Origin of the sequence: Bradyrhizobium sp., assembly GCF_035652035.1 — a bacterium.
Classification (GTDB): domain Bacteria; phylum Pseudomonadota; class Alphaproteobacteria; order Rhizobiales; family Xanthobacteraceae; genus Bradyrhizobium.
The window spans coordinates 1-55,259 of the sequence record NZ_DASREO010000075.1 but is presented as its reverse complement, the minus strand read 5'-3'; the positions used below and the strand labels follow the sequence as shown (position 1 = coordinate 55,259).

58 protein-coding genes and 1 tRNA gene (1 of these 59 running past the window's edge) are annotated in these 55,259 nt (G+C 62.1%); 28 read left to right on the top strand and 31 right to left on the bottom strand.

Features of this window, described 5'->3' with window-relative positions; genetic code table 11:
• From mdlC to VFB05_RS20120, 5 genes are all read right to left on the bottom strand, one after another.
• Positions 1-916, bottom strand: partial view of a benzoylformate decarboxylase gene (mdlC, locus tag VFB05_RS20140; RefSeq protein WP_325015376.1) — the 5' portion only. 707 nt of this gene lie to the left of the window's left edge; only the first 916 of its 1,623 coding nucleotides appear in the window; it begins with the start codon at positions 914-916; its stop codon lies off the left edge, out of view.
• Positions 917-1,024: 108 nt separating this feature from the next.
• A complete protein-coding gene (locus tag VFB05_RS20135) occupies positions 1,025-1,867 on the bottom strand; it encodes an FAS1-like dehydratase domain-containing protein (RefSeq protein WP_325015374.1) in 843 nt (280 codons plus the stop codon).
• Positions 1,864-2,991, bottom strand: coding sequence for a CaiB/BaiF CoA-transferase family protein (locus VFB05_RS20130; RefSeq protein WP_325015372.1), 1,128 nt, complete (start codon positions 2,989-2,991; stop codon positions 1,864-1,866). The genes VFB05_RS20135 and VFB05_RS20130 overlap by 4 nt, the downstream gene beginning before the upstream one ends.
• Positions 2,992-3,190: 199 nt before the next feature.
• Positions 3,191-4,360: an acyl-CoA dehydrogenase family protein gene (locus VFB05_RS20125; RefSeq protein WP_325015370.1), complete on the bottom strand. Its 1,170-nt coding sequence runs from the start codon at positions 4,358-4,360 to the stop codon at positions 3,191-3,193.
• A gap of 98 nt (positions 4,361-4,458) precedes the next feature.
• Positions 4,459-5,727, bottom strand: a complete 1,269-nt coding sequence (locus tag VFB05_RS20120) for a cytochrome P450 (RefSeq protein ID WP_325015368.1) — start codon at positions 5,725-5,727, stop codon at positions 4,459-4,461.
• A 403-nt stretch (positions 5,728-6,130) separates the two neighbouring features.
• Here VFB05_RS20120 and VFB05_RS20115 point away from each other — a divergent pair, with 403 nt between their 5' ends.
• The gene (locus VFB05_RS20115; protein ID WP_325015366.1) at positions 6,131-7,303 is read left to right on the top strand and encodes an isovaleryl-CoA dehydrogenase; all 1,173 of its coding nucleotides are present in this window, start codon (positions 6,131-6,133) and stop codon (positions 7,301-7,303) included.
• A 57-nt stretch (positions 7,304-7,360) separates the two neighbouring features.
• Complete coding sequence (locus tag VFB05_RS20110) at positions 7,361-7,717, top strand: hypothetical protein (protein ID WP_325015364.1); 357 nt, start codon at positions 7,361-7,363, stop codon at positions 7,715-7,717.
• 530 nt (positions 7,718-8,247) lie between these two features.
• Here VFB05_RS20110 and VFB05_RS20105 read toward each other — a convergent pair.
• Positions 8,248-8,916 (bottom strand): L,D-transpeptidase, encoded by a 669-nt coding sequence (locus tag VFB05_RS20105; RefSeq protein ID WP_325015362.1) that lies wholly within the window; start codon positions 8,914-8,916, stop codon positions 8,248-8,250.
• A gap of 221 nt (positions 8,917-9,137) precedes the next feature.
• On the opposite strand from VFB05_RS20105, the gene VFB05_RS20100 reads away from it, so the two are divergent.
• From VFB05_RS20100 to VFB05_RS20090, 3 genes are all read left to right on the top strand, one after another.
• Positions 9,138-10,685 carry an acetolactate synthase large subunit gene (locus VFB05_RS20100; protein ID WP_325015360.1) on the top strand — a complete coding sequence of 516 codons (1,548 nt, stop codon included), beginning with the start codon at positions 9,138-9,140 and terminating at the stop codon, positions 10,683-10,685.
• A gap of 138 nt (positions 10,686-10,823) precedes the next feature.
• A complete protein-coding gene (locus tag VFB05_RS20095; RefSeq protein ID WP_325015358.1) occupies positions 10,824-11,339 on the top strand; it encodes a hypothetical protein in 516 nt (171 codons plus the stop codon).
• Between the two features lie 82 nt (positions 11,340-11,421).
• Complete coding sequence (locus VFB05_RS20090; protein WP_325015356.1) at positions 11,422-12,741, top strand: M20/M25/M40 family metallo-hydrolase; 1,320 nt, start codon at positions 11,422-11,424, stop codon at positions 12,739-12,741.
• A gap of 15 nt (positions 12,742-12,756) precedes the next feature.
• Here VFB05_RS20090 and VFB05_RS20085 read toward each other — a convergent pair whose 3' ends face one another.
• Together VFB05_RS20085 and VFB05_RS20080 are read right to left on the bottom strand one after the other, a co-directional pair.
• Positions 12,757-13,863 carry a hypothetical protein gene (locus VFB05_RS20085; RefSeq protein ID WP_325015354.1) on the bottom strand — a complete coding sequence of 369 codons (1,107 nt, stop codon included), beginning with the start codon at positions 13,861-13,863 and terminating at the stop codon, positions 12,757-12,759.
• A 106-nt stretch (positions 13,864-13,969) separates the two neighbouring features.
• Positions 13,970-14,776 carry an alpha/beta fold hydrolase gene (locus VFB05_RS20080; RefSeq protein ID WP_325015352.1) on the bottom strand — a complete coding sequence of 269 codons (807 nt, stop codon included), beginning with the start codon at positions 14,774-14,776 and terminating at the stop codon, positions 13,970-13,972.
• A gap of 280 nt (positions 14,777-15,056) precedes the next feature.
• Between VFB05_RS20080 and VFB05_RS20075 the strand changes: the two genes are divergently transcribed.
• Positions 15,057-16,040, top strand: coding sequence for an AraC family transcriptional regulator (locus VFB05_RS20075; protein WP_325015350.1), 984 nt, complete (start codon positions 15,057-15,059; stop codon positions 16,038-16,040).
• A gap of 5 nt (positions 16,041-16,045) precedes the next feature.
• On the opposite strand, the gene VFB05_RS20070 is transcribed toward VFB05_RS20075, so the two are convergent.
• The 3 genes from VFB05_RS20070 to VFB05_RS20060 form a co-directional block, all read right to left on the bottom strand.
• Positions 16,046-17,152 (bottom strand): DUF2336 domain-containing protein, encoded by a 1,107-nt coding sequence (locus VFB05_RS20070; RefSeq protein WP_325015348.1) that lies wholly within the window; start codon positions 17,150-17,152, stop codon positions 16,046-16,048.
• Between the two features lie 55 nt (positions 17,153-17,207).
• Positions 17,208-20,294: a bifunctional diguanylate cyclase/phosphodiesterase gene (locus VFB05_RS20065; protein ID WP_325015345.1), complete on the bottom strand. Its 3,087-nt coding sequence runs from the start codon at positions 20,292-20,294 to the stop codon at positions 17,208-17,210.
• A gap of 195 nt (positions 20,295-20,489) precedes the next feature.
• Complete coding sequence (locus VFB05_RS20060; protein WP_325015343.1) at positions 20,490-20,843, bottom strand: hypothetical protein; 354 nt, start codon at positions 20,841-20,843, stop codon at positions 20,490-20,492.
• Between the two features lie 233 nt (positions 20,844-21,076).
• On the opposite strand from VFB05_RS20060, the gene VFB05_RS20055 reads away from it, so the two are divergent.
• The 7 genes from VFB05_RS20055 (at position 21,077) to VFB05_RS20025 (ending at position 25,227) form a co-directional block, all read left to right on the top strand.
• Positions 21,077-21,580 carry a pyridoxamine 5'-phosphate oxidase family protein gene (locus VFB05_RS20055; RefSeq protein ID WP_325015341.1) on the top strand — a complete coding sequence of 168 codons (504 nt, stop codon included), beginning with the start codon at positions 21,077-21,079 and terminating at the stop codon, positions 21,578-21,580.
• Positions 21,581-21,621: 41 nt separating this feature from the next.
• Positions 21,622-22,440: a crotonase/enoyl-CoA hydratase family protein gene (locus tag VFB05_RS20050; protein WP_325015339.1), complete on the top strand. Its 819-nt coding sequence runs from the start codon at positions 21,622-21,624 to the stop codon at positions 22,438-22,440.
• A gap of 71 nt (positions 22,441-22,511) precedes the next feature.
• Positions 22,512-23,090 carry a TetR/AcrR family transcriptional regulator gene (locus VFB05_RS20045; RefSeq protein ID WP_325015337.1) on the top strand — a complete coding sequence of 193 codons (579 nt, stop codon included), beginning with the start codon at positions 22,512-22,514 and terminating at the stop codon, positions 23,088-23,090.
• A 35-nt stretch (positions 23,091-23,125) separates the two neighbouring features.
• The gene (locus VFB05_RS20040) at positions 23,126-23,653 is read left to right on the top strand and encodes an SRPBCC family protein (protein ID WP_325015335.1); all 528 of its coding nucleotides are present in this window, start codon (positions 23,126-23,128) and stop codon (positions 23,651-23,653) included.
• Positions 23,654-23,796: 143 nt separating this feature from the next.
• Positions 23,797-24,141, top strand: a complete 345-nt coding sequence (locus VFB05_RS20035) for a helix-turn-helix transcriptional regulator (RefSeq protein ID WP_325015333.1) — start codon at positions 23,797-23,799, stop codon at positions 24,139-24,141.
• 22 nt (positions 24,142-24,163) lie between these two features.
• On the top strand, positions 24,164-24,574 hold the full coding sequence (gene arsC / locus VFB05_RS20030; protein WP_325015630.1) for an arsenate reductase (glutaredoxin): 411 nt from the start codon (positions 24,164-24,166) through the stop codon (positions 24,572-24,574).
• On the top strand, positions 24,574-25,227 hold the full coding sequence (locus tag VFB05_RS20025; protein ID WP_325015331.1) for an MIP/aquaporin family protein: 654 nt from the start codon (positions 24,574-24,576) through the stop codon (positions 25,225-25,227). The genes arsC and VFB05_RS20025 overlap by 1 nt, the downstream gene beginning before the upstream one ends.
• Before the next feature lie 24 nt (positions 25,228-25,251).
• On the opposite strand, the gene VFB05_RS20020 is transcribed toward VFB05_RS20025, so the two are convergent.
• Positions 25,252-25,776 (bottom strand): CAP domain-containing protein, encoded by a 525-nt coding sequence (locus VFB05_RS20020; protein ID WP_325015329.1) that lies wholly within the window; start codon positions 25,774-25,776, stop codon positions 25,252-25,254.
• Between the two features lie 140 nt (positions 25,777-25,916).
• Entirely contained in the window at positions 25,917-26,246 is a 330-nt protein-coding gene (locus VFB05_RS20015) for a hypothetical protein (RefSeq protein WP_325015326.1), read from the bottom strand.
• 284 nt (positions 26,247-26,530) lie between these two features.
• On the opposite strand from VFB05_RS20015, the gene VFB05_RS20010 reads away from it, so the two are divergent.
• On the top strand, positions 26,531-26,803 hold the full coding sequence (locus VFB05_RS20010; protein WP_325015324.1) for a SemiSWEET family sugar transporter: 273 nt from the start codon (positions 26,531-26,533) through the stop codon (positions 26,801-26,803).
• Positions 26,804-26,844: 41 nt separating this feature from the next.
• On the opposite strand, the gene VFB05_RS20005 is transcribed toward VFB05_RS20010, so the two are convergent.
• The gene (locus tag VFB05_RS20005; protein WP_325015322.1) at positions 26,845-27,081 is read right to left on the bottom strand and encodes a hypothetical protein; all 237 of its coding nucleotides are present in this window, start codon (positions 27,079-27,081) and stop codon (positions 26,845-26,847) included.
• A 493-nt stretch (positions 27,082-27,574) separates the two neighbouring features.
• On the opposite strand from VFB05_RS20005, the gene VFB05_RS20000 reads away from it, so the two are divergent.
• Positions 27,575-27,718: a hypothetical protein gene (locus tag VFB05_RS20000; RefSeq protein WP_325015320.1), complete on the top strand. Its 144-nt coding sequence runs from the start codon at positions 27,575-27,577 to the stop codon at positions 27,716-27,718.
• Between the two features lie 800 nt (positions 27,719-28,518).
• On the opposite strand, the gene VFB05_RS19995 is transcribed toward VFB05_RS20000, so the two are convergent.
• From VFB05_RS19995 to VFB05_RS19985, 3 genes are all read right to left on the bottom strand, one after another.
• Positions 28,519-28,821: a HigA family addiction module antitoxin gene (locus VFB05_RS19995; protein WP_325015318.1), complete on the bottom strand. Its 303-nt coding sequence runs from the start codon at positions 28,819-28,821 to the stop codon at positions 28,519-28,521.
• Positions 28,822-28,834: 13 nt separating this feature from the next.
• Positions 28,835-29,116: a type II toxin-antitoxin system RelE/ParE family toxin gene (locus tag VFB05_RS19990; RefSeq protein ID WP_325015316.1), complete on the bottom strand. Its 282-nt coding sequence runs from the start codon at positions 29,114-29,116 to the stop codon at positions 28,835-28,837.
• A gap of 140 nt (positions 29,117-29,256) precedes the next feature.
• Positions 29,257-29,697, bottom strand: coding sequence for a hypothetical protein (locus tag VFB05_RS19985; protein WP_325015314.1), 441 nt, complete (start codon positions 29,695-29,697; stop codon positions 29,257-29,259).
• Positions 29,698-29,833: 136 nt separating this feature from the next.
• On the opposite strand from VFB05_RS19985, the gene VFB05_RS19980 reads away from it, so the two are divergent.
• Positions 29,834-30,169: a low affinity iron permease family protein gene (locus VFB05_RS19980; protein WP_325015312.1), complete on the top strand. Its 336-nt coding sequence runs from the start codon at positions 29,834-29,836 to the stop codon at positions 30,167-30,169.
• A gap of 79 nt (positions 30,170-30,248) precedes the next feature.
• Here the strand turns inward: VFB05_RS19980 and VFB05_RS19975 are convergent, their stop codons facing one another.
• Positions 30,249-30,632: an EF-hand domain-containing protein gene (locus VFB05_RS19975; RefSeq protein ID WP_325015309.1), complete on the bottom strand. Its 384-nt coding sequence runs from the start codon at positions 30,630-30,632 to the stop codon at positions 30,249-30,251.
• Positions 30,633-30,913: 281 nt separating this feature from the next.
• Between VFB05_RS19975 and VFB05_RS19970 the strand changes: the two genes are divergently transcribed.
• Complete coding sequence (locus tag VFB05_RS19970) at positions 30,914-31,207, top strand: hypothetical protein (protein ID WP_325015307.1); 294 nt, start codon at positions 30,914-30,916, stop codon at positions 31,205-31,207.
• A 458-nt stretch (positions 31,208-31,665) separates the two neighbouring features.
• On the opposite strand, the gene VFB05_RS19965 is transcribed toward VFB05_RS19970, so the two are convergent.
• From VFB05_RS19965 to VFB05_RS19940, 6 genes are all read right to left on the bottom strand, one after another.
• Entirely contained in the window at positions 31,666-32,463 is a 798-nt protein-coding gene (locus tag VFB05_RS19965) for a MarR family winged helix-turn-helix transcriptional regulator (RefSeq protein WP_325015305.1), read from the bottom strand.
• An 866-nt stretch (positions 32,464-33,329) separates the two neighbouring features.
• Complete coding sequence (locus VFB05_RS19960; protein ID WP_325015303.1) at positions 33,330-33,578, bottom strand: hypothetical protein; 249 nt, start codon at positions 33,576-33,578, stop codon at positions 33,330-33,332.
• A 7-nt stretch (positions 33,579-33,585) separates the two neighbouring features.
• Positions 33,586-33,924, bottom strand: coding sequence for a hypothetical protein (locus VFB05_RS19955; RefSeq protein WP_325015301.1), 339 nt, complete (start codon positions 33,922-33,924; stop codon positions 33,586-33,588).
• A 232-nt stretch (positions 33,925-34,156) separates the two neighbouring features.
• A tRNA-Val gene (locus VFB05_RS19950) sits at positions 34,157-34,231 on the bottom strand.
• Positions 34,232-35,788: 1,557 nt separating this feature from the next.
• The gene (locus tag VFB05_RS19945; protein ID WP_325015299.1) at positions 35,789-37,060 is read right to left on the bottom strand and encodes a hypothetical protein; all 1,272 of its coding nucleotides are present in this window, start codon (positions 37,058-37,060) and stop codon (positions 35,789-35,791) included.
• A gap of 330 nt (positions 37,061-37,390) precedes the next feature.
• Entirely contained in the window at positions 37,391-38,020 is a 630-nt protein-coding gene (locus tag VFB05_RS19940) for a DUF1134 domain-containing protein (RefSeq protein ID WP_325015297.1), read from the bottom strand.
• Between the two features lie 118 nt (positions 38,021-38,138).
• Here VFB05_RS19940 and VFB05_RS19935 point away from each other — a divergent pair, with 118 nt between their 5' ends.
• The gene (locus VFB05_RS19935) at positions 38,139-38,669 is read left to right on the top strand and encodes a YHS domain-containing (seleno)protein (protein WP_325015295.1); all 531 of its coding nucleotides are present in this window, start codon (positions 38,139-38,141) and stop codon (positions 38,667-38,669) included.
• 130 nt (positions 38,670-38,799) lie between these two features.
• Here VFB05_RS19935 and VFB05_RS19930 read toward each other — a convergent pair whose 3' ends face one another.
• The gene (locus VFB05_RS19930) at positions 38,800-39,582 is read right to left on the bottom strand and encodes a 3'(2'),5'-bisphosphate nucleotidase CysQ (RefSeq protein ID WP_325015293.1); all 783 of its coding nucleotides are present in this window, start codon (positions 39,580-39,582) and stop codon (positions 38,800-38,802) included.
• 239 nt (positions 39,583-39,821) lie between these two features.
• Here VFB05_RS19930 and chpT point away from each other — a divergent pair, with 239 nt between their 5' ends.
• From chpT to VFB05_RS19900, 6 genes are all read left to right on the top strand, one after another.
• Positions 39,822-40,463 (top strand): histidine phosphotransferase ChpT, encoded by a 642-nt coding sequence (gene chpT, locus VFB05_RS19925; protein ID WP_325015291.1) that lies wholly within the window; start codon positions 39,822-39,824, stop codon positions 40,461-40,463.
• Between the two features lie 224 nt (positions 40,464-40,687).
• Positions 40,688-43,435, top strand: coding sequence for a hybrid sensor histidine kinase/response regulator (locus VFB05_RS19920; RefSeq protein WP_325015289.1), 2,748 nt, complete (start codon positions 40,688-40,690; stop codon positions 43,433-43,435).
• Positions 43,436-43,449: 14 nt separating this feature from the next.
• Positions 43,450-43,917 (top strand): chemotaxis protein CheW, encoded by a 468-nt coding sequence (locus VFB05_RS19915; RefSeq protein WP_414643223.1) that lies wholly within the window; start codon positions 43,450-43,452, stop codon positions 43,915-43,917.
• A gap of 58 nt (positions 43,918-43,975) precedes the next feature.
• The gene (locus VFB05_RS19910; RefSeq protein WP_291571280.1) at positions 43,976-44,341 is read left to right on the top strand and encodes a response regulator; all 366 of its coding nucleotides are present in this window, start codon (positions 43,976-43,978) and stop codon (positions 44,339-44,341) included.
• Positions 44,342-44,439: 98 nt separating this feature from the next.
• Complete coding sequence (locus VFB05_RS19905) at positions 44,440-45,603, top strand: chemotaxis response regulator protein-glutamate methylesterase (protein ID WP_325015626.1); 1,164 nt, start codon at positions 44,440-44,442, stop codon at positions 45,601-45,603.
• Complete coding sequence (locus VFB05_RS19900) at positions 45,600-46,484, top strand: protein-glutamate O-methyltransferase CheR (RefSeq protein WP_325015283.1); 885 nt, start codon at positions 45,600-45,602, stop codon at positions 46,482-46,484. The genes VFB05_RS19905 and VFB05_RS19900 overlap by 4 nt, the downstream gene beginning before the upstream one ends.
• A 12-nt stretch (positions 46,485-46,496) precedes the next feature.
• Here the strand turns inward: VFB05_RS19900 and VFB05_RS19895 are convergent, their stop codons facing one another.
• The 5 genes from VFB05_RS19895 to ctrA form a co-directional block, all read right to left on the bottom strand.
• Positions 46,497-47,654: a glutathionylspermidine synthase family protein gene (locus VFB05_RS19895; RefSeq protein ID WP_325015281.1), complete on the bottom strand. Its 1,158-nt coding sequence runs from the start codon at positions 47,652-47,654 to the stop codon at positions 46,497-46,499.
• Between the two features lie 36 nt (positions 47,655-47,690).
• Positions 47,691-49,055, bottom strand: coding sequence for an adenylosuccinate lyase family protein (locus VFB05_RS19890; protein ID WP_325015279.1), 1,365 nt, complete (start codon positions 49,053-49,055; stop codon positions 47,691-47,693).
• 104 nt (positions 49,056-49,159) lie between these two features.
• Complete coding sequence (locus VFB05_RS19885) at positions 49,160-49,558, bottom strand: hypothetical protein (RefSeq protein WP_325015277.1); 399 nt, start codon at positions 49,556-49,558, stop codon at positions 49,160-49,162.
• 1 nt (position 49,559) lies between these two features.
• Positions 49,560-49,964 (bottom strand): DUF350 domain-containing protein, encoded by a 405-nt coding sequence (locus VFB05_RS19880; protein ID WP_325015275.1) that lies wholly within the window; start codon positions 49,962-49,964, stop codon positions 49,560-49,562.
• Positions 49,965-50,130: 166 nt separating this feature from the next.
• The gene (gene ctrA / locus VFB05_RS19875) at positions 50,131-50,832 is read right to left on the bottom strand and encodes a response regulator transcription factor CtrA (RefSeq protein ID WP_008138878.1); all 702 of its coding nucleotides are present in this window, start codon (positions 50,830-50,832) and stop codon (positions 50,131-50,133) included.
• A gap of 367 nt (positions 50,833-51,199) precedes the next feature.
• On the opposite strand from ctrA, the gene fliI reads away from it, so the two are divergent.
• The 4 genes from fliI (at position 51,200) to VFB05_RS19855 (ending at position 54,665) form a co-directional block, all read left to right on the top strand.
• The gene (gene fliI / locus VFB05_RS19870) at positions 51,200-52,525 is read left to right on the top strand and encodes a flagellar protein export ATPase FliI (protein ID WP_325015227.1); all 1,326 of its coding nucleotides are present in this window, start codon (positions 51,200-51,202) and stop codon (positions 52,523-52,525) included.
• Between the two features lie 106 nt (positions 52,526-52,631).
• Positions 52,632-53,048, top strand: a complete 417-nt coding sequence (gene fliJ, locus VFB05_RS19865) for a flagellar export protein FliJ (protein ID WP_325015224.1) — start codon at positions 52,632-52,634, stop codon at positions 53,046-53,048.
• Between the two features lie 201 nt (positions 53,049-53,249).
• Positions 53,250-53,795, top strand: a complete 546-nt coding sequence (locus tag VFB05_RS19860) for a sigma-70 family RNA polymerase sigma factor (RefSeq protein ID WP_325015222.1) — start codon at positions 53,250-53,252, stop codon at positions 53,793-53,795.
• A complete protein-coding gene (locus VFB05_RS19855) occupies positions 53,796-54,665 on the top strand; it encodes an anti-sigma factor (protein ID WP_325015220.1) in 870 nt (289 codons plus the stop codon).
• A gap of 231 nt (positions 54,666-54,896) precedes the next feature.
• On the opposite strand, the gene VFB05_RS19850 is transcribed toward VFB05_RS19855, so the two are convergent.
• A complete protein-coding gene (locus tag VFB05_RS19850) occupies positions 54,897-55,097 on the bottom strand; it encodes a hypothetical protein (protein ID WP_325015218.1) in 201 nt (66 codons plus the stop codon).
• Positions 55,098-55,259: the final 162 nt, after the last annotated feature.

The window sequence follows — 55,259 nt, the reverse complement described above, 5'->3', positions numbered from 1 at the left end:
CGGTGATCTGGAACAGCGCGGTTGCGCCGTCGAAGATCGACGCATGGCCTTCGACGTGAAAGGTGAAGACTGGCGCGCCGATCACGACCACCAGATCGTGACCGCGCAGCGCCTCCGAGAGCTGGCCCGGCGAGGCATGCAGGAAGCCGGCGAATTGCGGATGACGCTCCGGAAAACTGCATCGCGCCGAAAACGGACTGACCCAGACGGAAGCGTGGGTCTTCTCGGCGAGCCGCACCAAGAGATCGACGGCCTGCGCGCGGTCGACGGCGGGACCGACGACAAAAGCGGGCCGCTCACTCGCCGCAAGCGCTTTGGCCAGTCCTCGGATCACGTCCGGATCGGGGCCAAGCTCGCGCGTGACGCTGCGCGCCTCAACCGCTTGCGCCGGTTGTTGCCAGTCGTCGATCGGCACCGACACGAAGGTCGGCCCGCACGGTGGTTGCATCGCCGTGTAATAAGCGCGTGCGATCGCGGCCGGCACGTCCTCAGGCCTTGCCGGTTCGACCGAGAATTTCACGTAAGGCCGCGGAAATTCCGACGCGCGCTCGGCGAACAGAAACGGTTGCAGCGGCAGGATCGAGCGCGCCTGCTGACCCGCGGTAATCACGAGCGGGGTCTGGTTACGATAGGCGGTAAAGATATTGCCGAGCGCATTGCCGACGCCGGCGGCCGAATGCAGATTGACGAATCCGGCGTTGCGCGTCGCCTGCGCATAGCCGTCGGCCATGCCAATCACGGATGCTTCCTGCAGGCCCAGCACGTAATCGATGTCGTCGGGCCAGTCGCTGAGGAACGGCAGCTCGGTCGATCCGGGATTGCCGAACACCTTTTTGATGCCGAACGCGCGCAGCAGATCGAAGGTCGCCTGCTTGACGGTGAGGGGCGAGGAAGTTTTGGCCGGCTTGCGGGGCAATATTTCACCCCGTCGTTGCGAGGAGCGGAGCGACGAAGCAATCCAGAATATTTTCCATGGAAGCATTTCTGGATTGCTTCGCTTCGCTCGCAATGACGGAGACAGTCTTCACCACGTCGCTGTGCCCTTCATGGTGGGGGCGCCTTGCGTGTTCGCGGTCCAGGTCTCCAGTCCGCCGTCCACGTCGTTGGCGTTGACCGAGAACTCGCCCTCGAACAGCGGCTGCAGGCCGCGATAGACGAATTTCTTGGGCACGCGGCCGCGCAATTTGGCGGCGAATTCGATCAGAAGCGACGCTTGCAGCGGGCCGTGAAAGATCAGGCCCGGATAGCCTTCGACCTTGGTGACGTAGTCGCGGTCATAGTGAATGCGGTGGCCGTTGAAGGTCAGCGCCGAGTAACGAAACAGCAGCACGGGATCGGCAAGATGCGTCTCGCGATGTTGTGCTGCCGGCGGCGCTGCGGATTTCGCAGGGGCGGGGGATCCAGTTGTGATGTCGCGATAGACGATGTCATGCCGTTCACGAATGGCCGTGCCGCGCGAGGTCGCATACTCATGGTCGACGGCGACAAAGCACAGTTGGCCGGTCGAGCCGCTTTTCAGATTGACGTCCTTGATGCGCGAAGTCCGCGTCACCTCGTCGCCAACGCGCAGCGTGTCGAAGAACTCGACTTCACCGCCCGCCCACATTCGGCGCGGCAGCGGCACCGGCGGCAGGAAACCGCCCCGTTTCGGATGACCGTCCGGACCGATTTCGGACGCGGGCGCGATGGCCGGCGTCAGGCACCAATGCGTGGCGAATGGCGCGGCGTCCCCTCGTTTCGGTTCGCCGATCGGGAGAAACAGCGTGGCGCGCAATTCGGCCACCAGTCGCGCGGTGACGAGGTCGGAAGCCTCCGTGGTGCGACCGATCCACTGTCGCAAATGATCGAGGTCGGGCTTTTCGCTCATGATGCCTTCCGCGCAGAGTCTTTTCCTGGCGCCGCCGGTTGTTCGCCGATCGCGGGCACCGCTCCATAGTGACGCGGCTCGCCGACGAAGATCGCTGCCGGCGCCGGATAGCTCACCACACCTTTCGGCGTGTTCACATCGATCCGCCGCAAATGCGGGTGCTGCGCAAGATCGTCCATGGTGTTGACTTCGGCAAAGGCAATGTCGGCGTCGGCCAGGCGCTTGAGCAACTCATCGCGCGTCATCGCCCCAAAACTGTCGCCGACGATGCCGTCGGTCAGCGAGCGGTTTTTCACGCGCTCGACCATGTTGGACAGGCGCGGGTCGTTCGGCAAGTCCGGCTGATCCAGCACTTTGGCGCAGAGCGTCTTCCACTCTCGCTCGCTCTGGATGGAAATCAGGATGTCCTTGCCGTCCTTTGAGCGGAAGACGCCGTAGGGCGCGATTGAGGGATGGGCGAGGCCGATGCGTTTCGGTGGTTGTCCAGCTTCCGAATTAATCAGCGGCACGGTCATCCAGTCCGCCATCACGTCGAACATTGAAATCCTGATGTCGGCGCCCTTGCCGGTGCGCGAACGCGCGATCAGGGCTTCGAGGATCGAGGCATGTGCGGTGGCGCCGGTCGCGATATCGACGATCGACAAGCCCACACGGGAGGGACCTTCCGGCCCGCCGGTGATCGAGGCGAGCCCGCTCTCGGCCTGGATCAAAAGATCATAGGCCTTGCGATGCGCGTAGGGCCCCTCGTCGCCATAGCCCGTGATGGTGCAACAGATCAGCTTCGGATAATCCTTTTTCAGCCGCTCCAGCGAAAAGCCGAGCTTGTCCATCGATCCGGGCTTTAAATTCTGCAGCAGCACGTCGGCGCTTGCGATCAGCCGCTCCAGTTCAGTTCGGCCCTCTTTGGTGGCGAGATCGACGATGGCCGAATCCTTGCCGCGGTTGAGCCAGACGAAATAGCTGCTTTGTCCCTTGGCGGCGGCGTCGTAGCCACGCGCGAAGTCGCCTTCGGGCCGCTCCACCTTGATGACGTGGGCGCCGGCGTCGGCGAGCCGCGACGAGCAGAACGGCGCGGCAACCGCCTGTTCGACGGCAATGACGGTTATTCCCTCAAGCGGCAGCATGGTTGTGTCTCATGGTTCGCACGTCTTTCGGCAAAGCGGCCCGCGGCCTCATGGTTCGAGACGCGCGTTCCGCGCTCCTCACCATGAGGATATCAAAGCTCGACGCGTAGAAGGTCCTCATCCTGAGGTGCCCGAAGGAGGGCGTCTCGAAGGATGGCCGCAAGGAACAGGTTGCTGCAACTCGGATCGCCATTTCTCTTCAGTAGGAGCGGGGCATGCCGAGAATATGCTCGGCGATGTAGGACAACACCAGATTGGTCGAGATCGGCGCCACCTGATAGAGCCGCGTTTCGCGGAACTTGCGCTCGACATCATATTCCTCGGCAAAGCCGAATCCGCCATGGGTCTGCACGCAGGCATTCGCCGCTTCCCAGGAGGCGTCCGCCGCCAACATCTTGGCCATGTTGGCTTCCGCGCCGCAGTCGAGGCCGGCTTCATACTTCCGAACCGCTTCCTTCACCATCAACTCGGCCGCCCGCATCGCGGCATAGGCTTTGGCAATCGGAAATTGGATGCCTTGATTCTGGCCGATCGGGCGGCCGAACACGGCGCGATCCTTGGCGTAGGTCGAGGCCTTTTCGATGAACCATTTGGCATCGCCAATGCATTCGGCCGCTATCAGGATGCGCTCGGTATTCATGCCGGAGAGGATGTAGCGGAATCCCTTGCCTTCCTCGCCGATCAGGTTTTCCGCCGGCACTTTCATGTCGGTGAAGAACACTTCCGTCGTCGAATGGTTCATCATGGTGCGGATGGGGCGGATCGAGAGCCCCGCCTTTTTCGCTTCCCGCATGTCGACGATGAAGACTGACAAGCCGTCGGTGCGCTTCTTTGCCTGCTCCTTCGGCGTGGTGCGCGCGAGCAAGATCATCAGGTCGGAATATTCGGCGCGGCTGGTCCAGATCTTCTGGCCGTTGACGACATAACTGTCGTTGCCTTCGCGGCGGGCAAAGGTTTTCAGCGAGGACGTGTCGGTGCCGCTGGTCGGTTCCGTGACGCCGAACGCCTGCAGGCGCAATTCGCCGCTCGCCACCTTCGGCAGCCATTTTTCCTTTTGCGCATTGCTACCGTGCCGCAGCACCGTGCCCATGGTGTACATCTGGGCGTGGCAGGCGCCCGCGTTGCAGCCGGCGCGATGAATCTCTTCCAGGATCGCAGTCGCGGCCGAAAGTTTCAGACCCGCGCCGCCAAATTCCTCGGGGATCAGGACCGAGAGGTAACCGGACTCGGTGAGCGCATCGACGAAAGCCTTCGGATAGGCCATGTCGCGATCGAGCTTGCGCCAGTATTCGCCTCCGAATTGCGCGCAGAGCTTGGCGACGGCGTCGCGGATATCGGCATGTTCGTCAGGCTGGTCGGAGGCGGTCATCGGGTTTCGGCTTGCGGGTCAGACGTCAGGATACGGCTCCTCGGGATAGGCGGCTCCCGAAGCGCGTTCAAGAGGTTAGTACCCGCTTCTTAGCCAGTCTAGGCAGGTATGCGCACCGGCAAGGACTCGATGCCGCGCACGAAAGAGGAATAGACCCGCTTGGGCTCGCCCACCACCTCGATCCGGTCGAAGCGCTTGAGGATTTCCTGCCAGACGATCTTCAGTTGCAGCTCGGCAAGCCGCATGCCGACGCAGCGGTGGATGCCGAATCCGAACGACAGATGGATCTTCGGCCGTGCGCGATCGATGATGAACTCGTTCGGCCGCTCGATCACGTCCTCGTCGCGGTTGCCGGAGACGTACCACATCACGACGCGGTCACCCTTGCGGATCTTCTGACCGTTGAGTTCGGTGTCGACCAGCGCGGTGCGGCGCATATGGGCGAGTGGGGTCTGCCAGCGAATGACTTCCGGCACCATGGTGTCGATCAATGCCGGGTTGTCGCGAAGCTTCTGGTACTGGTCCGGATGTTCATTCAGCGCCAGCACCGAGCCGCTCATGGTGTTGCGGGTGGTGTCGTTGCCGCCGACGATCAAAAGGATGATGTTCCCCATCAGATTGTCGGGGTCCATGTAACGCGTGGCCTCGTTGTGCGCCATCATCGAGATCAGGTCGTTGCGCGGCTCGGCGTTGACGCGTTCGTTCCAGAGTTTTGAGAAATAGGCGGCGCACTCGTCCATCTCGGCGCGGCGCTGTTCGGCGGATTCGACGATGCCGCCTTTGGGCAGCGCGGTCGAGACGTCCGACCAGCGCGTCAGCTTGCGGCGTTCCTCGAACGGAAAATCGAACAGCGTCGCCAGCATCTGCGTCGTCAGTTCGATCGAGACGAGGTCAACGAAGTTGAATGTCTCGTTGCGCGGCAGCGAGTCCAGCACGCGCGCGGTGCGCTGGCGGATCAGGATCGCCAGTTCGTCCAGATGCGTCGGCGTGAACATCGGCTGCACGGTCTTGCGCTGCGCCGAATGGCGCGGCTGGTCCATGGCGATGAAGCTCGGCCAGTCGTAGCCGGGCGGGACGTCCCGGATCGAAATTCCGCCCAGCGAAACGTCGGAAGAGAAGATGCCGTGATTGGTGTCGACATGCATGATGTCGTTGTAGCGGGTGACCGACCAGTACGGCTCGATCGGCGACTTGGTGCAGTAATGCACCGGCGCTTCCTTGCGCAGCCGTTCGAAATAGGGCCACAGCGTATCGTTGCGGAACAATTGCGGCGCGCCGGGATGAAAATCCTCGATCGGCAGGGAATAGGCGTCCTCGCGCGCGGCGCGCATCAATTCCTGTTTGCTGGGCGATGTCTGGATATTCATAGCCGTTCTTCCCTGACTAGTGGTCCAATTCTAACATTCGCGTCCCCTCTCAGCGGCACCTTTGCGAATGTTAGAATTAGAAGGACCACTAGCAAATATAGGTTTCTAGTGGAGTTCTGGATTTGACATTCGCTTAACGAACTCGCGGCTGGGCGGGCAGCGAATGTCAAATCCACTCCACTAGGTGTCTCTTCTCATCCGTTGTCTCGGAAGATGGTAGGCTTTTGGCCAAATTACATCCCCTTGCGCGTGTGAGGGCAAGAGAGAGTTTTGGCGGAATGGCGATGGCCCGCTTGGCATGCCACGGCAACGCCGTTACCGGGCTTTTGTCGCCCGTGACAAGTCCAATTCAGGGGATTAAGTCTGTTTCAAACAACGTTTGGTTTTCCGGAGACACTTTTCCATGATTCCCAACGCATACCGGATGTTCAATTTCGACCTCGGCGAAACCGCGGATGCGCTGCGCGAGACGGTTCACGATTTCTCGTCCAACGAGATCGCGCCGCGCGCCGCCGAAATCGACAAGACGAATCAGTTTCCGATCGACCTCTGGCCGAAGTTAGGGGCGCTCGGGTTGCACGGCATCACGGTCGAGGAGGAATATGGCGGCTCGGGCCTTGGCTATCTCGAACATTGCGTGGCGATGGAAGAGATTTCGCGTGCCTCCGCCGCGGTCGGCCTGTCCTACGGCGCGCATTCCAATCTCTGCGTCAATCAGCTCCGGCGCAACGGGTCAGATGTGCAGAAGAAGAAATATCTGCCGAAACTGATTTCCGGCGAGGATGTCGGGGCGCTGGCAATGTCCGAACCCGGCTCGGGCTCGGACGTGGTGTCGATGTCGACGCGCGCCGAGAAGAAGGGCGATCGTTACATTCTTAATGGCTCGAAGATGTGGATCACCAACGGTCCGGTTGCGGAGACGCTGGTGGTCTATGCCAAGACCGATCCGGCCGCAGGCCCGCGTGGCATCACCGCGTTCATCATCGAAAAGGGCATGAAGGGATTTTCCACCGCGCAAAAACTCGACAAGCTCGGCATGCGCGGTTCGGATACGGCCGAACTCGTGTTCGAGGATTGCGAAGTGCCGGAAGACAACGTGCTCGGCAAGGTCGGCAGCGGCGTCAACGTTCTGATGTCGGGACTCGACTATGAGCGCGCGGTGCTGGCGGCAGGACCGCTCGGCATCATGCAGGCCTGCATGGACGTCGTGCTGCCTTACGTGCACGAGCGCAAGCAGTTCGGGCAAGCGATCGGAAATTTCCAGCTCGTGCAGGGCAAGATCGCCGACATGTACACGACGATGAACGCCTCGCGCGCTTACGTCTATGCGGTGGCGAAAGCGTGCGACCGCGGCGAGACCACGCGCGAGGATGCCGCCGGCGCGATTCTCTATGCGGCCGAAAAGGCGACGCTGTGCGCACTTGATGCGATCCAGTTGCTCGGCGGCAACGGTTACATCAACGACTATCCGACCGGACGCCTGCTGCGCGACGCCAAACTTTATGAGATCGGCGCAGGCACTTCCGAGATCAGGCGCATGCTGATCGGGCGGGAATTATTCGAGAAATCCGCTTAAACGGCAGAGCCTGCGCAACTTGCGTCGGCTTTCAATGAAAGCTTAGGGGGCTGATCAATGACGTTTGTGTTTGCGTGGATCGCCAATGCAAACGGAACAAAGGATTGGCCAGTCGATCTCATGCATCAGACGGAAGCGGCCCTGCTCGGGGTCGCATTCGTTTGCTTCGTGATTGCCGGCTTCGCCAAGGGAATTCCAGACGCACTCAAGGCGTTGATCGCGTTGATCGGCGGGATTGGTGCCGGTGTCGGCGTCATTATGCCGTTTGAACTCGGGCCATTCTTCTTTGGCTGGCGCGGCGAAATAATGATGATGACGCTGGCTCTCATTGTGGTTTATCCGATTGCCATCATCTGTTTCGCTCTGCTGCTGGCGAAAATGATGAACCTGATCGGAAAGAGACCCACGCCTTAGTTTTCAGATTCAATAGCCTGTGACAGTTGGAAATCGGCCTCATGCTAATCGCTCTGGTTGGCTTAGCCGGCTGAAATCCCGGTCCTCCCCCTACATGCCGGCGCCGCCTCCGGCCTTTCGATCAAGGTCGTCATACATCGGCGGAGGAAATGTCGGCAGCGTCGGCGATCGCAGATCGTTCGATGCAGGCGATTGGAAATCGCTCGGGCCGTTCCTTTGGGTCCTCTTCCTGGTCTTTTCAGTTTCCACGCTCCGCTTCTCACCCGCCTTTGCGAATGGAATCGTGGGAACGGTGACCAGTGCGGCAACGCATATGGTCAGCGTGAAAAGCCGGATGCCCAAATTGCCCACATGATCCTCCCGATTGGACGATACCTGTCGGAGGTACGCTAGGCAGGAAGAAACGTTACCCTCTACAGGGCCTTGTTATGCCGTCATTCCGGAACGCGAAGCAAACGGGATCCCGGGTCCGCACCTGACGGCGCATCTCCGATGTGCAATTGCACATCGGAGAATGACGAAGGTGAAAGTTACCGCACCACCACCAGCGTGCCGACCGAGACGCGGTTGTAGAGATCGATGGCGTCCTCATTGGTCATGCGGATGCAGCCGGAGGAGACGGCGTGGCCGATCGTCTCCGGCTCGTTGGAGCCATGAATGCGGTAGAGCGTCGAGCCGAGATACATCGCGCGCGCACCGAGCGGGTTTTCGATGCCGCCGGGCAGATAGCGCGGCAGATCGGGGCGGCGCCGGCGCATCTCTGCCGGCGGGGTCCAGCCCGGCCACTCCCTCTTGGCGGTGATGTGGTGGGTGCCGCTCCAGCCGAAGCCATCGCGGCCGACGCCGATTCCGTAACGGATCGCCTCGCCATGGCCGAGGATCAGATACAGCCGCCGCTCGGATGTGGAGATGAAGATAGAGCCCGGTGGCTGCGCAACCGGCGCGCTGACGCGTTCGCGCGGGATGGCGCCTCCGCCGCTGCCGCCATAATAGTCGGAGCCGGGGCCGTAATAGGGATATGCCCGCTGCGGCTGTTGATACGGCTGCTGTTGAAATGGCTGCTGCGGGTACTGCTGCTGTGGGTATTGCTGCTGTGGGCGGCGGAAGCCGAAGAAGTCGTCATCCATGGTGGCGCGGGCGGAGGAGGTGGCGGCCAGCACCAGCAGTGCGGCGGCAAGAGCGGCAAAAATCCGGGTCATCGGGTTCCTCGCAGCTACTGATCTTAACCAATCAAGCAGGCCATAACCGGGGTATTTTCGCAAGCGAACGTGACGGAATTCGAACGGTGCGGTTAAAATTCTGAGCCCCACGCGGTGGTGATGGTAACTATGCGCCTAGACAGCCCATGACCCTTTGACGAATGCCGTGAGGAATGATTGATCTGGGTCAAGCCTTTGGAATCGCGAACGGGAGCTTTGGGATGAACGGTGCGGAAAGTCTGGTGCGGACCCTGGTTGCGGGCGGGGTCGACGTCTGTTTCACCAACCCCGGCACCTCCGAAATGCATTTCGTCGCCGCGCTGGATCGGGTCGAGGGCATGCGCTGCGTGCTCGGCCTGTTCGAGGGCGTGGTAACCGGTGCGGCCGACGGCTATTTCCGCATGAAGGGGACCCCGGCCTCGACGCTGCTGCATCTCGGGCCTGGTCTCGCCAACGGGCTCGCCAATCTGCACAACGCCAAGAAGGCGCATTCGGGCATCGTCAACATCGTGGGCCAGCACGCGACCTACCACATCGGTTACAACGCACCGCTGACCTCGGACATCGAGGGGCTCGCGAGGCCAATGTCGGAATGGGTGCGCACCTCGCCGAATGCGAAATCCGTCGCAGCCGATGGCGCCGCGGCGATTGCCGCCGCCAAGAGCGCGCCGCCGCAGATCGCAACGCTGATCCTCCCCGCAGATACCGCCTGGAACGAGGCCGACGGCATCGCGCAAGTTCAGCCAGCGAAGCAGCAGCCGGGCTTTTCGACTGACGCCGTCGAGAAGGCGGCGAAGATCCTGCATTCAGGAGGTACGCAGAACCTGCTGCTCGTCACCGGCAACGCGCTCACCGAACGCGGACTCGCGCTGGCCCAGCAGATATCAGGCAAGACCGGCTGCAAGGTGATGGGCCAGACCTATCACCCGCGCATGGCGCGCGGCCGCGGCCGTTTCTCGATCGACCGCATCCCTTATGTGATCGAGAGCGCGCTGCCGCTCTTGAAGGACTTCAAGAACATCATCCTGGTCGAGTCCAACGACCCCATCGCCTTCTTCGCCTATCCGAACAAGCCGAGCCACCTGAAGCCGGACGGTTGCGAGGTCAACCGCCTGACCGCCTGGGGCGACAACTCGGTCGCCACGCTGGAGGCGCTCGCCGATGCGCTCGGCGCCAAGCCGTCCGACGTCAAGCCGCAAGCACTCGCCGAGCTCAACAAGCCGACCGGGCCGCTAAACCACGCTTCGATCGCGCAGGCGATCGCGTGCGCGATCCCGGAAAACGCCATCATCGTCGATGAATCCATCACCACGGGCCGTGGCTTCTTTCCGCCGACGGCCGCAGCCAACCCGCATGACTGGTTGCAGAACATGGGCGGCTCGATCGGCTTTTCGACGCCGGTCGCAACCGGCGCCGCGGTGGCGTGCCCCGATCGCAAGGTGATCTGCATGGTCGGTGACGGCAGCGCGATGTACACCATCCAGTCCCTGTGGACGCAGGCCCGCGAGGGCCTCAACGTCCTCACCATCGTGTTCGCCAATCGCATCTACCAGATCCTGCGCGGCGAATTCGACGGCGTCGGCGCCGGCTCGCCCGGCCAACGCGCCATGGACATGCTCAAGATCGACAAGCCGACCATCGACTTCATCGGCCTCGCCAGGAGCATGGGCGTCGAGGGTCGCGCTGTGACATCAGCCGATGAATTCAACAAGGCGCTTGCGGATTTCGTCCGCACCGAGGGACCGCGGCTGATCGAAGTGCAGTTTTGACGGATTGCTCGCCGAAGGCTTCGGTGAGAGAGTTGTCATTGCGAAGAGCGTGAGCTCCGAAGCAATCCAGTCCTTTGCCTATTGCTGGATTGCTTCGCTGGCGCTCGCAACGACGGGGATAAGTCCTCGGGAGCCGAGATGCACACCGAGCTGGACAAGGTCGTTGCCGCGCTGAAAGAGTTTTACGTTCGCGAGGCGTTCCTGTTCGAGCACGATCTCGGCGAGCGCGCGCTGACGCATCGGCTCGCGGTGCAGCTGGAACGGCAATTTCCCGACTTTCAGATCGATTGCAATTTCGACCGGCTCGGCCCGCGGACCTTGCAGCTGCCGCACGGCTCGATCGTCTCAACCGACGATCACCTGGCCAAATCGATCTATCCCGATATCGTCGTGCACCAGCGCACTGTCCCGAACAACCTGCTGGCGATCGAGGTGAGGAAAGCGTCCAACCACCAGCCGATCGAGCATGACCGGCACAAGCTGCGCGCCTTGACCGATCCGCACATCTGGTTCGCCTACTGGATCGGTGCGATGGTTACATTGGGAAAGACCGGCGTGACCGCGTCCGAAGTCTTTGTGGCCGGCGACGTCGATGAGGCGTTGTCCGGCTTTCTCGCCCAGCGGCTGAAGGAGGCGGGCCTAGGCAGCGCGTAACGGTGGCGACATGGGTGCATTTTGCAAGCTGGCTTAACGGTGAACCCAAAATGCGGATTCCAGTCAACAAAGAGACGATCCGATGAGAGAACTGCGTGTGACGATCCTGGCAATGTCGCTGTTGCTTGCGAGCCTGACGGCGGTGCGCGCCGAGACTTCGACAGCGGCTGACGTGGACGCCGCCTCGCAGGCTATCCTGGCGGATCCCAAGGTGCGCAAGGCGCTCGACGACATCAAAGCCGATGATGCCGCGGCCTTTGCCGAACAGAAGCGCATCACGGAAATCGCTTCGCCGCCGTTCAAGGAAAGCGTGCGCGCCAATTACGTGCTGCAGCGCTTTCGCGAGCTTGGTTTCAAGGACGCCGCAATCGACGGCGAAGGCAATGTCATCGGCTTGCGGAAGGGTTCCGGCGCGGGAAGGCCAAAGCTTGTGATTTCGGCCCACCTCGACACTGTATTTCCGGAAGGCACCGACGTGACCGTGAAAGAGAAGGACGGCATGGCGCTGGCGCCTGGGATCGGTGACGATTCGCGCGGGCTGGCCGCGCTGCTGTCGCTGCTGAAATCCATGAACGCCAACGACGTGAAGACGGTGGGCGATGTGATGTTCGTCGCGACCGTCGGCGAGGAGGAGCTTGGCAATCTGCGCGGCGTCAAGGCGCTGTTTCGCGATCATGCCGACATCGACGGGTTCATCTCGATCGACGGAATGGAGATCTCGCGTGTCGTCAATCGCGGCGCCGGCAGCCATCGCTATGAGATGATCTTTACCGGTCCCGGCGGCCACAGCTTTCAGGAGTTCGGGCTGCCCAGCGCGATCCATGCCATGGGCCGGGCCATCGCGAAGATATCCGACCTTCAAACGCCGAGCGAGCCGAAGACCACCTTCACCGTCGGAACGGTGCGCGGCGGGACTTCCGTCAATGCGATCGCTGCTGAAGCGCGGATGACGGTGGACATGCGCTCGAATTCCATGGAGGAGTTGCTCAGGCTCGAGGCGCGCCTGCTCGATGCCGTCAAACAGGCGGTTGCCGAAGAGAACGCGCGTTGGAAGACCGACAAGCTAACCGTTGAGATCAAACTCATTGGCGACCGTCCGGCGGGCCTCACTGCCGAGGATTCGCCGCTTCCACAGGCCATGCAGCGCGCGGCCACAGCGCTTAAGCCCGATGCGCCGGTGACATTTGCGGGCGCGAGCACCGATTCCAATCAGCCGATGTCGCTCGGCATTCCAGCCATCACGGTCGGGGGAGGCGGACAGGGAGGCAACTGGCATTCGCGCAGCGAATGGTACAGGCCGGTCGAGGCCTGGCTCGGTCCGCAGAGTGCGCTGCTGACGGTGCTGACGCTCGCTGGTCTTGAGGGCACGAGCAAACCGACGCTGGTGAGCCGTCAAAAATAGCAGCAGATTTTGTTCTCAGGCGATGTGGACGTTGAGCAGCGCCAGCATGATGATGCTGGAGACGACCACTCCTGCTGTCATGAGGATCCACGCGATGCGATCGGCGGTGGCCGGTGACGTGTCACGCTGCAGCAGGACCCATCTCAGCCCGCAGGCAACGTGCGCGACGATTGCGATGGGCCCCACCCAATAATGGGCAATCAGCCGAAGCTTGGTGAGACTGAACAGCAGGCTGTCGTTGGGACGGGTCAACCAGGCCCAATTCGTGTCGACGCCGGCATGACGCGCCGCAAACACTGCCGTCATGTGAGCGAGAAAATAAACGCCGACATATGCGCCGCACATGGTCTGCACGGTGCCGAAGATATCGCCCGGCATTGTCATCCGCCGCCGCACCAGCACGGTGCCGCTTGTGATTTGAAAGCCGATCAAGGCCAGCAACAGCGGTTGGACGATATCGTTGCGATAGATGCGGCGAGCGACGCTCATGATGTCCGTGTGGACTGACCCGCTCCAGAAGCCGGCCAGATGATTGCCGATATGCGGCGCGACGAACAATAGCAGGATCGCGAGCGCCGAAACGCCATGGGCGGCGCCCAGCCGCTGATATCCGGCGGGCGATATCGCAGATGCTGCCGATGACGGCCTGGAGTTGGCGAGGACGATCATCGCCATCAGCGCCCAGAACATCAGCCATGCGACGCCGACCGCCGAAGGCGCACCCAGAACGCCGCCGACGTTTGCGAACCCCACATAGAGCGAGGGCGTGGCAAAGGCCAGAAGGGCAACGCTTCGGGCGCGAAGGTCCTCAGGCCTCGCGACGCGCGGCGATCCGAGCGTCAGTCCAGAGACAAAACTGACCAGCATGACCACGAGCGCGAGTGTCAGCGAGGCGGAGACGGCGACCCAAACGATCGGTCCGTTCGGCGCGTCCGACCCGTGCACCAGGACAAGTCCAGCCGACAGCAGGTCCAGCAGTGACGGATAGACCAGGGCACAGAGCGCGGGGACGACGAGCCAGAGACGACGACCCGAGGCCGCGCTCAATCCTGACAGGCGATCTGCGCCGGCATCTTTGGACGCGATGATGGCCGAAAGACCGAGCCCGTCAGGTTTACTCATCGCTTCCCTCGGGAATTGCGCTGTCGAGGCGATCGACCCATGCCGCCTCCCGAGCATTCCAACCCCCGCGGGGACCGATAATTCCCGACCGGGCCGATGAGCGCGGTCAACTCCGGCTTTCGGAAATGTGCTGGACGATCAGTGCGCAGATTTCGCTCGCGTGCGAGATGGGTCCCATATGCCCCGCGCCAGGAACCACGGCAAACCTGCTGTTGGGCAACAGTTCGGCCAGACATTCGCTCACCACGCAGGACGCGCGCGGCGAATGCTCGCCCCTCAGGATCAGGATGGGACACTTGAGCGCGCTGTAGGCCGACGACGGGGTCGGCTCGTTGAATGAAGCCTGAAAATCCAGCGGTCCCTTCGGCGCCCATCTGAGCAAGGCCTCCTGGACGGCAGGTCGCATCATGCGCCACGCACCCGGGCCGTTCCAGTAATCCACGAATCCAGCGATGGCGCGGCGGTAGTCGCCGGTCAGGAGACCTTGGCCGACATTGCGCGCCAGGCCCGCGATCTCGGCGTGAGCGGCTGCTCCTCTTTCGTGCATCTGCCGCAACAGATGAAATGCACCCGGCTCATACAACACCATGCTGGCGATGCGGTCGGCCCGATTGAGCGCGGCATTCAGCGCAACGCCGCCGCCGTAGGAATGCCCGACCAGATGAACGCGGCGTGGGGTCTCGTCGATCAGCGTGAGCGTGGCGAATGCTTCGTCGGCCAGCGTGAAAGCGTGCTCTCCAGTCCAGGGGCCGCGGCTCTTGCTGCCGAAATGCTCGGGCGTCAGGACCTCGAATTTTTCGTCGAGCGCCCGCGCAAGACCGTCCCACTGGCTTGCACCAGCGCCCGAGCAGTGCAACGCGATGACACGTTCGCGTTGGGCCAAAAGCGCCGTGTTTCGGACTTGCCGGTTCATTGAGAATCTCTCTCCGCAGCGCCTTGCGCCTGATGAAGCGCGTTCGGCGCCGCCGATATGACGCGAACATCGCCGGCGTATTCCCGCGATCACGAGAATTTCAGCTCGCGCCCTTCGTTTGATTGCGCCGATCACAGTGCTATAGGACGGCCTGCCCCGTCGTCTTGGTTCACCGCGACACGCGCTCGGACTGCGGCGACGCCGGCCTTGATCGGCGCAGCGCCGTTTCCGTTTGTTCGCTTCATCTTCATTCGATTTTTTTGCGCGACTGAGTGATTTCATGGACCGGGTGCTGCAGCCCAATCGCTTTTCGATTCAATATCGCGGCGCAGCCAGGGGACGTGACTACGAAGCGTGGCGTGAAGGTGTTTGTCGCGGCTTTTGCCGATTGGACGTCGGGCCTGCCAGGGACGACTGCATCGACTGCGGCAACGATTTTGCGTCGCTGCATTCCCTCGCGCTGGCCACCCCAAATGGATCGTCCGCCCGCTTTGCCCGGACGCGCGACCTCATGCAGGACGGCTGCGACGACTTCGTCCTGATCTCCGCGTCACGCGGCCGGATCCGCGTGACCCAGAAAAGCCGGGCGATCGAATTGTCGAAAGGCCAGATGTGCCTGACCGAGATGAATGTCGAGGGTGCGGCAGAACTGACCCCCGAGGGCAGCTTCATCACGACGCGCATCCCGCGACGGGCGCTGTTGCAGATCGCGCCGCGCGCGGAAACTCAATTGGCTCGGCCGCTCGCGAACGAGGCCGGGCTGCGTTCCCTGATCGATCGCTACTTCGCCCTGTGCAACGATGTGGCCGCCGAACTCGACGCACCAGGCCAGCAAGCGGCAGCTCAGCACCTTGTCGATCTCATCGGATTGCTGCTTGGCGGCGGGGCCGGGCAGGAGGACGTGCTCAGGCGGCGAGGATATTCGGCGGCGCGGTTAGAGGTGATGAAAGCCCAGGTGATCGACAGCCTGCACCGCGGCGGCCTGACGATCGATCGAATTGCGCAAGGTTGCGGCATCAGCGCGCGACAGGCGCAGCGTTTGTTCGCCCATTCGGGGCAGACATTCTCGGAGTTCGTACTTGACCAGCGGTTGTCGCTGGCGCGCCGGCTGCTGACAGCGGCGTCAAACCGGCATCGCAGGATCAGCGACATCGCCTATCAATCCGGCTTCAGCGATTTGTCGTATTTCAACCGCAGCTTCAAAAGGCGATTTGGCGCGACACCGTCCGACGTCCAGGCGGGTGCCGGCGTCGGCGCCCCATAGCACGGTCACTTCGGCTTGTTCGCTTTTTCCCGCATCCGGTAGAATTTCATCGCGGTCTGCGCGGTCGCCGGCTGCAGGCGGAAGAAATTGGCGAACGTCACGTCGAGCTGCTGGCGCGAGGAGCCGTTGACGCCGGCATGCAGCAACAGGAGCTTGAGCGTCGTCGCCCAGGAGAAATCGAGCGCGCGGGCGAGCACGACGATCTGCTCGGTCTGGTTCTGGACGAAGGATCGTTCGACGGCGCCGAGCGGAATGTCGCACATCAGGGACAGCGCTGCGACCACCTTGTCGAAGCTGCCCTCGTCGGCAAAGGCGAGCACGCGTTCTTCGTTCAGCTTGCCCGCGGCGTTCAGCTCGCGCACAAGCTGGGCGGCCTGCGCAAAATCGCTGGAGCCGGCGCGCGCCTTGGTCTGGATCTCATCGGTCGCCTGCGCGACCATGGCCTTGATCAGTTCGGCGCGGCGCGGATCGGCCTCGATCAGCTGGTTCTTGACCGTTTCCGACGCATCGACGAACAGCTTGACCAGGTTTTGCCGCGGAATATCCGGCCGCGACCAGACGCACAAAGCGAGATCGCCGTCGTCGCGCGCCTTGCGCACCAGCGTCGTGACGCCGAACTCGGAGAAGCGCGCGCCGGCATTATTCGCGGTCGCAGAGACCACGGCGCGATTGCCGCGCTCCACCAGTACGTCGGTGACGGCCTCGCCCAGGACCTTGCGGCCGGAGATGGCGAGCAGATGGCTCTGGCTCTGGGTTCTGGCGTTGTCGACCAGCGTCGCATCGTCGAGCCGCTCGCTGTGGGTCAGCACGGGCCCCGCGACCTGGATGGCGGAATCGAATGCCAATACGCGAACCACCCCGCGCGGCGCATCGGGCAGTCTGGCGATCCGGCTGCCGAACTGGGCGCGGGCGGCGCTCTCGATGTTTTCGAGCAGCCGGCTCATCACGCTGTCGAACAATTCGATCTGGCTTTCGGAGAAGGAGCCCGACCGCAGGACGAAGAGATCGGTGACCTTGCGCAGAATCTCGGCGCGCCGCGCCAGGTCCTTGCCGCCGAGGGCATCCTCGAGCTGGTCGATCAGACCGGGGTGCGATGGGGTTTGCGTGCTCATGACGAAATATCCAATCGAATTCTTCGACTATTCGAGAGACTGTTCGTGTCTCGTGTCAGGCCACCATATTTTGCTTAACCGACGGATAACGGATGGTGAAATCGAGCTCGGAAGCCGGCACCGGCCGGCTGAAAAGGTAGCCTTGGGCGAGTTCGACGCCGGCCTGGCGCATATATTCGAACTGCGCTTCGGTCTCGATGCCCTCGACCGTCGTGACCTTGCCGAGGCCCTGCGCCAGCGCCAGCACCGATGAGACCACCGCGGCGTAGTCGCGGCGCTCGAGCACGCCTTGCGTGAACGATTTGTCGATCTTGATCTTGTCGAACGGGAAATTCGTCAAATAGGTCACCGAAGAATAGCCCGTGCAGAAGTCATCCAGCGCCAGCGATATTCCGAGATTCTTGAGCTGGCGAATCGTCGCCAGATGCGCCTCCTGGTTTTCCAGCATCGAGGTTTCGGTGATCTCGAGCTCCAGCCGTGTCGGTTCGAGGCCGCTCTCGACCAGCGCGCACAGGATGACGTCGAACAGGTTGCCCTTCTTGAACTGCACTGCGGAAATGTTGATGGCGATGTTGATGTCGGCGGGCCATTTGGCCGCATCCGAGCACGCCCGGTGCAGGATCCACTCGCCGATCGGTGCGATCAGGCCGGTCTGCTCCGCCAGCGGAATGAACTTGTCCGGCCCGACCAGCCCCTTGACCGGATGCCGCCAGCGGACCAGCGCCTCGACGCCGCAGATCTTGCGGGTTTTCACGTCCACGACCGGCTGATAGTGCACCTCGAACTGGGAAAGCGCGATCGCGTCGCGCAATTCGCTTTCCGCAAGCTGCTGCGAGGTCGCCGTCTCGAGCATGTGGGGGTGATAGATGCGGTAATCGTTCCGCCCCTCGGCTTTCGCGGTATAGAGCGCAAGATCGGCGCTCTTGAGCAACCCTTCGCCTTCGCTGCCGTGCTCGGGCGCCATCGCAATGCCGATGCTGGCGCCGATATTGACCTCAAAGCCGTTGAGATCGAACGGTTCGCCGATCGCGCCCAGGATCCGCAAAGCCAGCGAGATCGCGCCCTCATGCTGGGCCTCGCCGCCCTCCTGGATAATGGCAAATTCGTCGCCGCCGAGCCGCGCCAGGAGGTCGGTCTCGCGGATGGTGGTTTTCAGCCGCCGGCCGGCTTCGATCAGGAGCGCGTCGCCGGCGGGATGGCCGAGCGTGTCGTTGATGTTTTTGAAGCGGTCGAGATCGACCATCATCACGGTGACGGGCGCGCCGCCGCGCTTCAGCCGCTTGCCCGCTTCTGCGAGCTTTTCGTTGAACTGCGCGCGATTGGGCAGGGAGGTCAGAACGTCGTGGCGCGCCAGGTGCACGATCTCGGCTTCGGCGCGCCGGCGGTCGGTGATGTCTTCCAGGATGGTGAGCCAGCCGCCGCCCCGCATCGGCTGGCGTGTCAGCAGCACGAAGCGGCCGTCGGCGAGCTCTTCGATCCGCTGCGAGTCCGGCGGAAGCTCGGAAACTTCAGCCACCCTTGCCTTCACCGCGTCAGCGCTGGCGTAGCCCTTGATCACGCCGCGGGAGAGCTGGTCGGCCACGAGAGTCTCGAAAGGCGTGCCAACCTTCAACAGCGCCTCGGGCACGTCATGCAGCTCGGCATAGCGGCGGTTCCAGACGACAAGCCGCTTGCGCTCGTCGAACATGCACAGCCCTTGCGCCATGTTGCTCAGCGCCGTCCCGAACCGCATGTTGATGCGGGCCAGCTCCGCGGCCTGGTTGAAAAGTGCTTCCTCGTCGCTGACGCGCTCGGTGATGTCCTCGTGGATCGCCACCCAGCCGCCGCCGGGCATCGCCGTGTTGACGACCGAGATCGTGTGTCCGTTGTTGAGGCGCGTCGTGTTCTCGCTCCTGCCGACGTCGCGCAGCCCCTGCCAGAAGTTATTGACAAAGGTCCTGGCGTCGCCGTCGAGCCCGCCGGTCTGCTTGCGGTGGGACGCGATGTCGTAGACGTCCGTGCCCGGCCCCACGACCTCTGACGACATGCCGTAAAGGTCGAGATAGCGCTGGTTCCAGACCATGAGCTTGCCGTCGGCATCGAACATGGAGAGGCCTGCCGGCATGTTGGCGAGCGCTGCATCGAAGCGGGCGTTGGTCCTGGAGAGCTCCAGCGAGCTTTTGGCGAGGTTCCTGGTTGCGCGCCAGACGAAAGCGCCCATCAGCAGGATCAGGCCGGCCATGACCGCCGTCTCGATCAGCCGGCGTATGGCGCTCTCCCGCCAGGGCGCCAGCAGCGCCTCCATGTTTTGCGCGACGACGACGAAGACCGGATAGGTGTTTCCCTTCTCAAAACTGTTGTAGCGCGTCACGCCGTCGATCGACGCCTTGATCTCGACGCTTCCGGTGCGAGCCGTTTGCACCTGCGGAAAGATATGGGTCGTCGTGATGTCGCGGCCGACATTGGCGTCGACGAACGGCCGCCGCACCAGAAGCGTGCCGTCGGTCGTGGCCAGCATCACGGCGCTGTTGTCGCCGAGTTCGAGACGATCGTAGATGTCCTGAAAATATTGCGGATTGACCGCGGCAATCGCGACGCCGCCGAACGTGCCATCCGCCTTGTTGATGCGACGCGTGACCGGAATGTGCCATTGTCCGGTGGTCCGGCCGTGGACCGGACGGCCGATGCGAAGCTCCTCGTCGTCGTGGCTGCGGTGATAGATGAAATAGTCGCGGTCGGCGAACTGGCCCGGCTTTTCCGCACCAAGCATGTTGACGACCATGGTGCCGTGCTCGTCGAGTACGCCGAAGGCCACGAACTGGTTGGAGTTTTTGATCTCCTTGGCGAACCAGGCCTTCAGACGTTCCCGCAATCCTGCATCCAGCGGCTTGCGCTCAACCCTTTCCACGACACCGAGCAGGATCGCATCCGCGGTGCGGAAGGTCAGCTCGGCGTGCTGGATCAGTGAGCCCGCGAGGTTGGCGGTGTCCTGTCGCGCATCCGATACCACCTGGGACCGTTGCGCGATGACGTGGGAGATTTCGAGGCCGACCAGCACGGTGCAGGCCAGCGCGACGAAGCACGCAATGCCGCGCGGCGCGAGAACATGCGCGGTGCCGATACCAGACCGCCTGGCTCTGATCCATGCCTTCACGCCGAACATACGCCCGAACTGCTCATTTTAAGAAAAATCGGCGGTAAAATCGTGCCTCCAAGCTAGCTATCATGTGTTAAAAAAGTAACGCAGCACCGTGCGGGCGGCTGGCTCTGCCACCGGCCGAAAACGCGCACATGCTTAAGCGTCTCTGACCCTGGAACCTGATTGCTCTGGTCCGGTCCGCTGGCAGGCAGCCCGACGTCAATTTCCTTCGGGCGCGTAGTGGCTTTCGATCAGGCGATAATGGCCGCCGGACGACACCCAGGTTTGATGCAGGCAACCGGACGGCCCGCAGAACGGTTTCTCCCCGCAGTAGAGACGCTCGAAGTGCAGCACCACCTTGCGAAGATGGTCGGTATAGCTGGCAAATTCATGCAGAGCCTTGGGCATGGGACATAATTGCAGGACCTGCGCGCGAACTTCGGTCGGCAGGTTTTCGATGTGCTGCGGATCGTAGCGATCGTCACTCCTCATGTTGCCGCCTTTTGCGAACGAAGGCGTGCTGAGAAGCAGCAGTGCGGCAAATGCCATCAGGCAGCGCGAGGCGTGATGCATGGCGGTCCTCCGGGGCACAGGGGCACACAAGGACATTAGCCGATTCACGGAACAACGTAGATCACGATGCCGACGCCGGCCTTACGGCGGCGGTCTTTGGCGCATCGCCGCCGCCCGCTCCGCTGCGCCTGTATCCCTCCGGGGGAGGGGGTCTACGATCTAGACGATATAGTCTAGACTATATAGTCTAATCGTGATATTGCCAGTTGGCGTTCTTTAATTGGGAGAGTCCCATGCCCGAGCCGAAACCTGACGCAGAGCATGCCCGCGAGCTTGTCGCGGGCGTCGAGACAATCATCGCGCGCACCGCCAATTGCTGGCTTTTGAGCCGCACTGAAGATCGCATTCGCACGCGTCCGATGGGGCGCATCCCGGTGCGGCCGGGCGAGGATCCCTGGACGGTCCGCTTCGTCACCGACCGGCGATCGCAAAAGGCGGCAGATCTCCGGCAGTCCCGTCAGGTGACGCTCGCCTTTCAAAAGGAAGACGAAGACGCCTACGTGTCGCTCGAAGGCGCCGCGCGGTTGATCGAAGACAAGGAGGGCGTTCAAGCGCTCTGGCACGAGAAATATCGCGCGCATTTTCCGACCGACGAGGATCGGGCGAATGCAGCCTTTATCGAGGTCAAAGTCACGCGCATGGAGCTTTGGGTGCGCGGTCTGACCAGCGAACCGTTCGGCGCCCGCACGACGGTCGTCTTGCGCGACGCGAGCGGCGGCTGGCTCTGCGCGGCTTGAGGCGCTCTTCGCCGGAACGCGAACAAGAGAAGGATTCTGCGATGGACAACCGCGTCAAACTCGACATCGATCAAGGCGTCGCTGATGTCAGGCTCGCGAGGCCCGAAAAACTGAATGCGCTCGACCCGCAAATGTTCGATGCCCTTGCCAGAGTGGGGGCTCGCCTCAAAGCCCATCGCGGCTTGCGTGCTGTCGTCCTTTCTGGGGAGGGCCGCGGCTTTTGCGCGGGCGTCGATCTTAAGCGGATCGCCGCGGTCGCCGACGGGCGGCCGCTGATTCCCTGCGCGGACCTGACCCGGCGGACGCACGGGCCCGCCAATCTCGTTCAGCATGTCGTCTGGCAATGGCGGTCGCTCGCCGTCCCCGTCATCGCAGCGGTGCATGGCATCGCCTTTGGCGGCGGCTTTCAGCTTGCTCTTGGCGCCGATATCAGATGCGTCGCCCCCAAAACCAGGTTCTCGGTGCTGGAGACCAAGTGGGGCCTCGTTCCGGACATGGCCGGCGTGCATCTCATGCGCCGTCTGGCGCGCGAGGATATCGTCCGTGAGCTGACCTATACGGCACGCACCTTCACGTCAGAGGAAGCGCTGCAATACGGCTTCGTCTCGCGCCTGGTCGAAAACCCGCATTCCGCAGCGATGGACATCGCGCGCGACATCGCCGCGCGCAGTCCGGATGCGATCCGCGCGGCCAAGCGGCTGTTGAACCTCGCAACGGCGCGTGACGCGGAAACCATTCTCTTGCAGGAAACGGCGGAGCAGATGCATCTGTTGGCCTCGGCGAACCAGATCGAAGCCGTGAAGTCCAACCTCGAGGGACGCAAGGCCTGCTTCACCGATCCCGAGCCGCTCGTTCAATGAAGTGTTTTCGAGCGTGAAGAAAACGCGTCAAGACAAGAATCGGTTCTGACCAAAAGGCCCCGGAGCACATCATGGGACGTCCGCTTTACGATCATGCCGGCTTTCTCGAAGCGGCGAGAACCCTGGCGTATGAAGGCGGACCCGCCGCCGTCACCGTCGATTCGGTCGCAAGGCACCTGAATGCGCCGAAGGGATCGTTCTATCACCGCTTCGCATCGCGCGATGCGCTGCTGGGCCAGCTCTGGCTGGACCTCGCGCTCGAATTTCAGCAGGGCTTTTTCGCCGCGATCGAAGCAGGCGACGGCCTCGCGGCCGCGTTGCACATGCCGCGTTGGGCGCGCGCGCATTTGCAGGAGGCTCGCCTGCTGTCGCTGTACAGCCGTCACGATTTCGTTCAGGGCGATTGGCCGGACGAACTCAAGAAGGGCGTGCGCGAGCAGACGGAGCGGCTGGAGCAATGCCTGGTGCAATTTTCTCGCGACACCTTCGGCCGCGCCGGCGCGCCGCAGATTCGCCGATCGACCTTCGTGCTGCTGGAGGTTCCCGTCGCCGCCGTCAAGGGGCATCTGCAGAAGCGGGAAGTGCCGCCGCCGCTGGTCGACGAGCTGATCGAACGAACCTATCGCGCCATCGTGCAGGACGCGGAGTAGACGAGGACAAGCGAGGCCGCGTGACGGAGACATCGATGAAGAAAATCCATGCCGAGGCGAGCATCGTGACGTCGGCGGATCGAGACGTCGTCTACTCGCTTGTGAAGAATTCGGCGTCCTATCCGTTCTGGTCGATGATTGACGAATTCGAGGCGGTCAGGCCGGGCAGGGACGGGCCGTATGGCGTGGGCTCGCAGCGCATCTTCCGCACCGGCCGTCTCGTCATGCACGAGGAGGTCGTCGAGCTCGTGCCCGATCGCCTGGTCGCCTACGTTCTGCTGAGCGGCTTTCCGATGAACGACTACCGCGCCGAAACGATTCTCGATTCGCTCGACGGCGGCGGCACGAGGATCACCTGGCGCTGCGCGTTCTATCCCAAATACAAGGGAAGCGGCTGGTTCTGGCGGCTGACGATGTCATGGGTGTTCCGGCGGTTCCTGCGCATGTTGGCGCTTACTTCCGAGAACCGTCGGCAGCGGGAAGAAATTCTCGCCGCCGCGCACGGCAATGCGACGTCCAAGCGCATGCTGGCGGCTGCCGAGGGCGCGACATCGCGGACGTGACGCGCCGCTCGCGACGGGGTGCGGCAGGCAAGCCCGGCCGCATCGGGCAAGCGTGATCGACCAAGCCTGATCAACAACGCCTGATCGACACGGTGCGAAAAGGCGGGTTGACGATCTCTCTTTATTTCGATATTCGTTGAAATATGGAAAAGACAGCCGCCGTTGCCGCCCTTGCAGCGCTCGCCCAGGACAATCGTCTCGATGTCTTCCGCCTGCTGGTTCAGGCCGGCCCCGACGGAATGACAGCCGGCTCCATCGCGGAAGCGCTGGATTTGCCCCCCAACACGCTGACGTTTCACTTCGACCGTCTGCGCATGGCCGGGCTCGCGACGGTCAGGCGCGATGGCCGCTCGATGATCTATGCCGCCCAGTTCGAGACCATGAACGCGCTGCTCGGATTTCTCACCGAAAATTGCTGCGGCGGAGCGTCATGCGCGCCTGTCGCCACCTGCAAACCCGCGCGGAAGCGCGTCAAAGTGCCAGCCTGAAAGGACATGCCGACCGACCATGATTGATGTCGTCATCTACCACAATCCTGCTTGCGGAACGTCGCGCAACACGCTTGCCATGATCCGCAGCGCCGGCATTGAGCCGCACGTGATCGAGTATCTGAAGACGCCTCCCTCGCCGGCGCTGCTGCGGCAACTCGTCGAACGCCTGGGCATCTCGGTGCGCGATTTGCTGCGCGAGAAGGGGACGCCCTATGCCGAACTCGGGCTCGGCAACCCGGCGCTGTCTGACGATGCGCTTCTCGATGCAATGATGGCGCATCCGATCCTGATCAACAGGCCCATCGTCGTGACGCCGAACGGCGTGAAGCTGTGCCGTCCGTCCGAACTCGTGCTCGACCTCCTGCCGGCGCAGGACGGCGAATTCGTCAAGGAAGACGGCGAGCGGATCTCGTTGAAGCGTGGCGGCTGATGGCGACCATTGCGCAACGCGCCGCCGCCGAGGGTCTCGGATCAGCTTTTCTGCTCGCAACCGTCGTCGGTTCCGGGATCATGGCGGCCAAGCTCGCGGGCGGTAACGGCGCAATTGCACTTCTCTGTAATACGTTGCCGACCGGTGCGATTCTCGTTGTGCTCATCCTGACGTTCGGCCCGATATCCGGCGCGCATTTCAATCCCGTTGTCAGCACGGCGCTGGTATTTCGCCGGGAATTGCCGGTGAGCGTTGCTGCCATCTATATCGTTGCGCAAGTCCTCGGCGGCATTCTCGGCGTGCTCGCCGCGCACGCGATGTTCGAGCTTCCAATATGGCAAGTATCGATGACGATACGAACGGGACCGGGTCAGTGGTTCGCCGAAGCGGTCGCGACGTTCGGATTGCTCTTGACCATCTTCGGAGTTTCGGCCCGTTCGCCTGGCGCCATCCCCTACGCGGTCGGCCTTTACATCACGGCCGCGTACTGGTTCACCGCATCGACATCGTTTGCCAATCCTGCGGTGACAATCGCCCGTGCCTTGTCGGACACCTTTGCCGGGATCGCGCCCGCCGGTGTCATCGCCTTCATCGCTGCACAGCTCGCCGGCGCAGCTGTCGCGGTGCCGCTGGCACGATGGCTCTGGAGATAGGATCTCCGGCCGGCATCGCCGCCGTCACAGGCAGGTATCGTTCAGCATCAACTGGCAGGGCTTTTCCTTGAGCTTCCCGCCTTTGGCAGTCTCGAGGCGCTTCGGCTCCGGCCCCGCGATCTCCATCGCCCAATAGGTCTCGCCGCTTTTGCTTTTGGCGCTGGCGATGCCGACGCGCGTCGCCTCGTGCATCAGGAGGTTGCGGCGGTGCCCATACGATCCGATCCATTGCTCCAGCGCCTTCGCGAAGGTGGCGTCGGCGGCAAGGTTTTCCGCAGCGCGCTCCGCGTTGAGGTTTGCCACGCGATCGGCGAAGGGGCGGAACGCGCCATGATCGAGCGCACCCGTGACGGCCATCGCCTTGGCCTGCTCCTGCGCGATGCGGTTGAGAACCGGATCGATCGTCACCTTGCCTTCGCCATGCTGATGCCGATAGTTCGAAATCAGCTCCGCGGGAGATTCCGCTTTTGCGGCGGGCGGGACGAAGAGGACGAATAGGGCCGCGGCGAGGGCGCCGCGCCATTGAGCCAATTGTCCACGCCTGTTCATGTCGCCTTGCGCCGCTGCTGTTTCGATTGGGAAAGCAAAAAGCCCCGATTTGGGGCTATAAAATGTCCACCTCACGCACGCGTGGCCATGATCGGGACGGCCGGATTGACCCAGATAAGTTCTCCTGCCGGTTAGTCCGGTTAATGAGCTTTTTCCGCACTTTGAGCGCATTGAGCCATTTCCGAGAAGTGTGAGCGGGAGGCGAGAACAAATCGCTGGCCTGCTTCACCGAAAAGGTTCAACCTGCTTTTATCACCGGCCAAGGCTCTGTCCGTAGGCGTCGGTGGCTGAGAGATAATCGCGCTCCCGCCTGCATAAAGGAAGGGAGCGGCCTCGTGCTGCATCGTAAAATCCATCATGACGACGGAAGGTATCAGAGCGAAATCGCCCGCTCGCGTGAAATCATAGCGAGGTGCGTCGAGTTGCTCCAGCAGCCTTGCGCGGATGCATTTCTTGGCAGGCAGCGCCACGAACTCATCCTGTTCAGCGACGATCACTCATCGGTTGACGACAAGACAAACTGACTCGCCGTCTCGCACTGACTGACGGACCGGTCAGTTTCGGCCCGCGCGAGCCGCACCGTGGCGCGAACACGCGCAACGGCGATACGCGTGTCCATGCGATCCTGGTGGGCTTGATCTCGAATCAGCCTGCTTTCTCGGATCGCCCAATCGGCGCGGGCCAGGAGATCGTCTTTCATTCCACGATAATACCCCCCGCACGGCAAGAACATGATCGAGACGCGGAGGACATGATGGATCGCACTCAAATCATCGGCTTCCTGGCGGGATTGGGCACGACCTTCGCCGCGCTGCCCGACCTGCTCGCCATGTTGAAACGGCGCTCGAGCGCCGGCATGAATCCGAGGATGGCGGCTATCACGGGCACGTTTCAAATTCTCTGGGTGATCTACGGGACGCTCATCGGCTCCAGCAACATCATCATGTGGAATGTGATCGCCGTCGCCACCAACTACCTCACTGTCGGGGCGTATCTTTACTTCGGGCGCCGTGAAATCAGACCTTGATTCTGAATCCCGGCATCGGTGGACTTCCAAACGGTTAAGGATCAGAAATGGCCCGGCGTTTCGTCGCGCCGCCCGCCGGCTACCCCAGCGCCACGATCGGACCGTTCGAACGCGAAGCTTTTGGTGATGAAGCGGTCGCACTTCGCGCAATAGCGGTCCCTCACCTCGTTGGCATCAAAGCTGACCGCACCGCACGGCAGAAACATGATCGAGACGCTGTTGTCATCAGCGATATAGCTCGACGCCTGACGGGGCTTGCAGGTCTCAAAAGAGGTCATGTGGCCCGCCCTCTCAGTCGCTACAGGAACAACACCGCTATGGCGGCCACGGCTAGCAGCAGCCCGCCCCATACGGCAACGGCGCAACAGCGTTCGATCAGTCCATCCACGAATCACCTGTCCCCTGATCGCAACCGGAGAGAGCACGGAGGGCGAGTTCCCTCGTTAACGCATGTGAATCCGCCCTGTCTTATTTGCCGGACGTCGTTAAGATCGCACCCGCACAGGTTCTGCCCGACGATGCGCGAAGGCGCGTCCCTTTCGGAGGGGTCTGACGAGGATCTGGAATACCGAAGACCTGCCGGACCGTGAGCAGTCGCCTATTGGCGCGAGGTGTTCTGCGAGGCATTCGTCACGCTGCGACCCGAGAGGCCACAAGACCAGAACACGAGCTTGCGGTGATGACGAAGGTATTCTGCGTCGATGTCGTCTACGACGCCATGCGCATCGTCGGTGTCGACAGCTACACCGACATGCACCCCTGGCTGAGCTGATGAACGATGCGATGTGCTTCCCGCTCTACGACGGCGGCAACATGGGCGCGCGCCGCCCCAATTTGCACAGCATCATCGAGAACCCGTCCTACAGCTCCCTGACTGCACCATACGGCACGTTTGGGAACGCCGGCGCCGGGTAGGGCGCATCCGGCCGCCGCTTCGAGCACCTGACATGTCCACACCGTCCATGCGCGCGCGTCGGCGCGGGCTTGGACGGATTTGCGATTCCGGCTAATCTCCTGGCGAGTTTGGCGAGGGGACCGGCTGCGGTGGCTCAAAAACCATTCTTTCTCATCCTGAGGGACGACGGCGCTGGCACCTTTTCGGTCGAAGGCCCAATGATGGATGATCGTTCCTGGGTTTCTCAGGTTGTCACGGCTCAGCGCGCGGGGCGGAAAGTTCGTTGCCAGGCGGCGACCGGGGCGACGCGGGAAGAGTGCATCAAGAACTGGTTGAAATCCAATCCTCGCATGAAGCTCGTCGATCCCGGCATGTTGCCCTGAAATCTTGATCGCCGGCCTTCGTTCGCGGCCCTCTCGCGGCGGATCACGACGCGGGCGGTTGCTGCAACGCCCTCGCTTCGCGGCGCACCCATCCAGACCTCGCCCTCTTCCTCAGAGGGATTCTTAAAATTTCAAACGTCATTGAATGAAGTTCGCCCTGCCGGATTTAATCAACCGCAGGTTATACTTGCAATAGTGATTCTCTCGGCAAGGAACGAACGAGGCAGGGCAATGAGAGTCGCACCATCCTCAACGGGCGAAGTGTATCTCGCACTCGCCGTTGTCACCACAGTTCTGATGATGGAGATGGCCGCCTTCGCCATCCTGGCGGGCTAAGGCCGGTCGCATAGCGGGCGTAACTGGCTTCATCGCATCGCAAGGTGCGCTGCATTGACATGCCGCCCCATCCCGGCGACGTCGATTTCTGCCCGCGTGTGTCAGGATTGTGCCGCGCTACGCGCGGCTGGCAGCGGACGAAGCCGCTTGAGGCGGGGACTGGCGGCATTGCGTGCATGGGCAAGATCGAACGCAGTCTGCAGGTTGAGCCAGTATTCCGCCGACTGGCCGAACGCCTTGCCAAACAGCAGCGCCAGTTCGGCGGTCACCGGTCGCGAGCCGTTGATCACATGCGAGATGCGCATCGAGGAGACGCCGATGGTATCGGCAAACGCGGATTGTGATATCCGCAGTTCCTCAAGCAGCTCTTTTAGATATTCGCCAGGGTGAATGGCAACGGGCATCTTGGCTGGTCCTTCAGTGATAGTCAGTGATCTCAACATCGAACGCATCGCCGTCGAGAAAGCGAAAGCAGACACGCCACTGGTCATTGATCCGGATCGAATGTTGTCCTGCTCGGTCGTTTTTCAAAGCTTCCAGCCGATTCGACGGTGGCAGCCGCAAATCCTCAAGCCGCGTTGCGGCATGCAGTTGACCAAGCCGCATCGTGGCCCGCTTGCGGATATCCGGCGGCAATCGCCGACTTTTGCCAGTCTCGAACAGTCGCGCGGTTTCGGCATCGGCGAATGATCGGATCATGCTGGACGTACATATAAACGATTTGTTTATTGCGTCAAGGTCTGCCGATTTGGCTTCTGCGAGGCATCCCCTCGTCCAGTCTTCGCTTTCGCGGCGCTCAAGCTTCGCCGGACATGCTTCGCTGACGGGCGTAATTGGCTTCATCGCATCGCAAGGTGCGCTGCATTGACATGCCGCCCCATCCCGGCGACATCGATCGCAGCACCGCAGAAGCATGTCGACGAGCCAGACGTCGTCTGCGTCGGCAACCGGCAACCACAATCGAGCATCCGGTATTTCCACGCCGTCCATGCGCGCTCGCGCCGGTGCTCGGCCAGATCGCCGCCCGTCACCTGAGGTTCGATCCTAGCCCATGCGTCGGCGAAGGCGGCACGCGCCTTGAACAAGTCCGGCGCGGTGCCTTCGTCGCGGATGCCGCGATGTGAGGCGGGATAGAACGCGAGCGACCAGCCCCATTGATCGACACTCAGCGGGACACCCGCGCGCTGGCTGATCGAGCCGACATGGACATCGCTGTCGTAAAAGACGCGCCAGATCTCCCGGTGCGGATCGTCGGCGCGTCGGCGGGTGAGGGCGGGCATGCCCCATTGATTCCGCTGATTTGCATCGGGCGGAAGCCGCTAGGGGTTGCGGGTGTGGACGGAGCGGACGCTAGGGGCGAGGTTGCAAACGGCACGCCCATTGGAACACGGCAGGCCTGCCGCGGCTTTTCTTGCCATGGCCAAATCCATCCAACGGTTTCTGACCAACGCCGGAACATTGTTGTCGCGTCCCTGGGCCGTCGGTGTCGTGATCCTCTATGCGGTGCTTTGGATCATCTTTGATCCCGCCAGTCTGAACTGGCATGGCATCGTTAGTCTCGCCACCCTCTTCATGGCCCTGTTCATACAGCGTTCGGAGCATCGAGACACTCAGGCGATCCACGCCAAGCTGGATGAGTTGCTACGGGTGAATAGCGGCGCCCGCAGCCAGCTGACGACTCTCGACGACAGAGAGCCGGAGCAAGTCGAGGCGTTTCGCACAAAGGCGCAAAGCGCTGATGAAAATCGCTGAGCAGATTTGAAGTGGCAAGTTGAGCGGCGGACAGATTTTCGTTCTACGCGCGGGCTCCATCGGCCCGCCACAAGGCCGATCACCTGCCGCCGTGCATGAAGGCCTGCATCTCTTCCAGCGTGAGCTTGCCGTCTTTATTGCTGTCCATCGCCTTGAAAATCCGTTCGTGAGCGGCCTGGAACTCCTGCAGCGAGACTGTGCCGTCGCCGTCGGTGTCCATCAGCGCGAACATCATGCGCATCATGAAGGGGGGCCCCATCATGCCGCGCCCCATCATATGTCCCATCATGCCACCGCCCATCATTCCACCGTGCCCCATTGCGCCGGCGCCGCCCTCGCTTGTATGCGACTGCATCTGTTGCTGATCTGGCTGGGGTGTCATTTGGTTCTGTGCAAAGGCGCCGAAGGTGCCGTAGGCCAGAACAAGAGCCGATGTCGTGAGTCCCAGGATGCGACTGGACATTTGAAACCTCCTCAGAAGCGATACAGGATTTGAAGAATGCCGCCCCGTGCGTATTCCGTCTTGCACCTCGTGTCGCATCGGCAGCGGCTCGCAGCAACGAACGTCGAAAGAGGCCGCTGCTCAAGCGGCCTCCCTCTTACAGAGCTCAGGGAAACGAATCTCTCCTGCAAGCCCTGTGGTTTAAAGCTATCGTGCGCGGTCGGGGGCTTCGTTGATCCAAGTCAACCCGCCATCGAATAAACTGCGGTGGAGTGCATCCCGATGATGGAGCAGGATGATTCATGGATCGAAAGATGGAGTTGGACCATCTCGCTATCGCCGAGAAAGCGGTGGTAGAGGGTGATCGCCATATTGCGCGTGAAGAGCAAATGATCGCCGATCTGGAGCGCGGCGGCCACGATACCAAATTGGCATTTGAGACGTTGGCGACCCTTCGACGAATGCAAGCCGCGCATATCGCTCACCGCGACCTGTTGCTGAAGATGCTACAGCAGGGCAACTCCGCCGATGCGATTTTTCGACCGGGTCATTACGACAACGCTTCGGGACCTGCGAAGGGTACCGACAAGCGTTAGCTGCTCCAGACAGGCTTCCCGCGCGCCTGCCGATGCGGCTATCGATCCAGATGCGGCGGGAATTCGCTTTGCCACGCATCCGTCGACAGAACTACACCGTCAACTGGTGGTCGAGCTCGAAAGTCGCCAGCAGTCTTTCCGCATGTTAGCGATCCGACGAACCATCTTGAAGCCGCCGAATTCGCCCGCGCTTCATCTCAAGAAAGTTTCGCAAACCTGGCATACGATAAAAGGCCGCCATTTCAGGCGGCCTTTTCGAGCGAACTGCTAGTGAGGGGTGACCCAACAGCCGCCCTGGTTGCGTACTCCAAATCAGGGTTTTCCAGCGCCACAACCCATTCCGCAACTATTGCAGTTTCTACGGCCATCTCGATCTCAATCTTTTGCGCCATGTCAATTCGCGCGGCGCTCTGATGCGGCACCTGGCGGTATCGCAAAACGAGCCGGACATTTCGCTGCTACCAGATGCCTCGACCGTCCGCCTTCCGTCGCATCCGCTCACGGAACTGCACCATCAATTGATGCGTCGTCTCGAACGTCACCAGCAGCTTGTCGGCTTTTGCGCGTTCCGTCGAACCATCGGCGAGGCCGTCGCGCAGGCTTCTGAGACGGGTAACCTGGACTTGGCTCCTGGCAGTGCGATCCTCAGCGAACTCCAGCTGCTCCAGATCGTGGCCCAGCCTGTCCTCCTCAGCGATCAGCAGCTTGGTGGTCATGGATCGATTTGTCTCAGTGAGATCACTGCTGTTGAGCACACTGAGAAAGCGATCGATATTTGCACGGGCTATAAAGTTTTCCATCGCGAACCCATGTTGGCGCAGTAGCGCCGTTGCCTCTATCTGTGCCGCGTGGCGAGCCGCTTCCGCATCAAGCAACAATTGCTTTCCGGCTTTTGTAAGTGCAATTGGCCTGCTTCGACCATTTGCGCCTTCCCAAACTTCTTCAACCAATCCATCTGAAAATATCGACTTCAAGTCTCGGGTGAGCGTCGATTTATCCAGCTCCTGCTTCCGCGCGATGTCGGCGCGTGTTGCTGGCTGCATCTGGCCGATCATCTCAAGAAGCGAGAATTGCACTGCGCTGACGCCGAAAGGCCGAAGCTTGGCATCATAAATCTCGGTGACTGTTCTTGAGAGCCGCCGCGTCCTCATGAGGATGTTGTCATCTGTCTCGGCGACAACGCGAATGGTCACCGCGTGCCTTTCCAGCGCGCGATCGGGATCATCCAAATGGTCGGTGTTCGCAAAGTCGGGCATGATGCCGGTCCCCACCGTTCGGCCCGTAGCCAAAATACAGGAGATGGCGGTGTCGTGGAACCCGGCGCGGGCGCGGACAACGACTAAAATTTCACCTCCCAGCGGGCTGCTTTCGCGCGCGGCCGTGGGCTTCGTTGATCTAGGTCAACCTGCCATTGAGGAAACTGCAGTGGAGTGCAGCGCAGGCTGCCCGCAAGATCGCGCAGTTTGTTCCGGAAAAGTAAGGCTATTTGGCGCGGCATCTTGGATGTGTTTTTTCGACTTTTGATTTGGGTCAGCCCAGATCGGCCGCTCTTTGATCCTGATCAAATATCCTGTCGCCGTTGTAGGCTATCTAACGATGGCACTCCTCCCCAAGAGTGCAGTCCCACTTCAAGACAAAGGCCGCTTCCCCCCCCCCCGGCGGCCTTTTTTTGTCGGCAGCGGCAGCACAGGGCAAACTGCCTTTTCAGGGCAGTCCGATGGAAGTGTGTTCGTTCGCAACGCAAAAATCCGCCACTATCAGAAGCTTCTGAACGAGGAGAAGCGGAAGGTCATCCAGAAACGTTTTAGCTAAGGAGGAGGCCAGGGAAAGGCGGCGGCCCCAATTGATGTCTGAGACCTAAGTAGAACACCGGAGTATTCCAATGGGACGATTCGTGATCTTCCCTTCGAGCTATGAGCAGTCGCGGCGACGAAATAAGAAATCTGATCTTCACCTGCCCGGTAACCAACCTGAAGGTACAGCACCGGTGTGAACGTATATCCGATCACAATTATGAGTCGGTGAGCTGCCTCGCTTGTGCCGGGGTCCATTTCATCAATCTCGGCACCGGCAAAGTGCTGAAGCGCGATCAAGAATAAAACTCCAGAACGCTCTCACGACATTATGCGATCTTGATATCGTACAATCGCTTCAGACGGTCGACGATGATCTCGAAATACTGTCTCAATTCATCCTTGTTGCGGACCGGGCCCGCTGTGGCACCGAACATGAGCATTGCATTCCAGGGAATGCCGTAAACAGTCACCTTGATCCCTTGTTTCGGGCAACCGTCGACATTGCGCAAATCCTCAAGGATCATCGCTTCCAGTTCTGCGGCAGTTCTTGGTTGCCTGGCATGCTCTGTATCCATTGGCGCTTTATATGCCTTGACCGTCCGCCTTCTCACGCATTCGCTGGTAGAAGTGCACTGTCAGCTGATGAGTTTCCTCGAAGGTTGCGAGCACCGCGTCCGCACGTGTGCGATCCGTGGAGCCATCGGCAAACGCGTCACGCAGATTGGTCAGATGGTTCTTGCGGTTGAGGCTCTTGGCGACGCAATCTTCGGCGAACTGCATCTGCTCCAAATCGTGACTCAGCCTATCCTCTTCGGCGACCAGCAGCTTCATGATGGTCTCGCGATTTTGCGCGGTCAGATCGCTGCTGTTCAGCACGCTCAAAAAGTGGTCGATGTTCGCGCGGGCGATGTACTTATCCATGGCTCTTCCGCCTTTGGGGCTTTGTCCCAGCCCATTTGAAGGAAAGTTTAGCACGCCGCGCGGTCGCGGGGCTGGTCACAAAAGGTTAATTCGGCATCGCAAGGGCTGCTTGACGATTTATGCCGCCCCATCCCGGGCGGGCGGAAAATCTGGCCAAACATTGGCGCCGCGCATGCCGCACGCGGTACACTCGAACCGTGGCAACGGCCGCTAGCTGATTTGTCGAGGTTTATGGTGGGCGCACAAGGGATCGAACCTTGGACCTCTCCCGTGTGAAGGGAACGCTCTCCCGCTGAGCTATGCGCCCGGCCGCCGCTGGTATGGCCAGAAGGGTGCGATTTACGAAGCGGGAGGTGGGGGTGTCAAGCGAAGACTCCATCCGATCGGCCTCTCTGCGGAAGCAGAGACCCACCACAAGCGTTAATCAAAGGCGAAAGTCGTTGCCCAGCCTGCCAAATTGAAGGGCTGTGGCGTATGGGTCCACGCGTTCACGCAGACCCGATCAAGCTCTGAGGAATCTGAAATAGAACGCCGCGAATACGAGGACAATGCCAATATTCACGATGAGCCGTTGCCAGAATCGGTCTCTGAAGACGAGAAAATCCACGCCGATGATGAGGGCTATCATGGCCGCCACGTAAAGGACCACAGCTGCCTGTCTGCCCATTTTCAATGCCTCGTGGCGCGGCCTTCCGATTCATCCAATAAATCCGGCCCGGAAGAAAACTCACCAGCTAACAATGTAGCTCGCTCCGCAGAACTCGTAGGGATTGTAGGCGTAGTCGTACGGCCAACAGTATGGAGAGCCGACCAGTTCGCGTCCAACCGTTACGGGCGGCACCGCCCAAATTTGGCGGTGGCGTATCTGACCGCTGTAATGGTGATAGTGGTGATGGAGGCGAGTCGTCCCTGCTGGGACGCGGGCAAAGGCTTCCGTCGAGGCAGTCGCGGCCAACCCGATGCCGATGACATACAAGGCCGCACTCAAGACCACGGTTCGAAATGACATATTGCATTCCTCTCTGGGACTACCTGGCATTGTGGTCTATCGTACAACACCGACGGCATGTCGATTGTTCCCATTACGGAAGCGCGCATCGCCCCAATGCATCGTGACCAGCTGAGTGCCGTGGCAACGAAGCAATCATTTGCCTCTTGACACGATTCTTCGCGAGCGACCTGATTTGCCCGTCGTGCCAATTCGCCGCAGGCGGCAGCATTGAGCCGTCGGGCAAATCAGCGGCACAAGTTCGCGCATCCCGTGCCCGATCAAGAGGGGCGTTTGGCCGATCGTCACCAACGTTGGGCGCGGGGAGCGGTGGACGCGACAAGCGCAACAGACGAGTGCGCTGGTCGCGGACGGCGAAGTCGTGTGGTCCTGATGCCTCGACGCTGGCATCAAGTCGGCGATTGGCGATGACGGCCCGCCCGTCACGCCGCGCCGGCCGACGGAGACAACAAGCCCGATCTCCGGGGAGAGCACGAAGGAAACCGTAAAACCATCGCGCAGGGAATGCCGGTGCATATCCGGCGAACCTGTAGCACGACCCTCGTGTGTTTTCTTTTCACGCGAGACTATGGGCGCGCTGGCGCGCCCGGCATTCCCTGCGCCCTCTGATTTTTCGAGGGACGATGATTTCGGATCAACTCGGGCGCGTGAGTGCCGCGGGGATGAGGAGGCGTGTCTGTGGCGACTTCAACCACGTCGTCCCGGCGAACGCCGGGACCCATAACCACAGGGTTGTGTTGGTGCACGAAGCCATCAACCAGCGCTTTTCGAAACAGTCGCCGCAGCGTATGGGTCCCGGCGTTCGCCGGGACGACGGAAGACGGGAGCGCGACGGCACCCGGAACGCCAGAAACGCTACGCCCCCTGGCGGGCGCGGGAGGCGTGGGCCTGCAGCGCGCGGATCCGCTCGGCGAGCGTGCCGCCGCCTTCGCCCACCGTGCCGGAGGATGTCGCGCCGTTCACCGCGCCATTCGCTGGCTTGGCGGCATCGGCGTCGAGCAGGGCTTCGATCGGCGAATTCGGCCCCTCGAGCTGGATCGCGAGCTTGGCGACTTCAGCGGCGATGTCGTTGATGCGCTCGCGCAGCAGCGCATTCTCCATGCGTTCGGTCTGCCAGGAGGATTCCGCCTGCTGCTGGATCGCGTTGAGATCGCGCTGCAGTTTCGAGCGGTCCTCGCGCGCCACGCGAAGCTGCTCCTCGACCGCGGCCTTCTCCGACTTCAACTTGTCGAGCGCCGGCCACGAACCGGAATTGGTCAGCGTGAGTTCGTCGCGCAATTCCTTGTTGGCGCGCTCGCTCGCGTCCCTGGCCTGGCGAAGCTGATTGACCTCATAGTCGCGCTCGGCAAGCAGTTTGCCTTGCGTCGCAAGCCGCCCTTCCAGATCGTTGACGCGATTGCCGAGCAGTTCGGCTTCCTTGACCTGCGCGATCAGCTGGCGATCGAGATCGGTGACGCGCTGGCTCAGGTTTTCGACGCGGCCGCGCGCCTCGGCGAGATCGCGGGTCACGGCCGCCGACTGGCCGCGCTCGTGCTCCAGGCGGGCTTGCGTGGCGGCGAATTCCTTCTCGGCGTCACCGACGCGGCTCTTGAGCGCATCGATCTGGGTATTGACGGCGACAAGCTCGACCTTGCGGCTCTCGGCCATCGTCGAGCGGTCGGTCAATTCGGCGTTCATCCGTCCGAGTTCGCCCTGCTTGTCGGTCAGCGCCTTCTCGGCCTGCCGCAGCGCCTCGGTCTTGGTGGCGAACTCCTCCTCGGTGGCGCGAAGCTGTTCCTTCACCGCCTTCTCGCGCGCTTCCAGCGCGAAGATCGTCGCGTTCTTCTCGCCGAGCTCGAGCTTCATGCGATTGATCGCATCGCTCTTCTTGCCGAGTTCGGCGAGCTGGCTCGTGGTCTTGTGCTTGAGCTGGTCGACGCTCATCTCGAGCCGGCGCGCCGACATGGCAAATTCAGCGCGGAGCTGGTCCTTGTCGGCCTGGATTTCCGCCATCGACAGCGGGGTCGCCGCTTCCAGCCGCCGCGTGGTCAGCCGCACCGCGCGGTTATGCACCAGCGGCACGATCGTGAGACCAAGCAGCATCGCGACCAGAAAGCCGATCGCCAGATACATGGCGGGCTCGACCATGGGACCTCCACTCAACTCACCTAGTGGTCCGATTCTAACATTCGCACCCCGTCGCAGCAGGCACTTTGCGAATGTTAGAATCAAAGGACCACTAGCAAACATGGACTCCAGTGAAGCCTTGGATTTGACATTCGCTGGCGAACTCGCTGCGAACGGGTAGCGAATGTCAAATCCGCTTCACTGGTTATTAACTAACAATGCCACGGGGCACGGGGTGAAAGCCAGTGCCAAGGCGGCATCAAGCAGCGTTAACATCAATCTGCCTGTGCGTTCCGATTTTGAAACCGTGGCCTGCAATCCGAACCGGAAAACTCGGAACGGATTCCAAACTCAGAACGGATTCCAGGTCGCGCGCGGCGTGTACTTCAGGTAGCCGATATTGGCGCCGAGCCGGAGGCCCAGGCCGGAGCGGATCGGCACCAGCACGATGCCGTTGGCCGTCAGCGCCGTCATGCCGAAGCCGCCGATGATGTAGGCGGAGCCGTCGATGCCGGCGAAGCGCTGATAGATCGCGCTGGTGGCCGGCAGGTTGTAGACCAGCGTCATGGTGCGCGCGCCGTCGCCGCCCCAGTCGAAGCCGACCGACGGTCCCTGCCAGTAAACCTTCAGGTCGCCGGCGTTCTTCGTATAGAGCGTGCCCTCGCCATAACGGAGCCCGGCGACAAAGGCGCCCGAGCCTTCCTCGCCGAGGACGTAGCCGTTCGGCAGGCCCCATTGGCTGACCGCTCGCTCGATCACCGAGGCGAGGCCGCGCGAGACGTTGCCGAAGAACTTGTGGCCGGCGCCGACCAGCTCGTCCGGCCCGTAATAATTCGGGCCCGGCTGGCGTTGCGGCGGCGGCAGCTGTTGCGGCGGGGGCGGGGCGTCCGGCGGCGGCTCCGCCTGCTGCGCGGAAACCGGCACAGCCCAGCACATCATCGCGGCCAACGTGATGGCAGCAAGGCGGCTCACGAAAGTCATTAAAGTTCCCCTAGATCGTGAAATCCGAGCGATTGCCTTAACTCAATGCTGACGAGCATGAATTAAGGCTGAACCCGGTATCCCTTGTCCCCCGACTCGGAAGTTATCGGGTTCAACTATGACGCCAGAACGGCAGGAAGCAAACCGGATCGCGACCGGACCGCATTTTCGTCCCCGAATCGCCCTGATCGCGCTCGGCCTGTTGGCCGGATTGGGCGGAGTTGTGGCGGTCGGATCGTTGGCCCTGGCCGCGACCACGGAACGCGTGGTGACCAACCGCTTCAGCGGGCTGGCCATCGAGGGGTTCGATCCCCTGGCTTATTTCGTCGACGGGCGCCCGGAGATGGGTTTGCCGGACTTCGAGGCCGCCGAGGGCGGCGTGGTCTGGCGCTTCCGCAACGAGGGCAATCGCGCCTCCTTTGTCGCGCATCCGGAGGTTTATGGTCCGCAATTCGGCGGCTACGACCCGGTCGACCTGGCGCGCGGGGTCACGGTGGCCGGAAACCCCTTGTTCTGGCTCGTTGCGGGCAATCGCCTCTATCTCTTCGGCTACGAAGATAGCCGCGACGCCTTTGCCGCCAATCCGGCGCCGTATCTGAAAGAGGCGAAGTCGCGCTGGCCGGTGCTCGAGGAACAGCTCGCGCAGTGAAGCTCCTCCCTCATCCTGAGGAGCCGCGTTAGCGGCGTCTCGAAGGATGAGGCCGGTATCGGGGCCTCATGGTTCGAGACGCGCCAAAAGGCGCTCCTCACCATGAGGGTCTCTCCGGATTGCCGCCTCCTCACGCCGCCGCCGGATCGCCCCAGGCGATAAAAGCCGGCACGATAAAATCTTTCCCCGCGCCGAAGCGTAAGGCGCCGCCCGACGCATCGGTGAGCTTGCCGCCCGCGGCGGTGACCAGCGCATGTCCGGCCGCGACATCCCACTCGCTGGTCGGGGCAAGGCGCGGATAGATGTCGGCCGCGCCCTCGGCCACGCGTGCGAATTTCACGGCCGAGCCGAGTTTTGCGCGCACGGCGCCGGGTCTTGCGTCGATAAAGGCTTCGCTCAAGGCATCGCCGTGCGAACGGCTCACCGCGGCGACCCAGGGCCGTCCTGCCTTCGGGAAGGGCCGGGTGCGAATAGGCTCGGCCGGGCCGATGGCGCCCTTGATCGCAAGCCGCTCGGCGCCTTGTCCGACCAGGCCGCGCCAGATCAGGCCAAGCGCGGGCGCGCTGACAATGCCGAGCAGCGGCGTGCCGCTGGAAACCAGCGCGAGATTGACGGTGAATTCGTCGCGGCCGGCGACGAACTCCTTGGTGCCGTCGAGCGGATCGACCAGGAAGAAGGTTTCGAGCCGGCCTGTATGACCTGAGGCCACCCGCTCTTCCGAGAGCGTCGGGATATCGCCCGCAAGGCGCGCAAGGCCGTCGGCGATGATGCGGTCGGACGCCAGATCCGCTTCCGTTACCGGCGAGCCGTCGGTCTTGCCGTCGACGCGCATGCGCGAGCGGTCCACGGCAAGGATCGCCTGGCCTGCGAGCGCGACAAGCTCGGTCAGCGGCGCCATCAGGCGCGCAGCCATGCTGCAATCGATCGGGGATGGCGGAACTGGCGGGTTGGCTGGCGAGCCCATCAAAAGCCTCAAACTCCTGTGCAAGAGGATGATCGCGCCTTGCAACGGTTGCAAGGAAAGAGCGGAGGATCAAGGTCTTCCCACGCTGGCAGGCCGCGCTTGTGCAGTGTATCAAGCCTTGAAGCAAGCTTGATTCGCACCATCGCGCTGTCATCGATTTATTCAGCCCCGATTTGCAGGAACGCTCAATGTCTGGTGCCTCCGGTCCCGCCTCCGATAGCCTCGAACTCGCAGCGCTTTTGTGCTCGCGGGTGTGCCACGATCTGATCAGCCCGGTCGGCGCTATCGTCAACGGGCTCGAAGTGCTGGACGATAATCCGAAGCCCGAGGACAAGGAATTTGCGCTGGATCTGATCCGCAAGAGCGCGAAGACCGCGTCCGCCCGCCTGCAATTCTGCCGCCTGGCGTTTGGCGCCGCCGGGTCCGCCGGCGCCCAGATCGATCTCGGCGACGCGCAGACCATGGCGCGCGGCCATATCGAGGACGGCAAGATCACGATCGCCTGGAACCTGCCGCGGCTGCTGTTGCCCAAGAACCGCGTCAAGCTGTTGCTCAATATGATGGTGATCGCGCAGCAGACCATTCCGCGCGGCGGCACGCTGACGGTCGATCCGGTCGGCGAGGGTGAGACGTTCGGCTTTCGCGTCACCGCGAACGGGCTCAATGCGCGCCTGCCGCAAAATATCGCCGATCTTCTCGCTTCCGGCGAACTGGTCGCGAACGACGCCCATTCGGTGCAGCCTTATTATACGCGCCTGCTCGCGCAGGCCTGCGGATTGAAGGTTACGCTTGCGGCGGATGGCGATGCCATGGTGGTGACGGCCGCCTGAGCGCGGCCGTTCGGCTGAAAATACTGCATTTTCAATGCAGCCGCGCCGGACCTGCCGGTTAACGAAAGGTATACGGCTTTCCCCGTGATTATACGGGACGAGCTTATCTATTTGTTGAGCCCGTTCTTTTCCATTTGCTCAACCAAACTTAAACGGTTTGCAGAGAAGCTGGCCACACTCGAAAAGTGCGTCGCGCGCACGCCTAGGGGTGAAGGCCGGATTTCATGGACGATCTTTTGAGAGAGTTTTTGACGGAGACCAGCGAGAGCCTGGACACCGTCGACAATCAGCTGGTGAAGTTCGAGCAAGAGCCGAACAACGCCAAGATTTTGGATAACATCTTTCGTCTTGTTCACACCATCAAGGGAACCTGTGGCTTCCTCGGCCTGCCGCGGCTGGAAGCACTCGCCCACGCCGGCGAAACCCTGATGGGCAAATTCCGCGATGGCATGCCGGTCACCGCCGAGGCGGTGACGCTGATCCTGAGCAGCATCGATCGCATCAAGGAAATTCTCGGCGGTCTCGAGGCGACCGAAGCGGAGCCCGAGGGCAACGACCGCGATTTGATCGATCAGCTGGAAGCAATGGTCGAGCAGGGCATGGCGGCGATGGCCGCCGCTCCCGCGGCCGCAGCTCCTAAACCTGCGCCGGCTCCGGAAAAGCACGTTACCGAAGGCAAGCTGACTTATCAGATACTGGAGCGCGAGCTGCGGCCCGGCGAAGTGTCGCTCGACGAACTTGAGCGCGCCTTCCGCGAGACGGAGACCGAGGTTGCGAAGCCCGCGGCAAAGGCTGCGGCCCCGAAAGCCGAAGTCCGCGCCGCGCCCGCGCCCAAAGCCGAAGCTGATGCGCCTGAGAAGCCGTCTAAGTCGCCGGCCAAGAAGGCGAAAGTCGCCGTTGAAACGGACGCCAGCGAAGCCGACCGCGTCGCCAACCAGTCGATCCGCGTCAATGTCGATACCCTCGAACACCTGATGACGATGGTGTCCGAGCTCGTGCTGACGCGAAACCAGCTGCTCGAAATCTCCCGCCGCAACGAGGACACCGAATTCAAGGTGCCGCTGCAGCGGCTGTCTAATGTCACCGCCGAACTGCAGGAAGGCGTCATGAAGACGCGCATGCAGCCGATCGGCAACGCGTGGCAGAAGCTGCCGCGCATCGTGCGCGACCTCTCGAGCGAATTGCACAAGCAGATCGAACTCGAGATGCACGGCGCTGACACCGAACTCGATCGCCAGGTGCTCGACCTGATCAAGGACCCGCTGACCCACATGGTCCGCAACTCGGCCGATCATGGGCTTGAGACGCCGGCCGAGCGCGCCGCTGCCGGCAAGCCGGAGACGGGCACGATCCGCCTCTCCGCCTATCACGAAGGCGGCCACATCATCATCTGCATCGCCGACAATGGCCGCGGTCTCAACACCGAACGGATCAAGGCCAAGGCGCTCCAGAACAACCTCGTCACCGAGGCTGAACTGGAGAAGATGACCGAAGCGCAGATCCACAAGTTCATCTTCGCGCCCGGCTTCTCGACCGCCGCCGCCGTCACCAGTGTGTCCGGCCGCGGCGTCGGCATGGACGTGGTGCGCACCAACATCGATCAGATCGGCGGCACCATCGACATCAAGTCGGTGGCCGGCGAGGGCTCCTCAGTCACCATCAAGATCCCGCTGACGCTCGCGATCGTCTCGGCGTTGATCGTGGAAGCCGGCGGTGACCGCTTCGCCATTCCGCAGCTCTCGGTGGTCGAACTGGTGCGCGCGCGCGCCAATTCCGAGCACCGCATCGAGCGCATCAAGGATACTGCGGTGCTGCGCCTGCGCAACAAGCTGTTGCCGCTGATGCATCTGAAGAAACTGCTCAAGATCGACGACGGTTCTTCCATCGATCCGGAAAACGGCTTCATCGTCGTGACGCAGGTCGGCAGCCAGACCTTCGGCATCGTGGTCGACGGCGTGTTCCACACCGAGGAAATCGTGGTCAAGCCGATGTCGACCAAGCTGCGTCACATCGACATGTTCTCCGGCAATACCATCCTCGGCGATGGCGCCGTCATCATGATCATCGACCCGAACGGCATTGCCAAGGCGCTTGGCGCGTCCGGCAGCGCGAGCCACGAGATCGCGGACGAGAATGCAGCGCTGCGCGCCGCCGGTGCCGAACAGCTCACTTCGCTTCTGGTGTTCCGCGCCGGCTCCAGCCAGCCCAAAGCGGTGCCGCTTGGCCTTGTCACGCGTCTGGAAGAAATCGCCGCCGAGAAGATCGAGCTCTCCAACGGCCGTCACATGGTGCAGTATCGCGAGCAGTTGATGCCGCTGGTGCTGATGAGCGACGTGAACATCCGCACCTCCGGCTCGCAGCCGATTCTGGTGTTCGCCGACGATGGTCGCTCCATGGGGCTTGTGGTCGACGAGATCATCGACATCGTCGAAGAACGCCTCAACATCGAGGTCGCGGGATCGAGCGAGGGCATCCTCGGCTCAGCCGTAATCAAGGGACTGGCGACCGAAGTGATCGACGTCGCTCATTTCCTGCCGATGGCGTTCGCCGACTGGCTCCATCGCAAGGAAATGCGTCCGTCGATGACCGCCCAGCAGGTGCTGCTCGTCGACGACTCCGCGTTCTTCCGCAACATGCTGGCACCGGTGTTGAAGGCGGCGGGCTACAAGGTTCGGGTCGCGCCGAGTGCCCAGGAAGGCCTCGCGGCGTTGCGCTCGGGCCAGGTGTTCGACGTGGTGCTGACCGACATCGAAATGCCCGACATGAACGGTTTCGAATTCGCCGAAACGATCCGGGCCGATGCGCATCTGGCTTCAATGCCGATCATCGCGCTGTCGTCACTGATCTCTCCGGCGGCGATCGAGCGCGGACGTCAGGTCGGCTTCCACGATTATGTCGCGAAGTTCGACCGTCCGGGCCTGATTGCGGCGCTGAAGGAGCAAACCTCTGAAACGCAGAAGGCGGCGGCATGAGCGGAGATCACATCATGAGCAAAACCGAAACCGTCGAAGGGGCCGTCGTCGAATACGTCACCGCCATGATTGGCGGTCAATTGTTCGGCCTCCCGATCTCGCGGGTGCAGGACGTTTTCATGCCGGAACGTGTGACCCGCGTGCCGCTGGCCTCGCGCGAAATCGCCGGTGTTCTCAATCTGCGCGGTCGGATCGTCACCGTGATCGACATGCGCGCCCGCCTGGGCCTGCCGAAGAACGACGATGGCAAGCCGCCGATGGCGGTCGGCGTCGATCTGCGCGGCGAGTCCTATGGCCTGTTGATCGACCAGATCGGCGAAGTGCTGAGGCTGGCCGACGACAGCCGCGAAGAAAATCCGGTCAACCTCGATCCTCGCATGGCGAAGCTCGCCGGCGGCGTGCACCGCCTCGATGGACAGTTGATGGTTGTCCTGGACGTCGACCGGGTGCTGGAAATGTCGCCCGAGATGATGGCCGCTTGAAACTGACGAACGCGTAACGGAACTACTAGCTGGTTTTCTGAGCATAAAGGCAACGACAATGAAAACATGTCTGGTCGTGGATGACTCGAGCGTCATCCGAAAAGTCGCAAGGCGCATTCTGGAAGGCCTGGATTTCCAGATCGTCGAAGCCGAAGACGGCGAGAAGGCACTGGAGGTCTGCAAGCGCGGTTTGCCGGAGGCCATCCTGCTGGACTGGAACATGCCGATCATGGACGGCTATGAATTCCTCGGCAATCTCCGCCGCATGCCCGGCGGCGACCAGCCGAAGGTGGTGTTCTGCACGACGGAAAACGATGTGGCCCATATCGCGCGCGCGCTTCATGCCGGCGCGAACGAATACATCATGAAGCCGTTCGACAAGGACATCGTCACCGCCAAGTTCCAGGAAGTCGGCCTGATCTGATTTCCGAAGCGCCGGTCCGGCGGCTTGCGAGCCGCGGGCGCCGCCGTTGTTAGAGTTGCGTTTGTTCTCAGCGGATGAGCTGAGTTCGGTTGGTGAGTATGAGTGTTGCGTTGACGAGTCCGGCGGCCGCAGGCCCTTTGCATCAGCAAGAACCGCTGCGGGTCATGCTGGTTGACGATTCCGTCGTCATCAGGGGAATGATTTCCCGCTGGCTAGGATCCGAGCCTGATATCGTCGTGGCCGCTTCGTTGCGGACCGGCCGCGAGGCTGTCAACCAGCTCGAGCGCATCAATCCCGACATCGCCGTGCTCGATATCGAAATGCCGGAGCTCGACGGCATTTCGGCGCTGCCGCTGCTGCTTGCGAAGAAGCGGAACCTCGTCGTCATCATGGCGTCGACGCTGACGCGTCGTAATGCCGAGATCAGCTTCAAGGCGCTGTCGCTCGGCGCATCCGACTATATCCCGAAGCCGGAAAGCACCCGCGAAGCTGGCGCCGCCGAAACCTTCCGCCACGATCTGGTGCAGAAGATCCGCCATCTCGGCGCCAGGGCTCGCCGCTATGCGTCGCACCCGGTTGCGCCCGCGTTCGCGCCTGCGCTCCGGGATGTCACCCACCGCGCGCCACCGGTCGCACACCCAACTGCGCCCGTGGTCAAGCGCAACTTCTCGCAGCAAAATCCCCGTGTGCTGCTGATCGGCTCGTCGACTGGCGGTCCGCAAGCGCTGATGAGCATGGTGGCCGATATCGGCCCGGTGATCGATCGTTTCCCGGTGCTCATCACCCAGCACATGCCGCCGACATTCACGACGATTCTCGCCGAGCACCTTGCGCGCGCCAGCAACCGGCCGGCGCGTGAGGCGATCGACGGCGAAGCGGTCAAGCCCGGCCATATCTATCTCGCGCCGGGCGGCCGTCACATGCGCGTGGTGCGTCATGGCGCGGAAGCGGTTGTCGCGCTCGATGACGGCCCGCCGGTCAATTTCTGCAAGCCCGCGGTTGATCCGCTGTTTTCCTCCGCCATCGACGTCTGGCAGGGCTCGGTTCTGGCGGTGATCCTGACCGGAATGGGCTCGGACGGGATGCGCGGCGGCAAGGACATTGTCGCGGCCGGCGGCAGCGTGATCGCGCAGGACGAAGCGACCAGCGTGGTGTGGGGCATGCCGGGCGCGGCCGCTCACGCCGGCATTTGTTCGGCGGTGCTGCCGCTCAATCAGATAGCGCCAAAACTGGTGAGGTTGTTTTCAGGAGACCGCTCGTGACGCCGTTGGATTATGAGTTCTTGCGCAAACTTCTGAAGGAGCGCTCCGGGCTCGATCTGTCCGCCGACACGCAATATCTGGTCGAGAGCCGGCTGGTGCCGCTCGCGCGCAAGGCGGGCCTCGCCGGCATTACCGATCTCGTGCAGAAGATGAAGGGCGGCGGCGTCGAGCCGCTGGTTGCGGAAGTGGTCGAGGCCATGACCACCAACGAAACCTTCTTCTTCCGCGACAAGACGCCGTTCGATCACTTGAAGGATACGATGCTGCCCGCGATCCTGCAGGCGCGTAGCGCGCGGCGGTCATTGCGGATCTGGTGCGCCGCTTCGTCGACCGGCCAGGAGCCCTATTCGATCGCGATGTGTCTGAAGGGGCTGGGCGCCGCGATCGCCGGCTGGAAGGTCGATATCGTGGCGACGGATCTGTCGCAGGGCGTTCTGGAGAAATCGAAAGCCGGCATCTTCAGCCAGTTCGAGGTGCAGCGGGGCTTGCCGATTCAGCTTCTGGTCAAGCACTTCACGCAAATCGGCGATATGTGGCAGCTCAATCCCGATATCCGCTCCATGGTGCAGCATCGCCAGCTCAACCTCTTGCAGGATTTCGGCCACCTCGGAACGTTCGACATTATCTTCTGCCGCAACGTCCTGATCTATTTCGATCAGGACACCAAGACGGGTATCTTCGAGCGGCTGTCCAAGGTGGTCGAGGCCGACGGGTTCATGGTGCTGGGCGCGGCTGAATCGGTGGTGGGCATCACCGATGCCTTCAAGCCCTATCCGGATCGGCGCGGGCTGTATCGCCCGAACGCGACCCGGAGCGCCAAGCCGATGTTCGTGGGCGGGATGTTGCAAAAGCCGGCAGCCGTTGCAGCGGCGGCACGATAAGGTCTGGCCTGCTCAGAGGATCGCGTGCGGCAAAAAGCGCGACGTGTTGCCTGTGATCGGATTGTCGTCCTCGCGGATCGATAGGCCGCACGGCACGTGCTCGACCAGCCAGGACCCCAGCACCGGATATTGGCCGGAGAAATTCGGCAGCGGCGCCAAGGCCTGTCGAATATAGCCCTCAGCGCCATACGGTCCCTGCTCGGCAGCCACGACGTCGCCATGACGAACGATCGTGACGTTGGCGCCCTCGCGTGAAAACAGCGGTTTGCGCGCGAAGGATGAGCTCAGGCTTTTCGCGCCTGCCTCGTCCTCGAAGAAGGCCGGTAGCAGATTGGGATGACCAGGAAACATCTCCCATAGAAGTGCGAGCATGCCCTTGTTGGAGAGGATGGCCTTCCACGGCGGCTCGATCCAGCGCGTGGCTGCGCCCGCGATTTTCTGGCCGAAGGCATCCTGAAACATCCACTCCCAGGGATAGAGCTTGAACGCCAGCGCAATCTTCTCATCGTCGAGGTCGACGAAACCTCTTGCATCGTTCCAGCCGATGCTTTCGATGGAAAGCAAGGTGGTCTTGAGGCCGGCCTGGTTGGCTGTGTCTTCGAGGTAGGTGAGCGTCGTTAAATCTTCCGGATTGTCGAGCAGGCCTGCGAGATGCAGGCGGCTGGTCTCGCCGAATTTCTTCCAGGCCGCGATCAGCCGCTCATGCAGCGAGTTGAACTGGTCGGCGTCCGGCGTGAGCAGACCCCGCTCGATTCCCTGTTCGAGCCAGGTCCATTGAAACACCGCCGCTTCGAAGATCGAGGTCGGCGTGTCCGCGTTATATTCCAGCAATTTCGCGTCGCCGCTGCCGCCGTAGCTGAGATCGAGCCGGCCATAGAGGCTGCCTTCCTTGCGGCGCCATGAGTCGCGGATCAGCGGCCAGAACGCTTCAGCAATTCGGAGCCGTTTCAGGTGCCGCTCGTCGCTGATGACGCGATCGCAGAGCTCCCTGCACATCGCGTCGATCTCGCCGGTCGGCGTCTCGATGCGGTCCTCGATTTCGGAAAGCGTGAAGGCGTAATAGGCGCGCTCGTCCCAGTAGCGCGCGCCGTCGATGGTATGAAAATCGAAGCCGCAGGCTTCCGCCGTGGCCTGCCAGTCGTCGCGCTCGCGGCAAGGGACACGCTGCATGGCTAGAGTTTCGATCCCGAGGTTTGTATCATTTTGCTAGCGCGCAGCGCTGGCCAGCACGCGATCGACCATCTCCGGCGCGAGGCCCAGATAGTTTCGCGGCGACGTCAGGCGCTCGATCGTCGCCCGGTCGATGCGCGATGAAATCTTCGGGTCGGCCGATAGCGCATCGGCAAGCGACATCTGTTGCTCGTTGGCAAGGCGGCAGGCGTCATAGACAACGTCGTGTGCGTCCTGGCGGCCGATCAGTGGCGCGAGCCCCATCATCACGGCCTCCGCCACGATCAAGCCGCGGCTGATGTCGAGGTTCCTTGCCATCTGCGCTTCGTCGACGATCAGGCCACGAAGCGCGAATTTTGCCTGATGCAGGGCGCCGGCCGTGAGGACGAAGCTTTCGGGGATCGCAATCCATTCAGCATGCCAGGGGCCGGTCGCGCGCTCGAAGTCCTGGATGGTTGCATCGAGCATGAGACCGGCATGCTGGCGCACGCTCTTGGCGGCCGCGAGCATGAGTTCGGATGAGATCGGGTTGCGCTTCTGCGGCATTGTCGACGACGCGCCGCGTCCCTTCACGAACGGCTCGTAGACCTCGGCGAATTCGGTCGAGGCCATGATCATGATGTCGAGCGCAATCTTGCCGAGCGAGCCGGTGAGGAGGCCGAAGAAATTCACAACCTCGGCAAGGCCGTCGCGCGCCACATGCCAGGTGGACACCGGCACACCGAGCCCGAGTTCGTTGCAGAACGCCTGTTGCACCTCGAGACCTTTGGCGCCGAGCGAGGCCAGCGTGCCGGCTGCGCCCGCGAATTGACCAACAAGCACGCGCGGTTTCAATTGCGCGAGCCGCTCGGCGTGACGATCGAACATGGCAAGCCAGATCGCGCACTTGTAACCGAACGTGACCGGCAGCGCCTGCTGCAGATGGGTGCGGCCGGCCATCGGCGTGTCGCGATGACGTCTGGACAGGTCTGCGAGAATTTTTCGCAACTCGCAGATGTCTTCCTCGATCACCGTCAGGCCGTCGCGCACCTGGAGAACGACGGCGGTGTCCATGATGTCCTGCGTGGTCGCGCCCCAGTGGACGTAACGGCCGGCGTCGCCGCATTGCTTCACCATCTGATGGACGAGCGGCAGGATCGGATAGCCGACGATGTCGGTTTCCTGCCGCAGCAGATCGAAATCGAGCGCGGCGACGTCCGTCCGCGCGGCGATCTGCTCGGCCGCCTCCGCTGGAATGACGCCGCAGCGCGCTTCGGCCCTGGCGAGCGCGACCTCGGCCTCCGCATAGCGGGAGATCAACGCGTAGTCGGAGAAGATCTCGCGCATGCGCGGCGTGCCGAACGCATCGCGAAACAGAATGGAATCGAGAACGGTGGTGGCGGCCGGCGTGGCGGGGCGCATGCTTGGAACTCCCAGATTTTTCAGTCCGGACGCAATCCTATTTGATGTCCGGTCATCATGTCAGGAGGTCCGGCTCTCGCGGCGGAGAAGCAGGAGCGGGCCGCTCACCCGCCGGAGAAATGTGCGGCAATCGACCGCGCAAAACCACCGAAGCCGCCGCGCGACGTCTCGGTTGCGCCTGATGAGGTCGACGTGCTGCCGGAGGATGTCGGGTTTCCGCTATAATAGCTGCTGCGCGACCACGATCCGCCGTGGCCACCGCCTCCCGACGACGTGCGCGAATTGCAGGCGGCGGCCGCGTCGGGCGAGGCCGGTGCGGCCATCCCGGGACTGTTCGGCTGACAATTTTGGCGCGGCATCAGCGCAAAGGCGCCTCCGCCGACCGCCATCGTCCCCATCAGCAGCAGCGCGACGTGGCGGGAGCGCTTGACCGGCGGCGAGGGCGACGGGTCGGGCGTGACCGGCCTGCGCTTGCCAAATTCCTGGTTTGGCCGGCTCGCCATGTCAGCCGATCATGCAGGCGGCGTTGAGCGCGCCGGCCGCAAGCGATGACAGCCCGAGCCAGATTGCGGGCGCAACCTCGCCGGCCGCGATCTTCGCCGACAGATTTGGTATCGGAATCTTGATGACGTAATACACGATGACCTGGACGATCAGCGCGATCAGGCTCCAGATCAGGCAGTCCACGACGTTGGCGGAATGGGCGACGGCGCTGACCACCGGCAAGGTGAAACCGAGCAGGCTCAGGCCCAGCGCAATCGCGGCCGCCGGATCGTTGTCGCGGATCAGCTTGAACTCGTCATGCGGCGTGATGCGCGTGTAGACGAAGAGGTAGACGACCACCGAAAAGATCGCCGTGCAGAAATAGACCAGGAACGCCGGCAAACCGGCGAGCGATTGCAGGATCATTCGTGGGGCCCCTTAAGTCGCCAGACGGTGATGTACCGGCGTGAGATTCGCACAATCCATCCGTCGGGACACGGCAAATGCCGGTTCAATCCCCAAATAAAAAACCCCGCCATTTGCGGCGGGGTTCAGTCTTGGGAGGAGTGAGCCTACGGGCTCGCACGAAGCATCAGGCGGGAATGCGCTCTTCATGCTCGTGCGGCTCGCGCAGCACGTAGCCGCGGCCCCACACGGTCTCGATGAAGTTCCGGCCTTCGGAAGCATTCGCAAGCTTCTTGCGCAGCTTGCAGATGAAAACGTCGATGATCTTCAGTTCGGGCTCGTCCATACCGCCATAGAGGTGATTGAGGAACATTTCCTTGGTGAGCGTGGTGCCCTTGCGGAGCGAAAGCAGCTCCAGCATCTGGTATTCCTTGCCCGTCAGGTGCACGCGCTGGCCGCCGACCTCGACCGTCTTGGTGTCGAGATTGACCACGAGATCGCCGGTCTGGATGACCGACTGGGCGTGACCCTTGGACCGGCGCACGATCGCATGGATGCGGGCGACCAGTTCGTCCTTGTGGAACGGCTTGGTCATGTAGTCGTCGGCGCCGACGCCGAGACCCTTGACCTTGTCCTCGATGCCGGCAAGGCCCGAGAGGATCAGAATGGGGGTCTTGATCTTGGAAACCCTGAGCTGCTTGAGCACGTCGTAACCGGACATGTCGGGCAGGTTCAGGTCGAGAAGGATAATGTCGTAATCGTAAAGCTTGCCGAGATCGACGCCTTCTTCACCGAGATCCGTCGTATAGACGTTAAAACTCTCGGATTTCAGCATCAACTCGATCGACTGCGCGACGGCGCTGTCATCTTCTATCAGCAAAACGCGCATGCCAGTCCCCTATAGTCGCCGCTCCGGGCGTCAGGTCGGCCGCACTTGCGGCACTCAAAACGCCTTTGAACAACTGATTCGGATCCTGACGGGATATGGTTAACAAAATCTGATTCTGATCCGCAAGGCCCGTAGGTGCAATTTTTTTCGAATCGCCCTAAGATATTGCGTCGAAGCAGCTTTTTGTATCCGATCTCGCTCAAGCTCTACATTAAGAGGCGGGTCTAACCGACTCTCAAGATTCGCCCTTCCTGGAGCCAGGTCGAGCGTCCTCAGTCACCAAAGACAGTGACGTAATGATTAATGATGCGAGTAAACACCAAGTTAAGGTTCACCGCCCAAGCTGCGAAAACTTAAGGTTTTCGCAATGAAGGCGCTCGCCGAACAGATCAGCGATATCGACGGCATCAACATCTATGGCCGCGTCGTCGGCGTGCGCGGACTGATGGTTGAGATTGCCGGTCCCATCCACGCCATGAGCGTCGGCGCCCGCATCGTGATCGACACCGGCGGCAACCGCTTCATCCCCTGCGAGGTCATCGGCTTCACCGGCAACAACGCGGTCGTGATGCCGTTCGCCGGTCTCGACGGGGTGAGGCGCGGCTGCCGCGCCGTGATCGGCAATTCCGGCAATCAGGTGCGGCCGTCGGCGAGGTGGCTCGGGCGCGTTCTCAACGCGATGGGCGAGCCGATCGACGGCAAGGGGCCGCTGGAGCAGGGCGCCTCGCCGGTGCCGTACCGCAACACGCCGCCGCCGGCGCATTCGCGCAAGCGGGTCGGCACCCCGCTCGATCTCGGCGTGCGCGGGCTCAACACGTTTCTTACCTGCTGCCGCGGCCAGCGCATGGGCATCTTCGCCGGTTCCGGCGTCGGCAAATCGGTGCTGCTGTCGATGCTGGCGCGCAACGTCGACGCCGACATTACAGTGATTGGCCTCGTCGGCGAACGCGGCCGCGAGGTACAGGAATTCCTGCAGGACGATCTCGGCGACGAGGGTCTCGCGCGTTCCGTGGTGGTGGTCGCGACATCCGACGAGCCGGCATTGATGCGGCGGCAGGCGGCGTATCTGACGCTCGCGATCGCCGAGCACTTTCGCGACGAGGACAAGGACGTCCTTTGCCTCATGGACTCGGTGACGCGCTTTGCGATGGCGCAGCGCGAGATCGGCCTGTCCGCCGGCGAGCCGCCGACCGCCAAGGGTTACACGCCGACCGTGTTCACCGAACTGCCGAAACTCCTGGAGCGCGCCGGTCCCGGCGCGGGCCAGGGCACCATCACCGGCATCTTTACGGTGCTGGTCGACGGCGACGATCATAATGAGCCGATTGCCGATGCGGTTCGCGGCATCCTCGACGGTCACATCGTGATGGAGCGGCGCATCGCCGAGCGCGGGCGGTTTCCGGCAATCAATGTCCTGAAGTCGGTCTCGCGCACGATGCCGAAATCGGCCGATCCGGCCTTTTTGCCTATCATCACCAAGGCCCGTCAGGTGATGTCGACCTATGCCGACATGGAAGAGTTGATCCGGTTAGGGGCCTATAAAGCGGGCTCGAGCCTCGAGGTCGACGAGGCCATTCGCCTGCACGAGCCGCTGGAGGCCTTTTTGCGCCAGGCCAAGGACGAATCCACCGCCCTGAAGGAAGGTTACGGGCGATTAGATCGAATTCTGAAGGGTCTGGAAACGGAACGCTAACTTTGTCAGGCCATCATCCGCGCCACAGTTGTGATGCCGGCGGGGCCCCGACGGGGAGCCGGTGCTGTCCCTTAGCCAGATTGGGACTTCTGGGGAGTATGAGTCGATGAAGTCACGTGAAACGCTTATCCGTCTGAAGAAATTTCAGGTCGACGAAAAGCGCCGCCGGGTCTCGCAGATCGAGAGCATGATCGCCGACTTTCAGCGGATGTCGGTCGACCTGGAGCGCGAAATCCAGACCGAACAGGAACGCGCCGGAATCAACGATCCTTCGCACTTCGCCTATCCGACCTATGCCAAGGCCGCGATCCAGCGCCGGGAAAATCTCACCCGCTCCGCCGAAGAGCTGCGCGTTCAGCTTGAGGAAGCTCGCAGCCTTCTCGCCGAGGCCTTCGACGAACTCAAGAAGGTCGAGCTCCTGGACGAGCGTGACCAGGCGCGCGAGCGCGCCGAAGAGAGCGCCCGCGAGCAGGCCGATATGGATAGCATCGGCTTGATGCGCGCCCGGCTTGGGGTCGCCTGAGGCTCATCTGATCCGTCGACACCGCTATCGGACGACCGAAACCCGGACCCGAAGAGGACCGGGTTTTTTGTTTGCTGCGTTTCGCATGCGCCCCCAACCTCAGCCTTGCCGCAGCTTTCCCGGCAGACCGATTTGCCCCAAGATGTGATAGGACACAGCTTGCGCAGGCCTGTAAGGCAGTCGCGACTTTGGGGGAATTGAATGCTGACGCCAGCTGAGCTGGTCTGGCTGATTGCTGCTGTCGCGAAGGGCGATCAGGCCGCGTTCGAGCGGCTCTACGCGGCCACGCGGGCGAAACTCTTTGGCGTCGTTTTGCGTATCTTGCGGCGACAGGATCTTGCCGAGGAGGTCATCCAGGAGACCTACGTCAAGATCTGGAACAGCGCCGGACAGTTCAATCCGGGCCAGTCGTCGCCCATCACCTGGATGGCGTCGATTGCCCGCAATCGGGCCATCGACGTGGTGCGCAAACGCAGCGAGGCCTCGATCGAGGAAGAGCCGGCGGCCATGGAAGTGGCAGCCGACACGCCCGATCCGCTGGCGCGGCGCGAGATGACGGAAGACCTGAAACGGCTTCTGGAGTGTGTCGGGCGGCTGGAGCCCGATCGGCAAAAACTCGTGCTGCTGGCCTATTACAACGGCTGGAGCCGCGAGCAGCTCGCCGAGAAATTCGCAGCGCCCGTGAACACGGTGAAGACATGGCTGCGACGTAGCATGATGGATATCAGGGAGTGTCTCGGACTCTAGATGGCCTATAGCGAGGACCATATCGCGCTCGCCGCGGAATATGCGCTCGGCACACTGAATGCCGAGGAGCGGGCGCAGGTCGAAACCATGATGTCCGTGGACAAGGAGTTCGCGGGCATGGTTCTCGCGTGGGAGCACAAGCTCGGCGCGCTCAACCAGATGGTCGGTTCGGTCGAGCCGCGCGCTGAAGTGTGGGAAAGGATCAGGGCCGCGATCGGTCATTCGCAAGCGCAGTCGCCGATCGTTTTGCCGCAAGCCGAGCCGCCGTCGATTGCGCCCGGGATCGAGGGCGCCGCGCCCATCGCTGCTACCGCGCCGTCCAACGTCGTCGAGCTCGCGGCCTATGCGCGGCGCTGGCGCATGATTGCGACCGCAACGTCGGCCATCGCGGCGGCTCTGGTGGTGATGATCGGCGTCGGTGCGTCGATGCCGGATCTGTTGCCGGACAGCATGCGGCCGCAGCCGAAGACGCAGGTCGTCGAAGTCAAGACGCCGGCCGCGCCACTGCCATCGGCGCAATATGTCGCCGTGCTGCAGAAGGAGGGCGGCGGGCCGGCCTTCATACTGACCGTCGACGGCGCGACGCGGAATTTCACCGTGCGCAAGGTCGGCACGGCGGCCGAAGCGGGCTCGAGCTTCGAGCTATGGCTGATCTCCGACAGACTGGGCAAACCGCGTTCGCTCGGCGTGATCGGGGCGAACGAATTCACCTCGCGCCCCGTGCTCGCCTCCTATGACCCCGAGATGGTGAAGTCGGCGACCTTCGCGGTGACGGTCGAACAGGCCGGTGGATCGCCCGACGGCAATCCGCATTCGGCGCCCATCATCACCGGCAAGCTGATCGAGACCGTGCCGCCGCCGGCGCGATAAGACGCGCCCAGCGTCATCGCGAGGAGCGCTTGTGCGACGAAGCGATCCAGAGTGTCTTCGCTTTCGCTCGCGATGACGAAAGCGGTTGCATCACAGCCGATTCCACAAAAAGAAAACGCCCGTGGGGAGCGGGCGTTTTCGTGGGGCCAACTTGGGGGACAGTTGGGTCTTCCATTATCCACGCGGACTTTGGGGGGCTGGTAAAGCCACGTGAATTCGCAAAAACTCTACTTAACGCACCACCATCGTGTTCGAACTCGTTACAACAACCGGCTTGCCTGCTTTGATGACGCGCGCAGTCTGCGTTGAGCCGTCATCTGAGAACGTGCGAGCCGAAATTCCAAAGCCAGCGACCGCGATTCCCGCGACCAGTGCCAACACCACAATCTTGAGGTGTGTCGTGCGGTCGGCGCTGTAAATCGAATGATTCATTCCTGCCTCCTGCCGCCTGCCCTTGTTATCGCGGATTCGTCGTCCTCATCCGCCAGCAGGTTCACTCACCTCGCGCCTAGAAACGTAAGAATGCGCCTTTCGTTTCCCCAGAGGCGATCACAAGGCAGTGATCAGACGTGATCTTTCGCGATCATTTTTGCG

Coding starts and splice junctions, on each gene's coding strand:
- VFB05_RS20135 (WP_325015374.1), bottom strand. CDS start 1,867: ATGAGCGAAAAGCCCGACCTCGATCATTTGCGACAGTGGATCGGTCGC.
- VFB05_RS20130 (WP_325015372.1), bottom strand. CDS start 2,991: ATGCTGCCGCTTGAGGGAATAACCGTCATTGCCGTCGAACAGGCGGTT.
- VFB05_RS20125 (WP_325015370.1), bottom strand. CDS start 4,360: ATGACCGCCTCCGACCAGCCTGACGAACATGCCGATATCCGCGACGCC.
- VFB05_RS20120 (WP_325015368.1), bottom strand. CDS start 5,727: ATGAATATCCAGACATCGCCCAGCAAACAGGAATTGATGCGCGCCGCG.
- VFB05_RS20115 (WP_325015366.1), top strand. CDS start 6,131: ATGATTCCCAACGCATACCGGATGTTCAATTTCGACCTCGGCGAAACC.
- VFB05_RS20110 (WP_325015364.1), top strand. CDS start 7,361: ATGACGTTTGTGTTTGCGTGGATCGCCAATGCAAACGGAACAAAGGAT.
- VFB05_RS20105 (WP_325015362.1), bottom strand. CDS start 8,916: ATGACCCGGATTTTTGCCGCTCTTGCCGCCGCACTGCTGGTGCTGGCC.
- VFB05_RS20100 (WP_325015360.1), top strand. CDS start 9,138: ATGAACGGTGCGGAAAGTCTGGTGCGGACCCTGGTTGCGGGCGGGGTC.
- VFB05_RS20095 (WP_325015358.1), top strand. CDS start 10,824: ATGCACACCGAGCTGGACAAGGTCGTTGCCGCGCTGAAAGAGTTTTAC.
- VFB05_RS20090 (WP_325015356.1), top strand. CDS start 11,422: ATGAGAGAACTGCGTGTGACGATCCTGGCAATGTCGCTGTTGCTTGCG.
- VFB05_RS20085 (WP_325015354.1), bottom strand. CDS start 13,863: ATGAGTAAACCTGACGGGCTCGGTCTTTCGGCCATCATCGCGTCCAAA.
- VFB05_RS20080 (WP_325015352.1), bottom strand. CDS start 14,776: ATGAACCGGCAAGTCCGAAACACGGCGCTTTTGGCCCAACGCGAACGT.
- VFB05_RS20075 (WP_325015350.1), top strand. CDS start 15,057: ATGGACCGGGTGCTGCAGCCCAATCGCTTTTCGATTCAATATCGCGGC.
- VFB05_RS20070 (WP_325015348.1), bottom strand. CDS start 17,152: ATGAGCACGCAAACCCCATCGCACCCCGGTCTGATCGACCAGCTCGAG.
- VFB05_RS20065 (WP_325015345.1), bottom strand. CDS start 20,294: ATGTTCGGCGTGAAGGCATGGATCAGAGCCAGGCGGTCTGGTATCGGC.
- VFB05_RS20060 (WP_325015343.1), bottom strand. CDS start 20,843: ATGCATCACGCCTCGCGCTGCCTGATGGCATTTGCCGCACTGCTGCTT.
- VFB05_RS20055 (WP_325015341.1), top strand. CDS start 21,077: ATGCCCGAGCCGAAACCTGACGCAGAGCATGCCCGCGAGCTTGTCGCG.
- VFB05_RS20050 (WP_325015339.1), top strand. CDS start 21,622: ATGGACAACCGCGTCAAACTCGACATCGATCAAGGCGTCGCTGATGTC.
- VFB05_RS20045 (WP_325015337.1), top strand. CDS start 22,512: ATGGGACGTCCGCTTTACGATCATGCCGGCTTTCTCGAAGCGGCGAGA.
- VFB05_RS20040 (WP_325015335.1), top strand. CDS start 23,126: ATGAAGAAAATCCATGCCGAGGCGAGCATCGTGACGTCGGCGGATCGA.
- VFB05_RS20035 (WP_325015333.1), top strand. CDS start 23,797: ATGGAAAAGACAGCCGCCGTTGCCGCCCTTGCAGCGCTCGCCCAGGAC.
- VFB05_RS20025 (WP_325015331.1), top strand. CDS start 24,574: ATGGCGACCATTGCGCAACGCGCCGCCGCCGAGGGTCTCGGATCAGCT.
- VFB05_RS20020 (WP_325015329.1), bottom strand. CDS start 25,776: ATGAACAGGCGTGGACAATTGGCTCAATGGCGCGGCGCCCTCGCCGCG.
- VFB05_RS20010 (WP_325015324.1), top strand. CDS start 26,531: ATGGATCGCACTCAAATCATCGGCTTCCTGGCGGGATTGGGCACGACC.
- VFB05_RS20005 (WP_325015322.1), bottom strand. CDS start 27,081: ATGACCTCTTTTGAGACCTGCAAGCCCCGTCAGGCGTCGAGCTATATC.
- VFB05_RS20000 (WP_325015320.1), top strand. CDS start 27,575: ATGAACGATGCGATGTGCTTCCCGCTCTACGACGGCGGCAACATGGGC.
- VFB05_RS19995 (WP_325015318.1), bottom strand. CDS start 28,821: ATGCCCGTTGCCATTCACCCTGGCGAATATCTAAAAGAGCTGCTTGAG.
- VFB05_RS19990 (WP_325015316.1), bottom strand. CDS start 29,116: ATGATCCGATCATTCGCCGATGCCGAAACCGCGCGACTGTTCGAGACT.
- VFB05_RS19985 (WP_325015314.1), bottom strand. CDS start 29,697: ATGCCCGCCCTCACCCGCCGACGCGCCGACGATCCGCACCGGGAGATC.
- VFB05_RS19980 (WP_325015312.1), top strand. CDS start 29,834: ATGGCCAAATCCATCCAACGGTTTCTGACCAACGCCGGAACATTGTTG.
- VFB05_RS19975 (WP_325015309.1), bottom strand. CDS start 30,632: ATGTCCAGTCGCATCCTGGGACTCACGACATCGGCTCTTGTTCTGGCC.
- VFB05_RS19970 (WP_325015307.1), top strand. CDS start 30,914: ATGGATCGAAAGATGGAGTTGGACCATCTCGCTATCGCCGAGAAAGCG.
- VFB05_RS19965 (WP_325015305.1), bottom strand. CDS start 32,463: ATGCCCGACTTTGCGAACACCGACCATTTGGATGATCCCGATCGCGCG.
- VFB05_RS19960 (WP_325015303.1), bottom strand. CDS start 33,578: ATGGATACAGAGCATGCCAGGCAACCAAGAACTGCCGCAGAACTGGAA.
- VFB05_RS19955 (WP_325015301.1), bottom strand. CDS start 33,924: ATGGATAAGTACATCGCCCGCGCGAACATCGACCACTTTTTGAGCGTG.
- VFB05_RS19945 (WP_325015299.1), bottom strand. CDS start 37,060: ATGGTCGAGCCCGCCATGTATCTGGCGATCGGCTTTCTGGTCGCGATG.
- VFB05_RS19940 (WP_325015297.1), bottom strand. CDS start 38,020: ATGACTTTCGTGAGCCGCCTTGCTGCCATCACGTTGGCCGCGATGATG.
- VFB05_RS19935 (WP_325015295.1), top strand. CDS start 38,139: ATGACGCCAGAACGGCAGGAAGCAAACCGGATCGCGACCGGACCGCAT.
- VFB05_RS19930 (WP_325015293.1), bottom strand. CDS start 39,582: ATGGCTGCGCGCCTGATGGCGCCGCTGACCGAGCTTGTCGCGCTCGCA.
- chpT (WP_325015291.1), top strand. CDS start 39,822: ATGTCTGGTGCCTCCGGTCCCGCCTCCGATAGCCTCGAACTCGCAGCG.
- VFB05_RS19920 (WP_325015289.1), top strand. CDS start 40,688: ATGGACGATCTTTTGAGAGAGTTTTTGACGGAGACCAGCGAGAGCCTG.
- VFB05_RS19915 (WP_414643223.1), top strand. CDS start 43,450: ATGAGCAAAACCGAAACCGTCGAAGGGGCCGTCGTCGAATACGTCACC.
- VFB05_RS19910 (WP_291571280.1), top strand. CDS start 43,976: ATGAAAACATGTCTGGTCGTGGATGACTCGAGCGTCATCCGAAAAGTC.
- VFB05_RS19905 (WP_325015626.1), top strand. CDS start 44,440: ATGAGTGTTGCGTTGACGAGTCCGGCGGCCGCAGGCCCTTTGCATCAG.
- VFB05_RS19895 (WP_325015281.1), bottom strand. CDS start 47,654: ATGCAGCGTGTCCCTTGCCGCGAGCGCGACGACTGGCAGGCCACGGCG.
- VFB05_RS19890 (WP_325015279.1), bottom strand. CDS start 49,055: ATGCGCCCCGCCACGCCGGCCGCCACCACCGTTCTCGATTCCATTCTG.
- VFB05_RS19885 (WP_325015277.1), bottom strand. CDS start 49,558: ATGGCGAGCCGGCCAAACCAGGAATTTGGCAAGCGCAGGCCGGTCACG.
- VFB05_RS19880 (WP_325015275.1), bottom strand. CDS start 49,964: ATGATCCTGCAATCGCTCGCCGGTTTGCCGGCGTTCCTGGTCTATTTC.
- ctrA (WP_008138878.1), bottom strand. CDS start 50,832: ATGCGCGTTTTGCTGATAGAAGATGACAGCGCCGTCGCGCAGTCGATC.
- fliI (WP_325015227.1), top strand. CDS start 51,200: ATGAAGGCGCTCGCCGAACAGATCAGCGATATCGACGGCATCAACATC.
- fliJ (WP_325015224.1), top strand. CDS start 52,632: ATGAAGTCACGTGAAACGCTTATCCGTCTGAAGAAATTTCAGGTCGAC.
- VFB05_RS19860 (WP_325015222.1), top strand. CDS start 53,250: ATGCTGACGCCAGCTGAGCTGGTCTGGCTGATTGCTGCTGTCGCGAAG.
- VFB05_RS19855 (WP_325015220.1), top strand. CDS start 53,796: ATGGCCTATAGCGAGGACCATATCGCGCTCGCCGCGGAATATGCGCTC.
- VFB05_RS19850 (WP_325015218.1), bottom strand. CDS start 55,097: ATGAATCATTCGATTTACAGCGCCGACCGCACGACACACCTCAAGATT.